This window comes from Pseudomonas sp. SWRI99 (assembly GCF_014270125.1).
GTDB lineage: Bacteria > Pseudomonadota > Gammaproteobacteria > Pseudomonadales > Pseudomonadaceae > Aquipseudomonas > Aquipseudomonas hamedanensis.
In genome coordinates this window covers 230,687-276,288 of the sequence record NZ_JABWQR010000004.1, presented here as the reverse complement: position 1 = coordinate 276,288, position 45,602 = coordinate 230,687, and the positions used below count along the sequence as shown (strand labels likewise).

Annotated in this window: 38 protein-coding genes and 2 riboswitches (1 of these 40 cut by a window edge); of the genes, 16 read left to right on the top strand and 22 right to left on the bottom strand. The window is 60.5% G+C overall.

The features are described 5' to 3' along the window. Positions 1-50: 50 nt before the first annotated feature. From cobM to HU743_RS05335, 10 genes are all read right to left on the bottom strand, one after another. Complete coding sequence (gene cobM / locus HU743_RS05380; RefSeq protein ID WP_186647410.1) at positions 51-797, bottom strand: precorrin-4 C(11)-methyltransferase; 747 nt, start codon at positions 795-797, stop codon at positions 51-53. A gap of 78 nt (positions 798-875) precedes the next feature. Beyond that, positions 876-1,289, bottom strand: a complete 414-nt coding sequence (locus HU743_RS05375) for a cobalamin biosynthesis protein (protein WP_186647409.1) — start codon at positions 1,287-1,289, stop codon at positions 876-878. Continuing rightward, complete coding sequence (locus HU743_RS05370) at positions 1,286-1,975, bottom strand: CbtA family protein (protein ID WP_186647431.1); 690 nt, start codon at positions 1,973-1,975, stop codon at positions 1,286-1,288. The genes HU743_RS05375 and HU743_RS05370 overlap by 4 nt, the downstream gene beginning before the upstream one ends. A gap of 11 nt (positions 1,976-1,986) precedes the next feature. After that, positions 1,987-2,184 (bottom strand): CbtB-domain containing protein, encoded by a 198-nt coding sequence (locus tag HU743_RS05365; RefSeq protein WP_186546432.1) that lies wholly within the window; start codon positions 2,182-2,184, stop codon positions 1,987-1,989. 121 nt (positions 2,185-2,305) lie between these two features. Continuing rightward, positions 2,306-2,527, bottom strand: a riboswitch (cobalamin riboswitch). 33 nt (positions 2,528-2,560) lie between these two features. Further along, on the bottom strand, positions 2,561-2,887 hold the full coding sequence (locus tag HU743_RS05360) for a hypothetical protein (RefSeq protein ID WP_186637632.1): 327 nt from the start codon (positions 2,885-2,887) through the stop codon (positions 2,561-2,563). Continuing rightward, positions 2,874-3,572, bottom strand: a complete 699-nt coding sequence (locus tag HU743_RS05355; RefSeq protein WP_186623244.1) for an AzlC family ABC transporter permease — start codon at positions 3,570-3,572, stop codon at positions 2,874-2,876. The genes HU743_RS05360 and HU743_RS05355 overlap by 14 nt, the downstream gene beginning before the upstream one ends. Continuing rightward, entirely contained in the window at positions 3,562-4,479 is a 918-nt protein-coding gene (locus tag HU743_RS05350; protein ID WP_186647407.1) for a sugar phosphate isomerase/epimerase family protein, read from the bottom strand. The genes HU743_RS05355 and HU743_RS05350 overlap by 11 nt, the downstream gene beginning before the upstream one ends. Beyond that, positions 4,476-6,896, bottom strand: a complete 2,421-nt coding sequence (locus tag HU743_RS05345) for an ATP-grasp domain-containing protein (RefSeq protein ID WP_186647405.1) — start codon at positions 6,894-6,896, stop codon at positions 4,476-4,478. Before HU743_RS05345 ends, HU743_RS05350 begins: the two co-directional genes overlap by 4 nt. Next, entirely contained in the window at positions 6,893-8,173 is a 1,281-nt protein-coding gene (locus tag HU743_RS05340; RefSeq protein WP_186647403.1) for a hypothetical protein, read from the bottom strand. Before HU743_RS05340 ends, HU743_RS05345 begins: the two co-directional genes overlap by 4 nt. Beyond that, a complete protein-coding gene (locus tag HU743_RS05335) occupies positions 8,173-8,925 on the bottom strand; it encodes a 2OG-Fe dioxygenase family protein (RefSeq protein WP_186647401.1) in 753 nt (250 codons plus the stop codon). Before HU743_RS05335 ends, HU743_RS05340 begins: the two co-directional genes overlap by 1 nt. A 346-nt stretch (positions 8,926-9,271) precedes the next feature. Further along, a riboswitch (cobalamin riboswitch) is annotated at positions 9,272-9,485 on the top strand. Between the two features lie 100 nt (positions 9,486-9,585). On the opposite strand from HU743_RS05335, the gene cobW reads away from it, so the two are divergent. From cobW to HU743_RS05310, 5 genes are all read left to right on the top strand, one after another. Beyond that, complete coding sequence (cobW, locus tag HU743_RS05330; RefSeq protein ID WP_238351690.1) at positions 9,586-10,656, top strand: cobalamin biosynthesis protein CobW; 1,071 nt, start codon at positions 9,586-9,588, stop codon at positions 10,654-10,656. A 3-nt stretch (positions 10,657-10,659) separates the two neighbouring features. After that, positions 10,660-14,508 carry a cobaltochelatase subunit CobN gene (gene cobN, locus HU743_RS05325; protein ID WP_186647397.1) on the top strand — a complete coding sequence of 1,283 codons (3,849 nt, stop codon included), beginning with the start codon at positions 10,660-10,662 and terminating at the stop codon, positions 14,506-14,508. Positions 14,509-14,648: 140 nt separating this feature from the next. Further along, positions 14,649-15,656 carry an ATP-binding protein gene (locus tag HU743_RS05320; RefSeq protein WP_186647395.1) on the top strand — a complete coding sequence of 336 codons (1,008 nt, stop codon included), beginning with the start codon at positions 14,649-14,651 and terminating at the stop codon, positions 15,654-15,656. 20 nt (positions 15,657-15,676) lie between these two features. Next, entirely contained in the window at positions 15,677-16,321 is a 645-nt protein-coding gene (locus tag HU743_RS05315) for a VWA domain-containing protein (RefSeq protein WP_186647393.1), read from the top strand. 335 nt (positions 16,322-16,656) lie between these two features. Continuing rightward, entirely contained in the window at positions 16,657-18,216 is a 1,560-nt protein-coding gene (locus tag HU743_RS05310) for a TerC family protein (protein ID WP_186647391.1), read from the top strand. Between the two features lie 299 nt (positions 18,217-18,515). Here the strand turns inward: HU743_RS05310 and HU743_RS05305 are convergent, their stop codons facing one another. From HU743_RS05305 to HU743_RS05295, 3 genes are all read right to left on the bottom strand, one after another. Beyond that, positions 18,516-19,589, bottom strand: a complete 1,074-nt coding sequence (locus tag HU743_RS05305; RefSeq protein WP_186647389.1) for a GGDEF domain-containing protein — start codon at positions 19,587-19,589, stop codon at positions 18,516-18,518. A 134-nt stretch (positions 19,590-19,723) separates the two neighbouring features. Continuing rightward, positions 19,724-20,155 carry a thioredoxin family protein gene (locus tag HU743_RS05300; RefSeq protein WP_186647387.1) on the bottom strand — a complete coding sequence of 144 codons (432 nt, stop codon included), beginning with the start codon at positions 20,153-20,155 and terminating at the stop codon, positions 19,724-19,726. An 89-nt stretch (positions 20,156-20,244) separates the two neighbouring features. After that, the gene (locus HU743_RS05295) at positions 20,245-20,649 is read right to left on the bottom strand and encodes a hypothetical protein (RefSeq protein ID WP_186647385.1); all 405 of its coding nucleotides are present in this window, start codon (positions 20,647-20,649) and stop codon (positions 20,245-20,247) included. A gap of 416 nt (positions 20,650-21,065) precedes the next feature. Here HU743_RS05295 and HU743_RS05290 point away from each other — a divergent pair, with 416 nt between their 5' ends. The 8 genes from HU743_RS05290 (at position 21,066) to HU743_RS05255 (ending at position 27,739) form a co-directional block, all read left to right on the top strand. Beyond that, positions 21,066-21,914: a transporter substrate-binding domain-containing protein gene (locus HU743_RS05290; RefSeq protein ID WP_186647383.1), complete on the top strand. Its 849-nt coding sequence runs from the start codon at positions 21,066-21,068 to the stop codon at positions 21,912-21,914. A 51-nt stretch (positions 21,915-21,965) separates the two neighbouring features. Further along, positions 21,966-22,628, top strand: a complete 663-nt coding sequence (locus HU743_RS05285; protein ID WP_186546417.1) for an amino acid ABC transporter permease — start codon at positions 21,966-21,968, stop codon at positions 22,626-22,628. A 9-nt stretch (positions 22,629-22,637) separates the two neighbouring features. Beyond that, entirely contained in the window at positions 22,638-23,300 is a 663-nt protein-coding gene (locus tag HU743_RS05280) for an amino acid ABC transporter permease (RefSeq protein ID WP_186546416.1), read from the top strand. Then, positions 23,297-24,088 carry an amino acid ABC transporter ATP-binding protein gene (locus HU743_RS05275; RefSeq protein ID WP_186647380.1) on the top strand — a complete coding sequence of 264 codons (792 nt, stop codon included), beginning with the start codon at positions 23,297-23,299 and terminating at the stop codon, positions 24,086-24,088. The genes HU743_RS05280 and HU743_RS05275 overlap by 4 nt, the downstream gene beginning before the upstream one ends. 31 nt (positions 24,089-24,119) lie before the next feature. Then, complete coding sequence (locus HU743_RS05270; RefSeq protein WP_186546414.1) at positions 24,120-24,509, top strand: RidA family protein; 390 nt, start codon at positions 24,120-24,122, stop codon at positions 24,507-24,509. Between the two features lie 144 nt (positions 24,510-24,653). Further along, positions 24,654-25,418, top strand: a complete 765-nt coding sequence (locus HU743_RS05265) for an IclR family transcriptional regulator (RefSeq protein ID WP_186546413.1) — start codon at positions 24,654-24,656, stop codon at positions 25,416-25,418. A 38-nt stretch (positions 25,419-25,456) separates the two neighbouring features. Further along, positions 25,457-26,671, top strand: a complete 1,215-nt coding sequence (locus HU743_RS05260) for an amino acid deaminase (RefSeq protein WP_186647379.1) — start codon at positions 25,457-25,459, stop codon at positions 26,669-26,671. Between the two features lie 135 nt (positions 26,672-26,806). Further along, a complete protein-coding gene (locus tag HU743_RS05255) occupies positions 26,807-27,739 on the top strand; it encodes a sugar kinase (protein ID WP_186647377.1) in 933 nt (310 codons plus the stop codon). Between the two features lie 70 nt (positions 27,740-27,809). On the opposite strand, the gene HU743_RS05250 is transcribed toward HU743_RS05255, so the two are convergent. Both HU743_RS05250 and HU743_RS05245 read right to left on the bottom strand, forming a co-directional pair. Next, positions 27,810-28,085, bottom strand: coding sequence for a peptidylprolyl isomerase (locus tag HU743_RS05250; protein WP_007912322.1), 276 nt, complete (start codon positions 28,083-28,085; stop codon positions 27,810-27,812). Positions 28,086-28,138: 53 nt separating this feature from the next. Next, positions 28,139-30,676 (bottom strand): PAS domain-containing sensor histidine kinase, encoded by a 2,538-nt coding sequence (locus HU743_RS05245; RefSeq protein ID WP_186647375.1) that lies wholly within the window; start codon positions 30,674-30,676, stop codon positions 28,139-28,141. A gap of 129 nt (positions 30,677-30,805) precedes the next feature. On the opposite strand from HU743_RS05245, the gene HU743_RS05240 reads away from it, so the two are divergent. The 3 genes from HU743_RS05240 to HU743_RS05230 all read left to right on the top strand — a co-directional run bounded on the left by HU743_RS05240 (position 30,806) and on the right by HU743_RS05230 (position 35,804). Continuing rightward, entirely contained in the window at positions 30,806-31,915 is a 1,110-nt protein-coding gene (locus HU743_RS05240) for a PilT/PilU family type 4a pilus ATPase (RefSeq protein ID WP_186647429.1), read from the top strand. A gap of 122 nt (positions 31,916-32,037) precedes the next feature. Next, positions 32,038-33,867 (top strand): hypothetical protein, encoded by a 1,830-nt coding sequence (locus tag HU743_RS05235; RefSeq protein ID WP_186647373.1) that lies wholly within the window; start codon positions 32,038-32,040, stop codon positions 33,865-33,867. Positions 33,868-34,001: 134 nt separating this feature from the next. Next, a complete protein-coding gene (locus HU743_RS05230; protein ID WP_186647371.1) occupies positions 34,002-35,804 on the top strand; it encodes a hypothetical protein in 1,803 nt (600 codons plus the stop codon). A 38-nt stretch (positions 35,805-35,842) separates the two neighbouring features. Here HU743_RS05230 and HU743_RS05225 read toward each other — a convergent pair whose 3' ends face one another. The 7 genes from HU743_RS05225 to HU743_RS05195 all read right to left on the bottom strand — a co-directional run. Further along, a complete protein-coding gene (locus HU743_RS05225) occupies positions 35,843-37,798 on the bottom strand; it encodes an acetoacetate--CoA ligase (RefSeq protein WP_186647369.1) in 1,956 nt (651 codons plus the stop codon). Between the two features lie 150 nt (positions 37,799-37,948). Continuing rightward, positions 37,949-38,722, bottom strand: coding sequence for a 3-hydroxybutyrate dehydrogenase (hbdH, locus tag HU743_RS05220; RefSeq protein ID WP_186546407.1), 774 nt, complete (start codon positions 38,720-38,722; stop codon positions 37,949-37,951). Positions 38,723-38,729: 7 nt separating this feature from the next. Beyond that, complete coding sequence (locus HU743_RS05215; protein WP_186623275.1) at positions 38,730-40,121, bottom strand: GntP family permease; 1,392 nt, start codon at positions 40,119-40,121, stop codon at positions 38,730-38,732. 286 nt (positions 40,122-40,407) lie between these two features. Then, positions 40,408-41,814, bottom strand: a complete 1,407-nt coding sequence (locus tag HU743_RS05210) for a sigma 54-interacting transcriptional regulator (protein ID WP_186647367.1) — start codon at positions 41,812-41,814, stop codon at positions 40,408-40,410. Positions 41,815-41,944: 130 nt separating this feature from the next. Further along, positions 41,945-43,519 carry an ABC transporter ATP-binding protein gene (locus HU743_RS05205; RefSeq protein ID WP_186647365.1) on the bottom strand — a complete coding sequence of 525 codons (1,575 nt, stop codon included), beginning with the start codon at positions 43,517-43,519 and terminating at the stop codon, positions 41,945-41,947. A gap of 9 nt (positions 43,520-43,528) precedes the next feature. After that, a complete protein-coding gene (locus HU743_RS05200; protein ID WP_186647363.1) occupies positions 43,529-44,551 on the bottom strand; it encodes an ABC transporter permease in 1,023 nt (340 codons plus the stop codon). After that, positions 44,551-45,602 carry the 3' portion of a microcin C ABC transporter permease YejB gene (locus HU743_RS05195; protein ID WP_186619076.1) on the bottom strand. Its footprint extends 16 nt past the window's final position, so the window shows 1,052 of its 1,068 coding nt (coding positions 17-1,068); its start codon lies off the right edge, out of view; its stop codon occupies positions 44,551-44,553. Before HU743_RS05195 ends, HU743_RS05200 begins: the two co-directional genes overlap by 1 nt.

Genomic DNA, 45,602 nt, shown 5'->3' with positions numbered 1-45,602 from the left:
CATTTGGAATGCGGTCAAATGTGGGAGCGAGCTTGCTCGCGAAGGGGCCCTCATGGGCGATAGAGGTGAGCATGCCCGGCGCGATACAGCGATGACTCGCTGAATACCTCACTGCCTAACACTCGCCCGACCAGAATCAGCGCCGTGCGTCGAAAATCCTTGGCCTCGACTTTCCCGGCGATATCCGCCAGCGTCCCCACCACCCAATCCTGATCCGGCCACGTCGCCCGGTGAATCACCGCAATCGGGCAGTCCGCGCCGTAATGCGGCAGCAGCTCGGCGAGGATTTTCTCCAGATGCTTGACCCCCAGATGAATCGCCATGGTCGCCCCATGCTGCGCGAGGCTGCCGAGTGCTTCGCCCGCCGGCATGGCGGTTTTGTCGGCATAACGCGTCAGAATCACGCTTTGCGAAACGTCCGGCAGCGTCAGTTCGGCACCGAGCAAGGCCGCACACGCAGCCGTGGCGGTGACACCAGGGATGATTTCAAAGGGAATACCAAGTTCGCGCAAGCAGCGAATCTGCTCACCGATCGCGCCATAGAGGCTCGGATCACCGGAGTGCACCCTTGCCACGTCCTGGCCTCGGTCATGGGCAGACTTGATCAGGTCGATGATTTGTTCCAGGTGCAGTTCAGCGCTGTTGACCACCGTTTCGGCGCGATGGCCTTCAAGCACCGCCGCCGGCACCAGCGAACCTGCATAAATGATCACCGGGCAGTCACGGATCAGCCGTTGGCCTTTGACGGTGATCAGTTCCGGGTCGCCGGGGCCGGCGCCGATGAAGTAAACGGTCATGGTGCAATCCTGTGAAAGCGCATTGATGAGCACGCAGATGAACAATGCTCATGATCGAAAGTGGAGATTATCGAGGTTTTAGGCAGCGCCGGCCAACGCCAGGGTGGCCTGAGCGTATTTTTGCCGGGCAATCAGCAGTTTCGCCGGGCCCTGAATCAGCCGTTCGGCAAGCGCCAGTGCGGCGCTTTCCGCGACCCCGTAACAGCCGGTTCGCTCGTAGGCAATCTGAGAGTGATGGCTGAGGCGCGGCTGGTAAGCGGCCAGTTCGGCACTGCTGAAATATTGCAGAGGCAGATCCAATTGCCTGGCGAGTTCCAGCAGGCCCGGTTCGTCGCGCTTCAAATCGATACTGGCCAGCGCCTTGACCGCTCGCAGTTCGATGCGATGCGCCTGTAATGCTTGATCAAGTAGCGCGCGCAGCGTGGTGGCCGTGCAGCCACGCTGGCAGCCCAGGCCGACCACCAGGGTTGGCGCCGTGCTGGCGTCATTCATGCCGGATTTTTGCGGCGGAACAACCAGGCGCTGATCAGGCCCAGGGCCAGCCAGAACGCGACGTTGGTCAACTGCGAGGCAATCTTGAACTGAGTTTCCAATGCTTGTGGGGCGAGCATCGAATGCACCTGCGGCTGCGGCGCGCCGATCACGTGGGGCACCAGCAGGATGGCGACACCGAAGATTTTCATCAGCCAGTTGTGGCTGAACGCAAGCAAGGCCAGGCCGACAGCGGTGGAGGCGGCCGTACCGATCCACCAGAGCTGCCGTGAAGCCAGGTCCGCCGCGGCAGTGCCCGGCAATTCCGGCGGCAGGCCCAGGGTCGGTGCCAGCACGAACGTCGCGTAACCGGCCAGGCCCCAGAGCAGGCCCTGCGAGGTTTCCGTCGGCGCACGCAGCGTGTACAGGCCGGCAAGCATCAGGGCGAAACCGATGGCGACGACCAGATTGCCGCCCGTGGTCGACACCACACGTTGCCAGCCGTTTTCCGGCTCCCAGGCTTCGCTGTCATGGCTATGAGCAGCAGCCCCGGCGGCGTGTTCGTGAGCTTCGGCCACCGGCTCGGCTTGCTCGTAGGTTTCCGCCTGCAAAATCAGCGGCGACACCCAGAAGCTTTGCAGCAGGGTGAGCAGCAGGGCGGCCAGCAGGCCGCTGAAGCCTGCGGTTTGGGCAATGCGCTTGATCATCTCGGCAGGTCTCAGTGGCACGGGAACGCGGCGCTGTGGCGGGTATCGTGGGCGGCGTTGTGCACCGCTTCGATGTGCGAGAACCCGGCGAAATAGACGAGGCCGGCGCCGAGGATCGACGCCAGCAGCGCGGCGATCAGGCGTTGCGACAGGGTGCTGGTGCTGGAGATGGTGTCTGTGGTGTTGCCGGTGCTGCTGATAATCGACATGGCGCTTCCCTCTGAAGTGTCAGCGGGTGAACAGAGCGCATGCAGACTCCCCGCGAGTCAGGCCCGCAGAGGTTCGAACAGCGCCCGCCCACCGCGGGTTTGTCTGGTGCAGTGACGCCGAGGCGCACTGTGTGTTGCGGGCCGGTCTCCGGGCTCACGAGGGGTTGGCATTGAAGCCGACCTGCAAGCATCACCTTCCCATGCCGGGGCACAGTGGATCTGACGCTTCGCTCGCTTACCGTTGCGGGGGCAGCACCGGACTGACATGGCTTGAGAGTAAAGCACATGATTCACCGGTTTCCCGTTTCACCCTGTGAAGGGCACCCGTAACAAGTTGTGTAGGAGAGCATGGGCGGGGATCGCCGTCAATCGACGACTAGCGCAGGGCGAGCAGCACGTACACCGCCAAAGCAATCAGAAACGCATAGTAAGACTTCAGTCGCGTCAGGCTCAGCAGCCAGGCCAGCGCCACCGGCACGATCCACGGCATGGCCGCCGCCTGTTGTGTCGCCAGCGGATACAGCGCCCCGGCCAGCAGGCTGACCAGCATCGCCACCGAGGTGTATTTGCCAAGCCGGTCGATGAAGGCACGGGCGCCGCCGGACAGCCGTTCGACATTGACCGCCAGCGGCAACAAGCGGCACACCGCCGACACCAGCGCGCAGATCGCAACGTACAGCCAGAAGGTACTAGGGTCGGTCATAGGCGTAACTCGTCAGGACCGTGACCGCCAGCACCAGCAGCAGGCTGATTTCGCCCAGCCAGAGCAAACTCGCGGCAGCGGCCAGGCCGGCAATCCATTGTCCATGGAAGCTGTGACGGTCGCGCGCCATTTTGCCCAGCGATGCGCTGAGAAAGATCGCAATCACTACGCTGGCGTGGTCCATCAAGGCGTCGTCGGCCAGGCGGGCGAAGCAGTAACCGACCACGGTGCCGAGCAGGGCGGCGGCGTACAACAACAAGCACACGGTGTTGGCGTACGGGCGGCTGATCGGCTGCTGTTCCTTGCGGATCGACATCAGCGTGAAGGCCGCGTTAGCCATCACCGCCAGCGCCGGGACGAATGTTTTGATCGGGCCGTCGAGGCTCGATTTCAGGCTCAGCGTGAACACCAGAAAACGCAGGTTGATGCTCAGTGCCGACACCAGCACGCCGAAAGCATTGAGCAGATGCGCCGGGGTTTCCAGCAGCGTCAGTTGCAACGGCGAGGCCATCACCGTGCCGCTGAACACCACCATGGCCGGCAAGTCCAGGCCATGGCGGCGCCCGAGCATGCCGATCAGGCTGAAGGTCAGCAGCAGCGAAAAGACGAACGGCAGCGCATCGCGAATACCGGTCGCAATCTCGTTGTGCGCCGCCGGTTTTGCCAGTGCGGACTCAGCCGGCATGGGTGCTGCGGCGCGCGTCGGTAAGCAGCTTCTCCACGCCGTTTTTATAGGCCAGGGCTTTTTCCAGGTAGTACTCGGTGGAAAAGCGCGGAATGAACTCTTCGACCACCGCCACCCCGCGATAGCCATTGACTGCAAAGCGATTGAGCACATCGCTCAGGCGCAGGTTGCCTTCGCCGATCGGCAGGTGCTGGTGGTGGGTGTCGTTGAGGTCGGCGATGTGCAAATGGCGGGTCACCGGCGCGAGAGCGGCGATGGCGGCGAACAGCTCGTCGCCATACGGCAGCAGTGAGCACAGGTGCGTCACATCGATGGTCACGAAGCAGCCGGTTTGCTGGTGGAAACGCAGGTGTTCCTCGACCGTGAAAACCGGGAATTTCGGCCGCTGACCGCCCATGTTTTCCAGGCACAGGGCGATGCCCGTCGTATTGCAACGTGCCTTGACTTGATTGATGGCGGCGATCAGGTTGTCGAGCAGTTCGCGGTTTTCCAGTTGATCCTTGTAGCCGGGGTGGAAGGTGACGCTGGTGGCGCCGGCCTGACGGGAAAAGTCCACGGCGGCGCTCAGGCAGTCCACGGCCTGCGCACGTTCGGCCAGATCCGCGGAACACAGGTTGTACTCGCGGCCCCACCAGCCGGCATGCACCGTCAGCGTGATGCCGTTCTGCTCGGTGAAGCTGCGGATCTGTCGGGCGAGGTTCGCACGTTGTTCGGTGCTGAGCGACCAGAACACCTTTTCGGCGTCTTCGCCGATTTCGAATTCCACGGCCTTGAAGTAGCGGGCCAGATCGGTGATCGAACCGAAAATGTCCGCCGGATTGTCGTAGACGTTGGTGGAAAAAGAGATCAGCGGGAAATCAGCGCTGATCGGCCCATCGATGCGGTACAGCGTCTCTTGTGTGGTCATTGCGCCTGTCCTTGCGTAGTGAAAGGTGGGTGGGAAATCGCGGCGTTGAACAGCACCGGGTCGTCCGCCTCGCGACAGGCCAGCAACACGTAGCCGTGACGGTCGGCGGAGCGGCGGATCGGGCGGCCGAACTTGTCGTGGTTGAGGCTCGCGCGCAGGGCGAAGGGTTGCTCCAGTAGACGTGCCTGTAGCGGTTGCGGGTCAGTGGCGGGGTCCGCTTCGATGTAGCGGATCGCCATTTTCACGTAGGGCTTTTCCGGCGCCGGCAGCGCGATGCCGGTCATGGCGGCGAGGGTGCTGGCGGCCAGGTGCACGCCGGTGGTTTTCCAGACCATTTCCCAGATCTGGTCGCCGCCGAAGCGGGTCTGGGTTTCGATGAACTGCAGGCGTGAACCGTCGAGCTTGACCTCGGTATGCGCCGGTCCCCAGCGATTGCCCATGCGTTCGAGCAGCCACAGCACGGCTTCTTCGATTTGTACACGCGTGGCGTTGTCGAGCCCGGCCGGAAAGTCATGCCCGGTTTCGACGTAACCCGGCGCGCCGCTGGTGTGCTTGCGCGTGATACCAAGGATTTGATGGCGGCCGTCCAGGCTCAGCGACTCGACGCTGTATTCATCGCCACCGGCGAACGCCTCGATCAGATTGTCGCCTTGAAGCTGTAGATGCTCGGCTTCCTCCGGTTGGTTGATGGCATAAACGCCCTGGCTGCCCGAGCCGTTGACGGGTTTGACGATGGCCGGACCATGACGCAGAACGAAGGCGCGAACCTCCTCGACACGGGTCACCGCTGCAGCCGGCAGCTCGTAGCGGCTGCCCTGAAGCAACTGGCGAAAGCGCAGCTTGTCGCGGCTGACTTCGACGCTGCGCAGGCTGTTGTGAGTGATGCCCAGCCGTTCGCCGAGCTGTGAGGCGGGCAACAGGCCCAGCTCCGAGAACGACACCACGGCAGCGAATGGCCGCTGCCGGTGCAAGCGCTCAAGCGTTTCGCTATAGGCCGAGAGGTCGGCGATATCTGGTGTCAGCACCAGCGTTGCATGCTCGCGCTGGTACTCAGAGACCTCGCCGGGTTGTTGAACGAGGGTAAAGCGCAGTTGCCGCGCAGTGTCCCAATCCAGCCCCGAATCGCGCCCGCCGATGAGCAAGACGTGCTTGCCGCTCGCCGCCGTCGAGGTTTCGCCGTAGACATCGAGGTCAGCGACGGCCAGCACGGATTCACGCAGGCTCGCGGTGTCGGGCTGCTTGAACTCGATGTACAGATAGTTCTGAAAACCGTGGCTGACCGGGCCAATGCTGTCGCCCGCATTGACGTAGGCGTACCAGCGCTGGAAGCCCGGCAGGCAGGTGATGCGCTCGGCGTTGTGCAGGCCGTCATAGAAGCGGTCTGCACGGGCGAAGGGGGTGGCGATGCCGAACGGTGCGGGCGTCTGGCGGGGCTGGGGCAGCGTTTGCGCGCTGAGTGCCCGGTGATAACAAACGTCCAGCGACAACCCCCACGCCTGGCGAATGACATGAATCCGGCTGCCGCCCGGGCGCGCGCCAACCTCCAGAACTCGCGGCCCGTTGGCGGTGAGAATGAATTCGACGTGGGCAAACGTACCCGCCAGTTCCAGCGCTTTCACCGCGTCATGGGCCAGGCGCTGGCAGCGCGCTTGCAACGCGGTATCGGCGGCCAGCGTCGACGGGGTGTAGCGGGCGAAGTGGTGAAAATCAGCGCGACCGATATCGACACCGGCGATCACGTCGACAATCGGAAAACTGTGGATCGTGCCGTCCGCCGCGATGGCGCAATCAATGGAATGGTTGGAGCCCTGAAGGTATTCCTCCAGCAGCAACTGATCGGTCTCACGCTGTTTGCCCGCCACGTAACGTTGCAGCGCGGGCCATTCATGGCGGGCGTAGTCGAGCAGTTCCTGTGGATTGTGGAGGCAGCGCACAAACAGGCTGCTGTAGAGGTTCGCCGGTTTCAGAATGAACGGGTAGGGCAGTTCCGTCGGGCGCGCGAGCAGCTCGTCGATGCGGACCTCGCGCGACAGCACGTGCAGATCGGGATTGCCCGACTGCTGGAAGCGTTGGCGTTGCAGCACCTTGTCCAAGGTGTTTTCCACGTTCCGATGCAAATGCGCCAGGGCCGGTAGCGCCGCGCACAGTCGGGCGGTGATGGCGACATAGCCTTCGCGAAAATTCAGCACGCTGGTGAACCGGTGCTCGTCGCGCAGGCGCTGCGTCAGGGCAATCAGTTCCGCGCTCAGCCCTTTGGAAAAATCGTACCGGGCCACGGGCGAAATCCGGCTCGCGTCGGCGATCTTGCTGGTCTTGCGGCTGTCGGCGATCAGCAGCGGTGTAATGCCTTCGGCGAGCAGGCCTTCGTATTCGCCGTCGCGGATGTTGCCGATAATCAGGCAGGCTGGCGCGCTCATTGGCAAGCCTCCTGGTCGAAGCTGTAGTGGATCCGGTTCAGGCGTTGACAGATGTGGTTCAGGCGGACGCGGTCCACGCCGTTCGCGCCACCGCTGAGGACGTTGCGGATGATGTGCGCCAAGGCATCCAGGTCCTCGCCGGTGATACCGAGTCGGGTAATTTCCTGCAGGCCGAAGCGCAGGCAGTCGCGGCCGTTGACCTGTTTGTTGTTGACCCGAATGCCCAGTTCGTTGAGCTGTTGCGCCGTTTGCCGGGCCTGTTCACCTTCGAGCAACAGCAGGTGCGTGTCGGTGGGGTGCAGCGTCCAGCCGGGAATGCCGACCAGCGCGTCGTGCAACTGGCGGGTGTTGGCGCACATGCGCTGGGCGTAGGCCTGGCCGTACTGCCGGGTTTCCACGAGGGTGACGAACAATTGCAACAGGCCGGGCAAGTTAGGCGAAGACACCAGCCCGCCGCTGAGGGTCTGCTCGATCCGCCGGGCGAGGTCGGCACGCCGCGACACGATCAGCGCCCGGTGCGGACCGGCGAGGGATTTGTGCGTGTTGCCCTGAAGAATGTCGGCCCCGTCGTCCAGCGGATTGGGGAAGGCCTGACCGGCGATCAGCCCCAGAGTGTGCGAGGCGTCATAGATAATCAGCGTGCGTTGCAGGCCGCAGCGATCGAGCAATGCGCGCAACGGCTGAAGGGCGATCGCCCGGGTGGTCAGGCCGTGGTCGAGCAGTACAGCCGCGGGGGGCGCCGCGAGGGTTTGAAGCTGTTGCTGGAAATCCTCGAGATCGATTTGCCCGCCAGCGGTCAGTCTGCAAAACACGCTGTGCCTGCCGATTTTTTGCACCAGTGGGCCAGTAGCAAAATGTCCGCCGCTGGCGGGTGCCAGCGACACAATGGCGTCGCCCGGTTCGCTCAGGGCGGCCAGCACGCTCAGTGTGCAGTGCACGCCGGACAACACGCGATACTCGACGAAAGGGGCGTTGAACATCGCCTGCACGGCCTGGGTCGCCAATGCCTTCAATGTTTCGACTTCGGGAAAGTGCTCGATCTGCATGCCGTTGAATTCAGCGGCATAGCGTTGGCCTTCGATGGCTTGAGCGTTGAACAAGTAACGCTCGTAATGCCGGTTCTGGCCGAGTGTGCGCGCAGTGTCGGACAAAATATTTTCATTGGCCGTCAGCGACAAGGTACAAGTTCGTCGCGCTCCGGCCTGTTGGAACTGTTCAATAATAAAATCATGTGCGCCGGGTGTGCCGACTGAAAGTGCATGGCTTGAATGATTCATTAATAGTCCGCCAGGTCGAAGTCGATAATCAACATGTCGCGGCTGCCGCGATCCGAATGCATGCCTGATGTTTGCAGCGGTGAAACTTCGTGCAGAAGTATTCGGTCATTCAAAACAACGGTTTCCATGTAGTCCGTCAAAGTTGCACTGAATACACAGTCGCCTTCTTCCGCAAATATCCGGCTTTCTCCCCCCGTGACTTGCTGGCGTTGGATCAGGTGTTGAAAGACAAAATCGTGCCCGTCGCGATGCCGGCCTTCGGGGGTGGCGTGGCCGGCATTGCGTTCATCGCAGAGGATGCGGAATTGATGGCAGGTCACCAGCCAGTCACGCGGGCCGACGGTCAACTCCATCAGTGCCAGGTCGGCGGCGAGCAAAGTTCGCAGGACCGCAGAGTCGATGAATCCCGCTTCGCTGCGCGTATAAGTGCGCTGTACCCCGCCCAGCAGCGGGTTGTGGGCCTGGGCCTGAAAAAAATGGCAGTCGGGCAGCGGCGTCCATTGGTGTGCCCGATGACGATATTCGAACTTGCAGATGCGCCGCTCGCGGACACCGTTTTGCGCGTGCAAATATCCGTCGCGAGGCAAACGCTCCCAAGTCGCATTGAATGCCCGGCAATCTCCGCGCCCCAGCCTCGCAACCTGCGCCGCCGGATACTGGTCACTGTGCACGTAGTGGTGATGACTCAGTCGTTCGGCAAGTTCCTTCAATACAGCATCGCCTGAATGCCGTAATGCATGGCCGGCACTCATGCTGTTGCTACACAAGTTTGAGGGGTCGGAATAAACAGAATGGAACACTGATAATAATCAGGCATGCAAGAATTCCTTTCTTGTGGGGGCGCAGTCCATGTGAGGCCCATGGTTCATATCCTGTATTAATTTATCAATTGTGTTTTTGTAAAGAAATGTAATTAAGGTGTTCAGACGCTCTATTTCAAGTGTGTCCGCCGAATTGCACTTAGTTGGTGGCCGATTGATATGTCAGAGATAACTTACAGATTTTGTGTTAGTTGAGATCTGTTCTCGATACATATATGAAAGATTAATGTCCATATAGCGATGATATTGCAAAGATTGACCCGCCTGCCGCGCATGCGTAGCCTTGCGCTTTCGAGGTTCTTCGGCGCGTGCCGAAGCTAAGAAGGGAACGCGGTCAAAGCCGCGGCTGCCCCCGCAACTGTGAACGGTGCTGTTCGCTGCCACGCCACTGCCGGCCCCTTGCAAGGAGCCAGCGGGAAGGCGCAGCGAATACCAGGCCCAAGGCCTGAACACCGTCAGCCAGGAGACCTGCCTCGTCACAGATTTCTGACTTTCAACCGGGCGGGGTGATCCGGTGGCGAATTCTCCAGGCGCGCGCGTGCGTTGCCGGTTCTCGTCCCGTATGCCCGCCGCTTGCCAAAGGGCATATCGATGAAAACACTGGCCAAACTCCCCGTCACCATCGTCACCGGCTTCCTCGGTTCGGGCAAAACCACCTTGCTCCGGCACATGCTCGACAACGCTCAGGGCCGTCGTATCGCGGTGATCGTCAATGAGTTCGGCGAGTTGGGCATCGACGGTGAAATCCTCAAGCAATGCACCATCGGCTGCACCGAAGAAGAGGCCAGCGGCCGCGTCTACGAACTGGCCAACGGCTGCTTGTGCTGCACCGTTCAGGAAGAATTCTTCCCGGTGATGCGTGAGCTGGTGGCGCGCCGTGGCGACCTCGATCACATCCTCATCGAAACGTCCGGCCTGGCCTTGCCAAAACCCTTGGTGCAAGCGTTCCAGTGGCCGGAAATCCGCAGTGCCTGCACCGTTGACGCGGTGATTACCGTGGTCGACAGCCCGGCCGTGGCCGCCGGCACCTTCGCCGCGTTCCCGGATCAGGTCGACGCCCAGCGCAAACTTGACCCGAACCTGGACCACGAATCGCCGCTGCACGAATTGTTCGCCGATCAACTGGCCAGCGCCGACCTCGTCATCCTCAACAAAGCCGACCAGACCAGCCCTGAAGACCTTGCGCGTGTACGCCTGGAAGTCGCCGAAGAACTGCCGCCTGCGGTAAAAATCGTCGAAGCGAGCAACGGACGCCTGCCACTGGACGTGCTGATCGGCCTCGGCGCCGGCTCCGAAGAACACATCGACAGCCGCCACAGCCATCACGATCACCACCACGACGGCGATGACGATCACGACGACCACGATCACGACGCCTTCGACTCGATCTCCATCGAACTGCCGCAAGCTGACGAAAGCTTGATGCTCGACGCGCTGACCCAATTGGTCGTGCAGCACGGCATCCTGCGCGTCAAGGGCTTTGCGGCGATCCCGAACAAACCGATGCGCCTGCTGATTCAAGGCGTCGGGACGCGTTTCGACAAGCACTTCGACCGCCAGTGGGGCGCCGGGGAAGCCCGGACCACGCGTCTGGTGTTGATCGGTCAGCAACTCGACGCCGTGCAACTCGAAGCGCAATTGCGCGCCGCACTCAGCGTTTAATCCATGCACCTGCTCAGGACCCAGCCCGGCGGTTTCGTTTCGGAAGACAACATCGCCGACCTTGGACAAACCCCCGCCGACCTGGTGATCCTGTGCAGCGGCGATTCGAGCCTGGCACTGCTCGCCGAAGCGGCCCGGCAACTGCCCGATGACTACCCGAGCCTGCGCCTGGCCAACCCGATGCAGGTGCAGAACCATGCGTCGGTCGACCTGTACGTCGACGAGGTGCTGCGCCACGCCAAGGTGATTGTGATTTCGCTACACGGCGGCATCGCCTATTGGCGCTATGGTGTCGAGCGTCTGGTTGAACTGTCCGAGCGCGGCGTGCAGGTGATTCTGGTGCCGGGCGACGACCGGCCCGACCCTGAGCTCAGCGACCTGAGTACCGTCGACGCAGTGGATCGTGATCGCCTCTGGCAGTTCTTGCGTCAGGGCGGCATGGGCAATGCGCTGGATTTCTTCCGTTGTCTGGCCAGCCGTTGGCTCGCCCGCGATTACCCTTGGGCCGAACCGCAAGCGTTGCCGCGCACGGCGATTTACCACCCCGACAAAACGTCCGCCGCGCTGAGCGACTGGCAAGCCGAATGGCTGCCTGAAAAACCGGTCGCGGCGGTGCTGTTCTACCGCTCGCACCTGCAGGCGGCCAACACCGCATTTATCGATGTTTTCTGCCAGCGCTTGCAGGCCGCCGGGCTCAATCCGCTGCCGATCGCCGTCGCCAGCCTGAAAGAGCCGGGCTGCCTGGCAGTGGTCGAAGACTGGCTGGACGACGTCGAGGCGCGGCTGATCCTCAACACCACCGGTTTCGCTCAGTCCAGCCCGGAGGCGCCGCACCTGCGGCCGTTTCGCCGCAACATCCCGGTGATTCAGGCAATCTGCGCGCAGGACAACGAGCCGGGCTGGCGCGACAGCGAGCAGGGCCTGGGGCCGCGCGATCTGGCCATGCACATTGCCTTGCCGGAACTGGACGGGCGCATCATCAGCCGGCCGATCAGTTTCAAGGACCTGGCCTGGCGCAGCGAGCGTAGCCAGTCGGATGTGGTCTGCTATCGCGCGCAGCCGGAGCGCATGGATTTTGTCGCCGAACTGGCGCGGCGCTGGATCGATCTGGCCCAAGTGCCGAACGGCGAAAAACGCGTCGCGCTGATTCTTGCCAACTACCCGACTCGCGACGGCCGCATCGGCAACGGCGTCGGCCTCGATACGCCGGCGGCGGCGCTGAATATCCTGCGTGCGTTGCGGGACGAGGGCTACCCGATCACCGCTGAATTGCCCGATAGCGGCACCGCGTTGATTCAGCAGTTGCTCGGTGGTGTCAGCAACGACCTCGACAGCCTCGACCTGCGTCCGTGCCAGCAAAGTCTGGCGATGGACGATTACCTGACGATGTTCAACGCACTGCCGCCGGCCAATCGCGCTGCGGTGGTCGAGCGCTGGGGCGCGCCGCAAGACGATCCGATGTGTCGTGACGGACGCATGATGATTGCCGGTTTGCGCTTGGGCCTGACCTTTGTCGGCATTCAACCGGCGCGCGGTTATCAGGTCGATCCGAGCGCCGTGTATCACGACCCGGATCTGGTGCCGCCCCATGGTTATCTGGCGTTCTATTTCTGGTTACGCAGCGCCTATGACGCGCACGCGCTGATCCATGTCGGCAAGCATGGCAACCTCGAATGGCTGCCGGGCAAAGGCGTTGGCCTCTCGGAACAGTGCTGGCCGGATGCGCTGCTCGGACCGTTGCCCAACATCTATCCGTTTATCGTCAATGACCCGGGCGAGGGCGCCCAGGCCAAGCGGCGTACGCAGGCGGTGATCATCGACCACCTGATGCCGCCGCTGACCCGCGCCGAGACCTATGGGCCATTGCGCAATCTGGAATTGCTCGCCGACGAATATTACGAAGCACAGTTGCTTGACCCGCGCCGCGCCCGTGAGCTGCAACGCGACATTCTGCAACTGGTGCGTGACACGCAAATCGACCGTGAGCTGCAACTGGATGCAGCACTGGACAGCGACGCTGACGCGGCGATCTGGTTGCCCCGTCTGGACACCTATTTGTGCGACTTGAAGGAATCGCAGATCCGCGATGGTCTGCACATTTTCGGCGAATCGCCGAGCGGACGGTTGCGCATCGACACCTTGCTCGCGCTGCTGCGCATACCACGTGGCGACGGCAAGGGCGCGCAGTCGAGTTTGTTGCGCGCGCTCGCCAAGGCTTTCGAGCTGGGCTTCGACCCGCTGGATTGCGGTTTGGCCGATCCGTGGACCGGCCCGCGCCCCATTGAGTTGCAAACCCTCAGCGATGAAGTCTGGCGTAGCGCCGGCGACACTCGCGAACGCCTTGAATTGTTCGGCACCCAGCTTATCGCACAGACACTGCACGACCCGTGTGGGAGCGGGCTTGCTCGCGAAAGCGGTGTATCAGTTGACTCAATATTGGCTGACACTCCGCTATCGCAAGCAGGCTCACTCCTACAGGGACCGGGTTGGGCTGAGGTTAATGCAATCCTCGACCACCTGCGTGACATCGTCGCCCCACGCCTGGACGCTTGCGGCCCCGCCGAAATGCGCGGTCTGCTCGACGCCCTGAGCGGTCGTTTCGTCCCGGCCGGCCCCAGTGGCGCCCCTAGTCGCGGTCGTCTCGACGTGCTGCCCACCGGGCGCAATTTTTATTCGGTCGACGTGCGCAACCTGCCGACCACCACCGCGTGGCGCATCGGTTTTCAGTCCGCCACGCTGATTCTTGAGCGGCACTTGCAGGACCACGGCGACCACTTGCGCCAGCTCGGGCTGTCAGTCTGGGGCACCGCCACCATGCGTACCGGCGGCGATGACATCGCCCAGGCCATGGCGTTGATGGGCGTGCGTCCGGTCTGGGCCACGGGCAGTCAGCGCGTGGATGATTTCGAGATTCTGCCGCTGAGCCTGCTCGATCGCCCACGGGTCGATGTCACGCTGCGCGTCTCCGGGTTTTTCCGCGATGCGTTTGCCAATTTGATCCGCCTGTTCGACGCCGCTGTGCAAGCGGTTGCCGCACTCGATGAGCCGGACGACTTGAACCCGCTGGCCGCCAGGGTGCGCGCTGAACGTGAAGCCTTATTGCAATCGGGCGTCGACGAGGACACCGCACGGCGCCAGGCCGGCTGGCGAATTTTCGGCGCCAAACCCGGTGCCTACGGCGCGGGCGTGCAGGGCGCCATCGACGGCCGTTTGTGGCAGACCCGCGAGGATCTCGCCGAGGTCTATCTGAACTGGGGCGCCTACGCCTACGGCGGTTCCGACGAAGGCACCGCCGCCCGCGAGCAGTTCAGCCAGCGCCTGAGCCAGGTACAAGCGGTGCTGCAAAATCAGGACAATCGCGAGCACGACTTGCTGGACTCCAACGACTATTACCAGTTTCAGGGCGGCATGCTCGCGGCGGTAGAAACCCTGCGCGGCGAGGCGGCGAGCAGTTATCACGGCGATCACAGTCAGCCGGATCTGCCAAAAATCCGCACTTTGAAGGAGGAGCTGAACCGGGTGATTCGCTCACGGGCGGCGAACCCGAAATGGATGGACGGGGTCAAGCGTCACGGCTATAAAGGCGCGTTCGAACTGGCCGCGACTGTCGACAACCTGTTTGCATTTGATGCGACCACGCAACTGATCGACGATCATCAGTACGCGCTGCTGGCGGATGCGTATTTGCTGGACCCGGCCACCCGGGATTTTGTTCGTGAACACAATCCGCATGCGCTGCGGGATATGACTGAGCGCATGCTCGAAGCGCAGCAACGCGGGATGTGGCAGGCGCCGGGGGCTTACAAAGAAGCGCTGGAAAACCTCCTGCTGGATATAGAAGAAGACACCTGACCCACTGCGATCCCCTGTAGGCCTTCGCCTGCTCGCGATAGCGTCACATCAGCTTACAACGAGTTAACTGACACACCGCCATCGCGAGCAGGCTCGCTCCTACAGTTGAGCAATTCACCGACCATGACCGAGTAATGACAATGACCGACACCCCGCATTTCCCGCTTTCCGCCGTGGTCGGTGCCGATGAGCTGAAACTCGCCCTGTGCCTGACCGCCATCGATCCAAAAATCGGCGGTGTGTTGATCGAGGGACCGCGCGGCATGGCCAAGTCGACGCTGGCCCGGGGCCTGGCCGATCTGCTGGCCAGTGGGCAGTTCGTCACCTTGCCGCTGGGCGCAACCGAAGAGCGCCTGGTCGGCACCCTCGACCTCGACGCCGCTTTGAGCGAGGGCCGAGCGCAGTTTTCCCCCGGCGTGCTGGCCAAGGCTGACGGCGGCGTGTTGTACGTTGATGAGGTCAACCTGCTGCCCGATCACTTGGTCGACCTGCTGCTCGACGTCGCCGCCAGCGGCACCAACCTGATCGAGCGTGACGGCATCTCCCATCGACATTCGGCGAAGTTCATGCTGATCGGCACGATGAACCCGGAAGAGGGCGAACTACGCCCACAACTGCTGGACCGTTTCGGCTTGAACGTTGCGCTCAGTGGCCACACGGCGCCCACCGAGCGCGGGCAGATCATCCGCCGCCGGCTGGATTTCGATCACGATCCGCAAGCGTTCTGCGCGCAGTGGGAAAGCCAGCAACAAGCCTTGCGCACGCGCTGCGAAACCGCCCGCAAGCGGTTGACAGACATACCTCTGGACGATGCGGCATTGGCGCTGATTACCGAGCGCTGTTTCGCCGCTGGCGTCGATGGCTTGCGCGCTGATCTGGTGTGGTTGCGCGCTGCTCGCGCGCACGCAGCATGGCGTGGGGCTGACGTCATAGGCGCGGACGATATCGACGCCGTCGCCGAGTTCGCCCTGCGCCATCGGCGTCGCGAGCAAGCGGCGTCGAGTCCTCAGCCACCGGCACCGTCACCGGCCGAAACGCCCGCCGCGCCGAGCGAAGGGCAGGGGCTATGGGGTGACATGCCGGCGCCCGCGCTGGCCACCGGAGCGCGCCGCGAAGTGCCGAGCTGGCCACCGGCAAAAAAGCCCTAGGCATTCGCCCCCGATCCGACGTGGGGGCGGATGCCAGACCCCGCGCCGGTCGGCTGAGCAACGGCCGCCAGGGTAAACGTCATGCTGCTGTGAGCGGCCGGGTCAACTGGCCGGGCACACTGCTCAACGGGCGACCGCAGACGCGCGACGATCTGCTGCTGCACATGCGGACCCGTTCGGCGCAGGAGCTGTGGCTGGTGATTGTCGACGCCTCGGCTTCGACTCGTCGCCATCAGGCCTTGAGCGACGCCAAAGGCTTGCTCGCGCAATTGTTCGACGATGCCTATCGGCAGCGGGCGCGGCTGGCCTTGTTGACCGCCAGTGGTGCGACACCGAAATGGCAAGTGCAAGGCCTGAAAGCCTCCAGTGGCTTGCGCGTCTGGCTCGACGGCCTGGGCGCCGGCGGCGGCACGCCGTTGCTCGCGGCGTTGGGGCAGGCGCAGCAATGGCTGGCGATGCGGCGCAAGCGCTGTCCCGCCGAACTGCAGCGCTGCCTGATCGTGACCGATGGTCGCTTGAAAGCGCTGTCGGGATTGCCTGTACTGGCGTGCCCGGGATTGCTGATCGATATCGAGCGTGGGCCGATTCGCCTGGGCCGGGCGCAGGATCTGGCGACCGCGCTGCAAGCGCAATATCAGCATATCGATGAGCTGGATTTACGCTGATTACCCGCGCCGCTTAAACCCTGTGGGAGTGAGCCTGCTCACTGAAAATTCTCGACCTCAACTGCTTATACAGATTTTGAAATGATTTGCCGCTGGGGAAAGTGTGCCTTGAGCTTGTACGCTCCAAGGCCATTTTTCATTCAGGATTTGCATGAACACCCTCTCGGAGCCTCCCAGTCAGCACTCTCCAGCGCGCCTTCGCGCGGTCTTGATCCATTCGCAGCATCCGGTTTTCCGACTCCCGACTATGGTTGATAACGCGGCTCTTGAGCCTTCGCGTTGCGCTTTGCCGTGTCTGGCATTCTGAATTCACTGAAGAGAGATCGAGACGTTTTATGGAATGGTTAGCGGATCCCACGGCCTGGCTGGGCTTGTTGACTCTGATCGTGCTGGAACTGGTGCTGGGTATCGACAACCTGGTGTTCATCGCGATTCTGGCAGACAAACTGCCGCCGCATCAGCGTGACCGTGCGCGCATCATCGGTCTGTCACTGGCGCTGATCATGCGCCTGGGCCTGCTGGCGAGCATTTCCTGGCTGGTCACGCTCACGCAGCCGTTGTTCGAGGTGTTCGACAAGAGCTTCTCCGGCCGCGACCTGATCATGCTGTTCGGTGGTGTGTTTCTGTTGTTCAAGGCCACCATGGAATTGCACGAACGCCTTGAAGGTCATGTCGGCGAGCGTTCGAGCAACACCGCTTATGCGTTGTTCTGGCCGATCGTGGCGCAGATCGTCGTGCTCGACGCCGTGTTTTCCCTCGACGCGGTCATCACCGCGGTGGGCATGGTCGACGAGCTGGCGGTGATGATGATCGCGGTCATCGTCTCCATTGGCCTGATGATCGTTGCCAGCAAGCCGCTGACCCGTTTCGTCAATGCGCATCCGACGGTGATCATGCTGTGCCTGGGCTTTCTGATGATGATCGGTTTTGCCCTGACGGCCGAAGGCCTGGGCTTCCACATCCCGAAAGGCTATCTGTATGCCGCCATCGGTTTTTCGATTCTGATCGAAGTGTTCAACCAGATCGCCCGGGCGCGGCGCAAGCGTTCGATGCAGGGCATGCGTCCGCTGCGTGAGCGCACCGCCCACGCGGTGATGCGCTTGCTCGGTGGCCGCAAGCTGGCGGTGGAGGAGGTCGGCGAGGAAATCTCCGACCTGCTCGACAACGGTGAGGCGCCGGTGGCCGAGCTGTTCGACCGCCGCGAACGGGTGATGATCAGCGGCGTGTTGCAACTGGCCGAACGGCCGATTCGCAACCTGATGACCGTGCGCGCCGACGTCGATGCGATTGATCTGGCTGCTGATGCCGAGGCGATTCGCACGAAACTGATGCATTCGTCCTACTCGCGGCTGCCGTTATTTCGTGACGGCGCCGTGGACGAGCCGTTGGGTTTTGTGCACAAGAAGGAACTGCTCAAGGAATACCTGGCCGGTAACGAGCCGAGCCTTGAGCACTTGGCGCGCAAGACCATCAACCTGCTCGACAGCTACTCGATTCTCAATGCTCTGGAGCAGATGCGCGCGGCCTCGACCCACATTGCTTTTGTGGTCAACGAGTTCGGTGATTTTGTCGGCGTGCTGACCATGACCGATATCCTCGAATCGATTGCCGGCGAATTACCCGATGCCAGCGAAATCGAAGGTCCGGACGTGGTCGAAGAGCGCGGCGGGTTCCTCGTCAGCGGCGCGCTGCCCTTGGCCCGCGTGCGCCAACGCACCGGCTTCGGCGCCGAGCCGACCGAGGACTATCAAACCATGGCCGGGTTGGTGATGAGTCTGCTGGATCGTTTGCCGATGACCGGCGACGTACTCGAGTACGAAGGCTGGCAACTGACCGTCAAAGCGGTTGAAGAACGGCGGGTGACGCGAGTATTGCTGGAGCGTGACGCTGCTTGAGGACTGGGTGGATTTGTCCATGACCCGGCGAATCGCGAGCAGGCTCGCTCCCACAATGGCTTTTGTGGGTTGCCTTGAGTCCCGCGAACGCCCCAGGCCCTGTGGGAGTGAGCTTGCTCACGAAGGCGGCGGGTCAGGTAATTCATTTGTAGCTGACTGACCGCTTTCGCGAGCAGGCTCACTCCTACATGGGTCTTGTGGGTTGCCTTGAGTCCCGCGGACACCTCAGGCCCTGTGGGAGTGAGCTTGCTCACGAAGGCGTCAGGTCAGGCGGTGAATTTGTTTGAACGCTGCGTTTGCTACTGGAAGGTGAACCGATCCTTCCCCGTATGCTTTGACTCATACAGCGCTGCATCCGCCTTGACCAGGGCCTGATTCAACGAATCACCATCGTTCACCCGGGCAATGCCGATGCTGATCGTGACGGGATGTCGGGTGGGCTGTTCGCGCACCAGTCGGCACAGTTCGGTGGCAAGCCTTTCCACATCCTCGCGCCGTACGCCGGCCAGATAAATCGCAAACTCTTCGCCGCCCAGGCGCGCATAGTCGAACGCCACCATCACAGCCTTGATATCGGCAGCGACACGCATGAGTACCTCGTCACCGATGTCATGCCCGTAGGTGTCGTTCACTTTCTTGAAATTGTCGATGTCGATCATCATCAGGTAGTGGTCGTGCTCACGCGGACTCGCTTGCAAACGCTGTTGCGCATGGGTCATGAACGAGCGGCGGTTGGGAATCTGTGTCAGCGGGTCGTTGTAGGCCTGATCGAGCAGCAGCCTTGACATGAGGTAGTTGTTGAGCTTGGCCTCGCGAAATTTCACAAACGTATACACCGTCAGCGCACAGAGAAACACGCTGTAGCAGGCGGTCAGAACGCCGCGCAGTTCGGTGATTTGAGTCGTGGTGTCGAGGAACGGGTTAAGGATCACCCAGATGACAACTTGCACCGCAAAGAACGCCCAGCGCCTGAGCGGCAGTACCGACACGCTGTACAGCATGCTGGCCGCCGCAAGCACCAGCCATAAACTGTGCGATGCAGGCGCAAGACCGTCGACGACCATTCGCACGCCAACTGTCAGACCAAGGACCAGCAGCAGGGTCAGCACATCGAAATGGCTGACCTTGCGCGTAAACGCGAGAATCACCGTCAGCAGCGCAAAACCGGCGAGAAACACCACCGAGCGCCATGTGAAGCCCTGGCCGCCAAGAAAGCTCACGATCAGATCAAACAGCAGCCACATGAAAATGCTGACCGCGTAAATCAACAGGCTGAACGGTTTGAGTCGCTCAAACTCACGTTGAAGAAATTCCGCTCTCAACTCGGTCGAGGCGGTTTGCTTCAACGCTTGCGCTTCAATGGTCTCGAACATGCTCTTCCTGCTGTCTGCGCCAATCCTGGCAACCGCCCGAACGTGAGGGCGGGAGCACAACGTATTCGCTCAACAGCAAAGCAGTCAGATAACGGGTTGTCCAATCCCGCTCCGGTGGAGTTGCGGCGTGGAGGTCAGCGCAAAACCCGGTGGCGCGAGCGCGGGACGGTGCGCAAGGCACGAAGCGTCTGACGCAACCAAACCAGGTCATGCCTGCGTTTGCGTGGCGCCGCCGGGGCCTTGGTCTTGCCGACGTGCCAGGCGAAATCCCTGGCGAGGGTTTCCTCGGTGCCGATGCCTTTGAGCTTTTTGACCAACCTGCCGTCCTTGTAGAGCAGCACCGTAGGTGTGCCTGTCACGCTCGGGTGTCTGGGCGATTGGCTGGTGTTGAGCATGTAGACATTGGCGCGCAGTCGGTAAGGCTCGGCAATCTGCCGAAATATCGGCCCCGCCCATTCGCAGGCGGGGCAGTGTTCGTTGGCGAAATACAGGATGACCGGGCGCCAGGTTTTCAGGGCTTTGCGGTAAGTTTCTGGCATGGCAGCGACAGGTGCTCTGGAACTCATCGGATAATCCTTTCTTCGAAGCAAAACGGTAACGCGGTTGCGGAAAAACGAGTTACCACCTATTGGCAACTCGCTTTGGCACCCATGCTTCAGAGCAGCTTCGACAGAGTCACGTCGCCGAAGTAAGAGCCAAACTCATCGAAAGTGCCGTCGTTGGATTCCAAAGTGACCATGAATTTCAACGTCGAAATCTGAGCAATAAACTTCTCGGAACTGACGACCCAGTCCTGACCACCTGCGACATTCAGGTAAACCGGTTTGCCAGTCGGAAGTGGTTGCACGGTAATGCGGCCCGCAAAACCGCCCAGCGTTTTCATTCTTGCCGACAACATAAATGTCCCGCCTCCACCCTCTCCAGTGAGAACCTCCTGACTAATGGAATGCGGAGTCGCAACGATGCAGTGACCGGTCACAAACTTTACGTAAGCTGGATCGGGCACAGTCCAATGTGCGCCTTGCTCAGAAAAGTCACCGTTCTTGATTAGATTTGCCATTTCAAAAGTCCTTATCGAGAAAGTTGCAAGTGAGGTCGACCGCGCCCGCAAGGGCAGAGCTAGTTGGCCAGCGGAACTCGCCGCTCACAACTGTCAACTCTGACAGGTAGAGATACGAATCCGATAAACGGTCATCCGTGCAAATCGATTCATCATCTGTAAGCGCTCGCCTCAAAAGGACTCACGGCGTGCTCTCGAATGTGACGTTACTTCCCAAAGATCAGTAAGCGGTAGCGAAGATCTTTCTCGACCCAAGTTGTGATCGGATGCGATCCGTCAGCTAACGCATTGAAAAAATTACCTTTCAGACCACTTCGCCTTTTGCGCTGATGCTATGGCACACTTTCTGCTGTCTATTCCGTAGTAACAAACCGTGTTCCGGTATAGCGGAATAAACACCACCTGGAGTGCTCGCCATGCATCACCGTCCTTCGTTGTTCAAAGCGTGTGTTTTCGTACTTGCCGCTGCTTCCTCGGTCACAGGCCTGGCCCAGGCCGCTGACAGCAAGCTCGACAGTGTCCTGGCCCGTGGCAAATTGATCGTCGGCACTGGCAGCACCAATGCGCCGTGGCACTTTCAGGGCACGGACGGCAAGTTGCAGGGTTTTGATATCGACATCGCCAGGATGGTGGCAAAAGGGTTGTTCAACGACCCGAGCAAAGTCGAGTTCGTGGTGCAGTCGTCCGATGCGCGCATTCCCAATTTGCTGACCGACAAGGTCGACATGAGTTGCCAGTTCATCACCGTCACTGCCAGCCGCGCACAGCAAGTCGCCTTCACGCTGCCGTACTACCGCGAAGGTGTTGGTCTGTTGTTGCCGAACAACAGCAAGTACAAGGAAATCGAAGACCTGCAAGCGGGAGGTGATGACGTTACCGTTGCGGTGCTGCAGAACGTATACGCCGAAGAACTGGTGCACCAGGCACTGCCCAAAGCCAAGGTCGATCAGTACGACAGCGTCGATCTGATGTACCAGGCAGTGAACTCTGGCCGCGCCGATGCCGCCGCCACCGATCAGTCGTCGGTCAAATACCTGATGGTGCAGAACCCTGGCCGCTACCGTAGCCCGACTTACGCGTGGAGTCCGCAGACCTACGCCTGCGCCGTCAAACGAGGCGATCAGGATTGGCTGAACTTCGTCAACACCGCGCTGCATGAGGCCATGACTGGCGTTGAGTTCCCGGCTTACGCGGCGTCCTTCAAGCAATGGTTTGGCGTCGATCTGCCGTCGCCTGCCATCGGTTTCCCTGTCGAATTCAAATGATCCCGTGAGAGTGGGGCGAGTCACATCGCCCCGCTCAAGGTACTGCTGACCATGAATTATCAGTTGAACTTTGCCGCCGTGTGGCGCGATTTCGACACCTTGCTGGCGGGGCTCGGTCTGGGCCTGCAACTGGCACTGTTGTCGATCGCCATCGGCTGCGTGATCGGCCTGCTGATGGCGTTTGCCTTGCTGTCGAAGCATCGCGCCTTGCGGGTGCTGGCCTCGGTGTACGTCACGGTGATTCGTAACACGCCGATTCTGGTGTTGATTCTGTTGATCTACTTCGCCTTGCCAGGTCTGGGCATCCGGCTGGACAAGATTCCTTCGTTCATTATCACGCTGTCGTTATACGCCGGGGCGTACCTGACCGAAGTGTTCCGTGGCGGCTTGCTGAGCATTCCCAAGGGACAGCGCGAAGCAGGGCTGGCCATCGGACTCGGTGAATGGCAGGTCAAGGCCTACATCACCGTGCCGGTGATGTTGCGCAATGTTCTGCCGGCGCTGTCGAACAACTTCATCTCGCTGTTCAAGGACACCTCGCTGGCCGCCGCGATTGCGGTGCCGGAGCTGACCTATTACGCGCGCAAGATCAACGTCGAGAGCTACCGGGTGATCGAAACCTGGCTGGTTACCACGGCGTTGTATGTCGCGGCCTGTTACCTCATTGCCATGGCGCTGCGTTTTCTCGAGCAGCGTCTGGCGATCCGCCGATAGGAGGCTGCGATGTACGAATCTCCCAGTTGGTTGCATGAATTATGGGTGGCGCGCGAGCCGCTGTGGCAGGGCTTTTTGACCAGCGTGCAGGTTTCGGCGCTGGCCATTGTGCTTGGCACGATGCTCGGTGTGGTCGCCGGCCTGGTGCTGACTTACGGTAAGTTCTGGATGCGCGCGCCGTTTCGCGTTTACGTTGATCTGATTCGCGGCACACCGGTGTTTGTGCTGGTGCTGGCTTGCTTCTATATGGCCCCGGCGCTGGGCTGGCAGATCGGTGCATTTCAGGCTGGTGCGTTGGGCCTGACGCTGTTCTGTGGCTCGCACGTTGCGGAAATTGTTCGTGGTGCGTTGCAAGCCTTGCCGCGCGGGCAGATGGAAGCGAGCCAAGCCATCGGTCTGACCTTCTACCAGTCCCTCGGCTACGTCCTGTTGCCTCAGGCATTGCGGCAAATCCTGCCGACCTGGGTCAACTCATCCACCGAAATCGTCAAGGCCTCGACCTTGCTCTCGGTGATCGGTGTCGCTGAGTTGTTGCTCAGCAGCCAACAGGTCATCGCGCGGAACTTCATGACCCTGGAGTTCTACCTGTTCGCCGGTTTTCTGTTCTTCGTCATCAACTACGGCATCGAATTACTCGGCCGGCACATTGAAAAGCGGGTGGCCCTGCCATGACTCAAGCTCAAGTTTCCCCAAAGCATCAGGCGTTGCTGGATATCCGCGGCCTGCACAAACAGTACGGCGCGGTGGAAGTGCTCAAGGGCGTCGACCTGAGCATGCAGCGCGGTAACGTCGTCACGCTGATTGGCTCCAGCGGTTCGGGCAAGACCACGCTGCTGCGCTGCGTGAACATGCTCGAAGAATTCCAGGGCGGGCAGATCCTGCTCGACGGCGAGTCCATCGGCTATGACGAGATCAACGGCAAACGCGTGCGCCATGGCGAAAAAGTCATCGCTCGCCATCGTGCGATGACCGGCATGGCGTTCCAGCAATTCAACCTGTTTCCGCACCTGACCGCGTTGCAGAACGTCACCCTGGGCTTGCTCAAGGTGAAGAAAATGCACAAGGACGAAGCTGTTGTGCTCGCGGAAAAATGGCTGGAACGGGTGGGCCTGCTGGAACGGCGCAATCACTTTCCCGGTCAGTTGTCCGGCGGTCAGCAACAGCGCGTGGCAATTGCCCGGGCGATCGCGATGAACCCGAGTCTGATGCTGTTCGACGAAGTCACCTCAGCCCTCGACCCGGAACTGGTCGGCGAAGTACTCAACGTCATCAAGGGTCTTGCCGAAGACGGCATGACCATGTTGCTGGTCACCCACGAGATGCGTTTTGCGTTCGAGGTCTCGGACAAGATCGTTTTCATGAATCAGGGGCGGATCGAAGAGCAGGGGCCTCCCAAGGAACTGTTCGAACGCCCGCAATCGCCGCGTCTGGCTGAGTTTCTCAAAAGCACGCGGTTTTGAATCTGCACTTTTGCAATCAGGAGAAATACCCATGAGCATTACGCGTTACGGCACCGGCAGCACTGCCGCCGGTGGCCAGCCTCGCCCATTCGCCCGCGCTGTTGAAGCGGATGGCTGGCTGCACGTGTCCGGTCAGGTGCCCGCCGTGGATGGCGAGATCATCGTTGGCGGTATCGTCGAGCAGACCCACCAGACCATGAAGAACCTGATCGCGATTCTCGAAGAGGCCGGTTATGGCCTGGAAGACGTCGTGCGTGCCGGAGTTTGGCTGGACGATCCGCGGGATTTTTCCAGCTTCAACAAGGTGTTCGCCGAGTATTTCAAACCCGAACACGCCCCGGCGCGGGCCTGTGTGCAGGCGAGCATGATGGTCGATTGCAAGGTTGAAATCGACTGCATTGCCTACAAAAAGAAGATGTGAACGGAGGTGACGCTATCGCGAGCAGGCTCACTCCTACAGGAGAACGCATTTCAACTGTAGGAGTGAGCCTGCTCGCGATGGCGGTCTAACTGTCGACACGGGACTCTCGGTAAACTCCCGGCACTTTTATTGGGAACTGAAGAAATGACCGAAGACACCATCAAGCGCCGGGCACGCGGTCTGGACCGGGCGTTCGATATCCTCGATTTTCTCAAGGAGATCGGCCAGCCCTTGCGCCCCAACGACATCGCCAACGGCATCGGCAGCCCGAAATCCACGGTCTACGAACTGGTCGCCTCGTTGCTGGAGCGGCGGATTCTCGAGCCGGTGGGCAAGGACGGCCATGTCTATCTGGGCCGGCAGTTGTACTTCCTGGGGCAGGCGCATCTGCGTCATTTCGACCTCAGCCGTGAGGCCGATCATGCCTTGCAGGAGATCGTCAGCCAGACCCGTGAAACCGCGCAGATGTGCCTGCTCAACGGTCGTAAATACACGGTGGCGTTGATGAAGGAGGGCGAGCGGCATTTTCGCATCTCTTCCGACATTGGCGAAAACGCGCCGATTCCGTGGACGGCGTCGGGCCGTTTGCTGCTGGCGCATTTGAGCGATCAGCAGATCATCGACCTGATCGATGAGGACGATTACATCCTGCCCGACGGCGAGCGCTTGCCACTGGAACGTTTTCTGGCGGAGATCCGTCAGGCCGGCAGCGACGGCTTTTTCTCCTTCGACAGTGTTGCCGACACCTTCACCCATTGCTTCGCCGCGCCCGTCAAAGATGCGCAGGGCGTGGCCATCTGCACCCTGTGCATCGTCGCCCCGCGCGCCGATGCGAAGAACAATTACAACGACTATCGCCGGGTGCTGATCGACAGCGCCAATAGCCTCGCCCGGCGTATCAACGAATAACCGCGGCTGCCTGCGGCCGCGACTGTGAGGATTCGACCATGACCACTGCCATCAACTCTGCAGTAGAAAAAGGTGACGCCGCCATCGGCGCGCAGTTGACGCGTGACGTCAGCCTGCCCGCGCTGGTGCTGCACCGCGATGCGCTGGAGCACAATATTCGCTGGATGCAGACGTTTGTCAGTGGCAGCGGCGCGCAACTGGCGCCCCACGGCAAAACCAGCATGACGCCGGCGCTGTTCAAGCGTCAACTCGACGCCGGCGCGTGGGGCATTACCCTCGCCAGCGCCACCCAGACCCGCGCCGCTTACGCCCATGGCGTGCGCCGCGTGCTGATGGCCAATCAGCTGGTCGGTACACCAAACATGGCGCTGATTGCCGACCTGCTGGCCGATGCGGACTTCGATTTCTATTGCATGGTCGATCACCCGGACAACGTCGCCGACCTTGGCGCTTATTTCGCTTCGCGTGGGGTCAGGCTCAACGTGATGATCGAGTACGGCGTGGTCGGCGGGCGTTGCGGTTGCCGCAGCGAGCAGGAAGTCATTGAGCTGGCAAAAGCCATCGACGCACAACCGGCGCTGGCCCTGACCGGCATTGAGGGTTACGAAGGGGTGATCCATGGCGATCAGGCGGTCAGCGGGATCCGAGCGTTTGCCGCCTCGCTGGTGCGTCTTGCCGTGCAGTTGCAGGACAGCGGCGCTTTCGCCATCGCCAAGCCGATCATCACCGCGTCGGGCTCGGCGTGGTACGACTTGATCGCTGAATCCTTCGAAGAGCAGAACGCCAGCGGACGCTTCCTCAGCGTGTTGCGTCCGGGCAGTTACGTGGCGCACGACCACGGCATCTACAAAGAAGCGCAGTGCTGCGTGCTGGATCGGCGTAGCGATCTGCACGAGGGTTTGCGCCCGGCGCTGGAGGTCTGGGCTCACGTGCAATCGTTGCCGGAGCCGGGCTTTGCGGTGATTGCCCTGGGCAAGCGTGACGTGGCATTCGATGCCGGTTTGCCGGTGCCGTTGCTGCGCTACAAGGCGGGTGTCGTACCTGCAATGGGCGATGACGTCGGTGCGTGCAAGGTCACGGCAGTGATGGACCAGCACGCGTTCATGACGATCGCGCCGGGGGTGGAATTGCGCGTGGGTGACATCATCTCCTTCGGGACGTCCCATCCGTGCCTGACCTTCGACAAATGGCGGGTGGGGTTGTTGGTGGATGAGCAGTTGTCGGTGGTCGAGCGCATGGAGACTTGTTTCTAAAGCCTGAGATTGCGTCGCGGCGGCTATTCGCGAGCGGGCTCGCTCCCACAGAAAACGCATTTCAAATGTAGGAGCGAGCCTGCTCGCGAAGGCGTCCGCCCTGACACCATTGAATCAACAGAGACACCACCAAGAATGAACACCTTAAGCCCCCTGGGCCCGAACACCCCACGCATCGCCCTGATCGGTGAATGCATGATCGAGTTGCAGCAGCGCGCCGACGGCAGCCTGCAGCAAAGCTTCGGTGGCGACACCTTGAACACGGCGGTCTACCTGTCCCGCGCCATGGGCGACAAGGCGCAGGTCGACTACGTGACTGCGCTGGGCGACGACAGCTTCAGCGACGCCATGTGCCGGCAGTGGGTCGAGGAAGGCATCGGCCTCCAACAAGTGCAGCGCCTGCCGGGTCGTTTGCCCGGCCTGTACTGCATCCAGACTGACGCCAGCGGCGAGCGCCGCTTCCTCTATTGGCGCAATGAAGCGGCGGTACGCGATTGCTTCACCACGCCTGCCGCCGAACCGATTCTGGCCGCGTTGCCGGATTACGACGTGCTGTATTTCAGCGGCATCACCTTGGCCGTGCTTGGCGCCCAAGGCCGGGAGCGGCTGATCCAGGTGCTGATCGACGCCCGGCAGCGCGATGCGCGGATCGTCTTCGACAACAACTATCGGCCACGTTTGTGGGCCTCGCCTGAAGAGGCGCGCGCGGCCTATCGCAGCGTCTTGCCTCATATCGATCTTGCGTTATTGACCGTGGACGACGAGCAGGCGCTGTTCGGGTTCAGCGATTGCGCGGCGCTGTTCGAGGCTTACGCGCAGATCGGCACACCGGAGGTGGTCCTCAAGCGTGGCGCCGAGGCGTGTTTGATTCGATGTGAGGGCGAAGCGTTTGAAGTGCCGGCGCAGAAAGTTGCCAAAGTCGTCGACACCACGGCAGCGGGGGATTCGTTCAGTGCGGCGTATCTGGCCAGTCGTTTGCTCGGCGGCAGCCCGGCGGAGGCGGCGCAAGCAGGACATGAACTGGCCAGTCGGGTGATTCAAGTACCTGGCGCGCTGATTCCCCAGTAAACAGTGCATGGCCGCTTGCTGCGCAATCGGTTCGCGGGCTTGCTCGCGAAGAGGCCCGAAAGCCAACCAGTCAATCCCGGTAAAACACCTGCACCAGGTGATAGCCAAACTTGCTCTTGATCGGTCCATGCACCGTGCGCAGCGGTTTTTTGAAAATCACCGCGTCGATCGCGCCCACCATCTGTCCCGGGCGTACCTCGCCAAGATCGCCGCCGCGTTTGCCGGACGGGCAAGTGGAAAATTTCTTCGCCAGCACGTCGAACGCTTCGCCCTTGGCAATGCGCTGTTTGAGTTGTTCAGCCTCTTCGGCGGTTTTCACCAGAATGTGGCGGGCTTGAGCTTTCATCGTGGCAGTACCTGATAACGGGGTGACGGCGGGGCGCGGGATTATGCCTCAAGTCACACCGTCTGGTTGATCATCGTGCGGATCTTGCTCGCCAGGCGTTCCAGCGCAAAGGGTTTGGCGACCATGTCCATGCCCTCTTCGAGAAAGCCCTGGCGTTCCGCGGCGATCTGCGCATAACCGGTCATGAACAATACTTTCAGACCAGGGCGCTGCTGCCGCGCGATTTCCGCCAGCTGTCGACCGTTCATGCCCGGCAAACCTACATCGGTGACCAGCAGGTCCACTTGGGCAACGGTGTCCAGCAGCGCCAGCGCAGCGGTGGCGTCGACCGCTTCGTACGCCCGGTAACCCAGTTGCTTGAGCAAATCCAGCACCAACATGCGCACGGCCGGATCGTCTTCGACCACCACGACGGTTTCCCCGGACGTCGCCGTGCAAGGCGCAGTGATCGTCTCGACAGGTGCCTGCTCCGGCATTTGCAGGTACAGGCGCGGCAAGTACAGGCGCACGCAGGTGCCTTGGTCGGGCAAGCTGTCGAGGCTGACATGGCCGCCCGATTGCTGGGCAAAACCGTAAATCATCGACAGCCCGAGCCCGGTGCCCTGGCCGATGGGCTTGGTGGTGAAGAACGGGTCGAAGGCCTTGGCGCGCACGGAGGGGGTCATCCCGGTGCCGTTGTCGCTGACCGCCAGCATCAGATAGTCCCCGGCCTTGACCGGCTCAAGCGTGGTGATGTCGTTGCCGTCGAGGTAGACGTTGGCGGTCTCGATCAGCAACTCGCCCCCGTGGGGCATCGCATCCCGCGCGTTGATCACAAGATTCAGCAAGGCGTTTTCCAGTTGACTGACGTCGGTGCTGACCGGCCATACACTGTGGGCCAGGCGCAATTTAAGCTCGATCGGATCGCCCTTGGTCCGGCGGATCAGATCTTCCAGGGAGTGAATCAGTTCGTTGACGTCCAGGGTCTTGCGATCCAGCGACTGGCGACGCGAGAAGGCCAGCAGGCGATGGGTCAGGGCGGCGGCACGGTTGGCGGAGGACACCGCCGCCTCGGTGAACCGTCCGATCTCATCGGCGCGACCGTCGGCAATGTATCGCTGCATCAGGTCGAGGCTGCCGATGATCCCCGTGAGCATGTTGTTGAAGTCATGGGCGATGCCGCCGGTGAGCTGGCCGACCGCTTCCATTTTTTGCGCGTGGCGCAAGGCGTCCTCGGCGCGCTCACGCTCGAACATCTCGTTCTGCAGGCGCTGGTTGGCCTGGGCCAATTGTTCGGTGCGGGCGCTGACGCGCTCTTCCAGGGTTTCGTTGAGATTGCGCAGGGCTTCTTCGGTTTTTTTACGCTCGGTTTCGTCGATCACAAAAATATAGAAACCGTTGACCGCGCCATCGGCACCGTGGCGTGGCAGGTAATTCATCAGGGCGTGGCGGTTGCTGCCGTCACGGTGCGTTGTGTAGAGGCTGAATGAACAGGACCGGCCGGCGAGCGCCTCGGCGATGTACGGCGCGCGCAGAAAGTAGGCCTCTTCGCCGATCACCTCGCGGATCGTGCGGCCATAGAGTTCTTGCGGTGTCAGACCATACCAGTCCAGGTAAGCGGCGTTGTTGAGGCGAAAACGTTCTTCGCGGTCGACGTAACTGATCAGGATCGGCATGGCGTTGATGATCAGTTGCAGCTCGGTCTGGCTCTGGCGCAAGGCCTGTTCGGTGTGTTTGCGCTCGGTCAGGTCCAGCGCCGCGCCGAGAAAACGGGTCGGCCGGCCATGGTGATCCTTGTAGCAGCGGCCGCGGGCAAACGCCCAGCGCAACTCGCCATCGGGTTGCAGCAGGCGATACTCCTCGGCGTATTCGGTGCCGTGGGTGATGCAGTGCTTGATGCCGCGCGCGACCATCGCCCGGTCTTCCGGATGGACGCCTTGCAGGTAATCGCTGATCGGCAACTGGCTGGCCATGGCCGGATCGACACCGTGCAACTGGGCGAAATGCGCGTCGGCGATAAACCGGTCTTCAGCAATGTTCCAGTCCCACGTGCCGACTGCGTCGGTGGCGGCCAGCGCCAGTTGCAGGCGCTCTTCGGACTCGTGCTGAGCCTTGAGGCTTTCTTCGGAGCGCTGCTGCAACTCCAGGGCAATTCGTCGGCGTTCATTGGTTTCAATGGCGGTGACGAGGATGCCCGCCACTTGCGCGGTTTCATCCCGGATCGGGCTGTAGGTCAGATCCAGCCAGACGTCGGATTCTTGGCCATCGCGCAGCAGGGTGAAGCGGCGCTCGCTGTAGGTACGCACCTGGCCTTGCAGGACGGCGCTGTAGATCGGGTCGGTAAAGGCTCTGAGTTCCGGCCACATCTGGTGTGCCGGTTGCCCGAAAGCGTGCGGGTGCTTGCTGCCGGCCAGCATGGCGAAGCCGTCGTTGTAGATCTGCGTGAGTTGCGGTCCCCACAACAACAGCATCGGCATTGGCGAGTGAATCACGATGTCCACCGCGGTGCGCAGGCTTTGCGGCCACTGACTGGCGGCACCCAGCGGGGTGTTGCTCCAGTCGGTGCGGGCGATCAGTGCCTGGGCGTCGTCGTTGCTGGGTACAGCGTTCATTGCGTCGATCCTGAGCGTCGTTCGGTGAGGCGGCGTCTACTATTCTTCGAGAGGGTAGACGCTCAATGTACCGCTGCGCCACAGCAGCGGGCCATGTCTGAATATTCAAGCCGGTGGGTGAATTTGACCATGGAAATCGATGTGCTGTTAACACGGCTGGCCAACCAGCATGGCTCGGACCTGTTCCTGTCCACGGGAGCGCCACCCAGTGCGCGGTTTCAAGGCGTATTGATAGCGTTGAGCGAGCAGCCGTTCAAACCCGGTGAAGTGGCAGCCATTGCCAACGCCCTGATGGATGCCGAGCAGCGCCAGGTGTTCGACCGTGAGCTGGAAATGAACCTGGCCATTTCGCTGGCCGGTATTGGCCGCTTTCGAGTCAACGTGTTCAAGCAACGCAACGACGTATCCATTGTGATTCGCAACGTGAAGCTTGATATTCCACGCTTCGAAGACCTCAAGTTGCCCCCGGTACTGCGTGATACCGTCATGCTCAAGCAGGGCCTGATCCTGTTCGTCGGCGCCACCGATTCGGGAAAATCGACCTCGCTGGCGGCATTGATCGATCACCGTAACCGTCACAGCGCCGGGCACATTGTGACGATTGAAGATCCGATCGAGTACATCCATCGGCATCAACTCTCGATCGTCAATCAGCGTGAGGTCGGCGTCGATACTCGCAGTTTTCACGCCGCGTTGAAAAACACCCTGCGCCAAGCGCCGGATGTAGTCCTGATCGGCGAGATCCGTGACCGCGAAACCATGGAACATGCCTTGGCCTTCGCGGAAACCGGCCACCTGGTGTTATCGACGCTGCACGCCAACAACGCCAATCAGGCGCTGGACCGGATCATCAATCTGTTCCCTGAAGAACGTCGTCCGCAGCTGTTGCACGCCTTGGGTAATAACTTGAAAGCCTTTATCTCGCAGCGACTGGTGCGCACCCTCGACGGTCAGAGAAGGGCGGCTGTCGAGGTGCTGCTGGGCACGCCGACCATCGCCGATCTGGTTCGACGAGGTGAGTTCGGAGAGCTCAAATCGATGATGGAAAAGTCCGCGGAGCTTGGTATGCAAACCTTTGATGGAGCCTTGTTTAACTTGGTCTCAGAGGGTGCCGTCAGCGAAGAAGAGGCGCTAAAGCATGCCGACTCAGTGAATAATCTAAAGTTGCGCATGAAGTTTGCCTTGGAGACTAAAAACACCAGTGAGCCCAACTCAGGTGAGTGGGGGTTGATCGACTGAAGTTTATTGAAGATGCTCTGTTGAAACACTGTTTAATGGTTTAAGAGTGGTAGATAGAAATCTGGGCAAGTACAACGTCATCGAGCTGAATCACCAGCTTATTAACTTGATGAGGTTGTTTTATGAGTGTCGTAGAGAAGAATAAGTCGGTCTGGTCGACAGAGGCCTTGATTGTCGAATCGCAACTAAGAAGTGACGCCGATGCCGCCGAGCGTCGCTTGATGATTGCGCAGCTGGAGGAGGCATTGAATACCTATTCCGATGATCAGACGATCAAGTGGTATGCCCATGAACTGGAGTTGCAGGAAGGTTCTTCGCTGTACGAAATATACAATCCCGGCACGCGTCTGCTTAATCAATTACTTGAAACCGTTCCGGTAAACAGCGCGCTGTCACAAGAGCGGGCGAGCGACCATGACGGTCTCGTGCGTGTGACAGCCGACGGTAAAATGGAGGTGCGTGCCCCTGCCGGCTGGGTGGATCTGATCGCCGCCGGCCATTTTGAATCCAGTCGATCGACGCTTGCGACTTTGAAGTTGATCACTGATATGGCCGAGGCAGCCGGTGGGTATATATGGCCTGATCTTTTTATCACGATGGACCAGTGGTTCAAGTTTCATGAGATTGATATCCCGGAGAGCAATGCGAAAGTCAGAAATCTGCTCGCCTTGCTCAACTTCGATCCTCAGGTTCAGGAACCAGCCAATTACTGGGAACATTTTGAAACCGACCATCGCGGATTAGCCACGTTGCCCGAGCAAGAGTTTCCGGAAATTCGTAAGGCGACCAACAAACTTCTTCCTGGGAAAAAGCTTCTTTCCGCACTGTACAACGTGACGGGTAACGCTGCGGTTTCCCACGACAATGCGGCTCAACGTATTGTCGAGTATGTCAATTACCCGGTTGCCCGAGCGCTCGCGCAAAAGTATCTGAAAGAACTGGGGTGGTTTGGTGCAAATGAAGGAGAAGAGATCTCTGAACAGGTTCTGCCGCAGTTGCTGCTGACAGCCCTGTTGCTGGATCTGGATCCCTCCATCGAAAGCTTTTGTCAGCGCCGCAAAATCGCCGGATTCCAACTGTATGCGCCCACTTACGTTGATCGCCATCCTTCGGCCGTCCTCGATGACCTGACGGCATTTCTGCGCGCCAGGATATCCGTGGATCCACGTCTGGCGCCGTTGGCAGCGCATCTGTTGCTGGCCCGCACCGCTCCGGAACTTGTAGTCAGGGAAATTCCCCAGACCGTCGTCATGGGGTCGATTGCATGGGTCAGTTTCAGCCGCGGCGTCGCGCTGGTCGAGGCGGTTAAAACCGGCGCATCGCGCGCGCTGACCTACGCCCAGATCATGGCTTATGCCGAGCTGAAACCAATAAGTGACGCACAGAGGCAGCTGCGCGATCTGGCCATGATTGATCCAATCGTCGATTGGGCGCTGCTCAATGAAGTGGTGACGAGCACTGAGATTGAACGGGCAGAAGAAGCGAGTACTGAACGCGCGATTGAAGCCTTCGAACTACACACGCAAGCTTTCGACCATATCGCCCAGGCTTTCACCAAGCCGTTGCCCAACCGAGTCAAGATTTCTCGGGATGCATTGAAGGCCGCCGTGCCGGATTGCGATTTCATCGACGAAGAAGTGCTATGCGAGCATAACGGTAAGTTTATGGCTTCCATGGTCGAATTGCATCAATCGGGTGACTTGGTCACCGGCGAATGGGACAGGCGCGTCGTGAGTTTTAGCGGTTTCGTCGGCGGCTTGCCGGTCACGCGCCACGAACCGGTAAGCACCAGCCTGCTCCAGCAATATCCAGCCTTGCTAAAACTTATACCCTGCGACGTGCAACTGGATCGGCAGTTGGCGGTGTATCGCCAGGATCTCGACAGGGCCATGTTATCGACAGTGAAACTCGCGCTGGCGCAATCCCCCAGGCGGACCTGCACATCTTCCTGAATGCACCCATACACTTCTTCACGGTGCGCGAATCGGCGATTTACAGAAATACTCGTCGTATTGGAGGTCCAATAAGTTTTGATGTCGACCGGGAAACGCAACAATCCAGAGACGCAGCAACCGGGCGTTTCGGTGTGGTGATGTTCGCCTCTCACAACGACTCTTTCATTTGCTACGAACTGTTCACCTCCCGCGCCGAAATGCGCAAGAACGATGCGCTGGGCGAATTGATCATTAGAGAGAAGAAAATCGAACAACAGCGTTCGAGAATGAGCTGGCCGGCGGATCTGACCTTCCAGTTGACACTGACCTATCCGACAGCCATGCCGCTCAATGTGAAATGTCATACCCATGGTGTCGCGCCAGATCCTTCGGTCACCAGTAGCATGGCAGTGATAGATTACTTTGGCGTGCTGGAGGAGCCAGCAGCATCGGCGATTCCCGCCCAGGGTTTTTATCAACGGTTCAATGATCCGAGTGTCGCCCGTATTGCCGAATTCCTCGTCAAACATCGACCGTTCTTCAATGCTCGAGACCTCAGAGAGCTGGCTCGCACGCCGACGGCCCTTGAACTGAGCCGGGATCGAACCGAACGACTGGTCGACTATTTCATCAACCTGGTGGTGCCGTTCAAGCAATGCATCGAAAACATTGCCTCGGGTGAACAGGACAGGGTGACCGATGGGATTTATGGCTGTTTGATCGATGGCATCAGTCTGGTGGGAACCGTAGCGGGGTTTCACGCGAAGGCGATCAGCATCTCTGCCAAAGCCATGTCGACGATGGCAAAAGCTGCGCGCTTCACAAAACTGGTGTTTTCTACAGCATTCTCTCTGTTCAACCCGCTCGACGGTGTGCCCTCGGGTCTGATGGCCGGTGGCAAACTGGTGCGCAAGGGGCTGCTGTCGTTCAGTACAAGTGCCAGCGAGGTGTTGGTCAAGGCGAACAAGCAGCTGCACAAGCTCAGTGGCGGGCGCAAAACCCTCGACTTGTTCGATAGCGCTGGTCACGCGCAAGCGGGTTTGGGCAACTGGCGGCCGCGTGGCTCGGTGGCCGATGTCGCTGTGTTGGCTGGTCGCCGTGGCAACAAATGGTATGCCCTGAATCGCCGCGGTAACGTCTGGGGCAAGCCATTGGATGGCTTTTCCTACAAAGCGCCGTTGAATTTGCCGCAACCAGCGAAAACGCTGCCGCAGAGCTATACGCGACAGTTCATCGAGCAAAGCCTGCCTCATGCGCAAGGGAAGGTCGATAACGCCATTAATGCCCTTAAAACCGCAGACATTAACCGCGACTGCAGTGCAGTGATGAAGTCATTTTTCGGCGACGCCTCTGCACTGACTTCCAATCAACTGTTGGATTGCCTGGCCGTGGTCAACTTCGAGTTTCCAGACTTTTCCCTGAACAACATCCTTCTCGATTCATTCAAGGAAACCAGTACAATCGCCGAGCTGGACGTGAACAACTACGCACGCTGGAAAGCGGCGCGCGCCAGCGACGGAAAAGATATAGCGTTTATTGAGTTCCATACTAAAAACCTCAACAAGCATTTCGTCAGTCTGGGCTTTAACCATGACGTAGTAGCCGATGACCTGCTGCACGAATTCTTCCGCGCCAGTGCGCAAACCGATGACGTCAGCTTCGCTACCGAGGCGGCGAGCGGTAGCGAAAACGCGCAGCGACTCGATGTCGCTCCGTTGCTCAATATTGCCGCAGGGTGCATGCCGGTGTCGGAGGAAAGTACGGTCTGTCATGCACCGTCCAGAGCCTTTGCCAATGCCGACTCCCTGGCGGTGGCGACGTCTTTGCTGAGTCAGCTTCGCACTGACAAAGCCACCTATGATCGTAACATCACGATCATCGTCGCTGCGCTCAAGGCCAGCGGTGGCGAGCCCATTGTCGAACCTGTACTGATCACGCTGAACAAACAGGCGTGATCGTTTAAGAGTGTGATTGGCGCTCTGTCAATGCCTGATCAAATCGCCAGTTCCGGCCGATCCCGAAAGTGTTCCAGCGCTTCGGGATTGGCCAGTGCATCGGTATTTTTTACCGGCTCACCGTGCACCACATTTCTGACGGCCAGTTCCACCACTTTGCCGCTGAGGGTGCGCGGTATATCAGCCACCTTCACAATTTTCGCCGGCACATGCCGCGCGGTGGTGTTGGCGCGGATGACCTGACGAATGCGCTGTTGCAGCGCTTCATCCAGGAGCACGCCGTCCTTGAGGCGCACAAACAACACCACCCGAACGTCATCCTGCCATTGCTGACCGATAGCGACGCAGTCCAGCACCTCGCTGATCTTTTCCACCTGTCGGTAGATCTCCGCTGTGCCAATGCGCACGCCACCGGGATTGAGTACCGCGTCGGAGCGGCCGTGAATCATCATCGCGCCGTCGGACAATTGCTCGGCGTAATCGCCTTGCGCCCAGACGCCGGGAAACAGACTGAAATAGGATTTGCGCAGTTTTTCTCCATCAGCATCATTCCACAGGCCGATCGGGATCGCCGGGAAATGCCGGGTACACACCAGCTCGCCTTTTTCGCCGATCACCGGCTGACCGGCGTCGTTCCATACTTCAACCGCCATTCCCAGGCTTTTGCCCATGATCGCGCCGCGCCTTACCGGCGACAGCGGGTTGCCATTGACGAAGCAGGAAACAATGTCGGTACCGCCGGACATCGAGGCCAGGCAGACGTCGGCCTTGACGTCGCGATAGACGAAGTCATAGCTCTGTGGCGACAACGCCGAGCCGGTGCAGAGCAGGGTTTTCAGGCTGCTCAGGTCATGGCTTTGTCGCGGTTTGACGCCGCTGCTTTCCAGCGTCGCGAGGTATTTCGGACTGGTGCCGAATACGCTGATGCGCTCATCTTCGAGCAGTTCAAGCAAACGTTCCGGCCCTGGGTGAAACGGCGAACCGTCATACAGCACCACGGCGCTGTCGACCGCGAGGGCCGAGACCAGCCAGTTCCACATCATCCAGCCGCAGGTGGTGTAGTAGAACAAGCGGTCACCGGCACTGAGGTCGACGTGCAAACCGTGTTCCTTGACGTGCTGCAACAACACGCCGCCGGTACTGTGGACGATGCATTTGGGCACGCCCGTGGTGCCGCTGGAGTACAGCACGTAAAGCGGATGCGCGAACGGCACCGGGACGAAGTGGGGGATTGCGCCGGGCTGATAAAAATCGTCCCACAACGTGACGTTGGCCGACGTGCGATAGTCGTCGCTGCGGGCCTGCGGCCGCGCATAAGGCACGACGATCAATTGTTGCAGCGACGGCAGTCGCGCGAGGATTTCATTGAGCTTGCTCGTCTGGTCGATGTCCTTGCCGGCATAGCGAACCCCTGCGCAGGTGATCAGCACCTTGGGCTCGATCTGGCCGAAGCGATCAATCACCCCTTGGGTGCCGAAGTCCGGCGACGAGCACGACCAGATCGCGCCGAGGCTGGTGGTTGCAAGCATTGCCACCAGCGTCTGCCAAGTGTTGGGCATGCACGCCGCCACCCGGTCGCCGAGACCGACGCCGGCCGCTTGCAGACTGGCCTGGAACCCGCCGACCTGGCGGGCCAGTTCATCCCAGGTCAACTGTTCGCGTTGACCGTTTTCCGCAACCGCGACCACAGCGACGGCATCGTCGCGACGACGCAGCAAATGCTCGGCAAAATTCAGTGTTGCGCCGGGAAACCATTCGGCGCTGGGCATGTGGGCGCCTTCGCGCAGCACGGCGTCGGGTTGCGAATGAAAGTGAATAGCAAAGAAATCGACGATCGCCTGCCAGAACGCTTCGCGCTGATCGATGCTCCATTGATGCAGGGCAGGGTAGTCGGCAAGGTGCAACGAATGACGCTGATTGATAAAGCGCCGGAACGCGTCCATGCGCGAACGGGCGATACGGTTGGCATCGGGTTGCCAGAGGATGTCGGACATGGTTTGCCTCTTTTTATCAGATTACGCATTGCTCTTTGTGGAAGTGAGCCTGTTCCGGGCGGCGTTCCGCCGATAGCGCACTGACCGTCACTGATGCGTTGACTGGCAAACCGCTTTCGCGAGCAGGCTCACTCCTACAGGGGAGCGCGGTTACTGCGCGAGCCACCCACCGTCAATATTCCACGCCGCCCCGCGCACCTGGCTGCCAGCCTCGCTGCACAGGAACAACACCAGCTCGCCCAGATGATCAGGCGTGACGAACTCCAGCGACGGCTGCTTCTCGGCCAGCAGATCATGCTGCGCCTGTTGCGGATCGACACCTTTGGCCGCGCGATCATCGATCTGTTTTTGCACCAGCGGCGTCAGCACCCAGCCCGGGCAAATGGCATTGCAGGTGACATTGCTGGTCGCCGTTTCCAGGCCAACCACTTTGGTCAGGCCGATTACTCCGTGTTTGGCGGCCACGTAGGCAGCTTTGCCGGTCGAACCGACCTGACCGTGCACGGACGCGATGTTGATGACCCGGCCCCAGCCTTTCGCACGCATCCCCGGCAGGCTCAGCCGGGTGCTGTGAAACACCGAAGACAGGTTGATCGCGATAATCGAATCCCAGCGCTCGACCGGGAACTCTTCCACCGGCGCGACATGTTGAATGCCAGCGTTGTTGACCAGAATATCGACGCCGCCAAATTCGCGTTCAGCGTAAGCAACCATGTCGGCGATTTGTGCCGGATCACTCACATCCGCCGGATGATGACCGACCTTGCCGCCGTACTGGCCGACCTCGGCGATCACCTTCGACGCATCGCCAAAACCATTGAGGATCAGGTTGGCGCCGGCCTTGGCCAGGCTCAGGGCGATGCCCAGGCCGATGCCGCTGGTGGAGCCGGTAACCAATGCGGTCTTGCCCGAAAGAAGGGTCATGAATACCTCACACAATGCCAGTGGCGTAGAAGGTGCCGATCACAACGAAAACCGCGAGGGTCTTGATCAGCGTAATACAGAAAATGTCTTTATAGGCTTCGCGGTGTGTCAGGCCGGTCACCGCCAGCAGGGTAATCACCGCGCCGTTGTGCGGCAGGGTGTCCATGCCGCCACTGGCCATCGCGGCCACGCGGTGCAGCACTTCCAGCGGAATATTGGCTGCGTGAGCCGCGCTGATGAACTGCTCGGACATCGCTGCCAGCGCAATGCTCATGCCGCCCGACGCCGAGCCGGTGATGCCGGCCAGCAGCGTGACAGTAATCGCCTCGTTGACCAGCGGATCGGGAATTTGCTTGAGCCAGTCGGCCAACACCAGAAAGCCTGGCAGCGAGGCGATCACCGCGCCGAAACCGTATTCGGACGCGGTGTTCATCGCCGCCAGCAATGCGCCGCTGACCGCACTTTTGCTGCCCTCGGCGAGTTTGGCGCGAATCGCCTTGAAGCCGAACGCAAGCACCATGAGGATGCCGACCAGCAATGCGGCCTGCACGGCCCAGATGGCGGTGAGCTTGGCGATTTCCGTGGTCACCGGTGCGCTCATGCCCGGCAGCGCGAGGCTGTGGGTCTTGCCGTACCACTGCGGAATCCACTGGGTGAACAGCAGATTCATGATGCCCACCGCCAGCAACGGCGAGAGGGCGATCCACGGATTTGGCAGTTGCAGGTCTTCAGCGGTTTCCGGTTCGTTGCGCAGCTCGGTGCCGTAACCTTCGCCCGCACGTTGTGCCTTGTTGCGCTGACGTTGCAGAAACAGCATGCCGGCGCAGAACACGAAAATCGTGCCGATCACGCCCAGCCACGGTGCCGCCCAGGCGGTAGTGTTGAAGAACGTGCTGGGGATGATGTTCTGGATCTGCGGCGTACCGGGCAGGGCGTCCATGGTGAAGGAAAATGCGCCGAGGGCGATGGTCGCCGGGATCAGGCGCTTGGGAATATTACTCTGGCGAAACATCTCGGCGGCAAACGGGTACACCGCAAACACCACCACAAACAGCGAGACGCCACCGTAGGTGAGCACGGCGCAGACCAGCACAATCACCAGCATCGCTTGCCGGGTGCCGAGCACGCGAATGGCGGCGGCGACGATCGAGCGCGAGAAGCCAGACAGTTCGATCAGCTTGCCGAATACCGCACCGAGCAGGAACACCGGAAAGTACAGCTTGATGAAGCCGACCATTTTTTCCATGAACACCCCGGTGAAGGCGGGCGCCACGGCGGACGGGTCGGTGAGCAGGACCGCGCCGAGGGCGGCGATCGGGGCGAAGAGGATAACGCTGTAGCCACGGTAGGCGGCCAGCATCAGCAGCGCCAGGGCTGCCAAGGCAATGATCACACTCATGGTGTGTCTCTCCAGAATTGTTATTTTTGTGGGTGGAACGGGTGTGGAGAGGCTTTAGCGAGAACTGTGCCATATCGCTAAGCTATTGAATATAAAGGTGTTTGTTGTTTTTCGAAGCTGGATTTTTGCTTTTTGTCTCTTCCTTGAGACTTGTGCTGTCTGGAACGGCGCCTTCGCGAGCAAGCCCGCTCCCACATTTGGAGCCCGGTTTTCCTGTGGGAGCGGGCTTGCTCGCGAAGCTTTTGCTCTTGTCTTTAAAGTGAGATGCAATATCTCGATATGGAGACTAAGCCAGCCCCAGCGCCACCATTTTTTTGTACAGCGTCGAGCGTCCAAGTCCCAGCCGAACCGCAGCCTCCGGGACTTTCCCCGCGCATTGCGCCACGGTCGACTCAATCAATTGCCGCTCGAATCGTGCTCGCGCCTGAGCGAATGTTTCCCCGGTCAGCGTTGGCACCGGCGGCGCAGCGCTGCGCTCGACCGGCGTTAAAGTGCCAATGGCCGCGCGTAGATCACTTTCCGTCAGGATCAGGTCGTCGCTGAGCAGTGCCGCCCGTTCCAGCACATTGCGCAATTCGCGGATGTTCCCCGGCCAGGCATGCTCCCCGAGCAACGCCAGCGCGTCACGGTGCAATTCATGCTGGCTGCGCAGTTCTTCAAGGATCGCTTCGCTGAGCGCCGGCAAATCATCCAGGCGCTCGCGCAGCGGTGGTACGTGAATCGGCAGGACATTAAGGCGATAGTACAAATCGGCGCGAAATTCGCCGCGCTTGATCGCCGCCTGCAGGTCCGTCGAAGTAGCCGCGATCACCCGAACGTCGCTCTGGATCACCTCATTGGAACCGACCGGTTCGAACTCTTTCTCCTGCAATACGCGTAGCAATTTGCTTTGCAGCGGCAGCGGCATGTCGCCGATCTCGTCGAGAAACAACGTCCCGCCCTGAGCGATCTGCAGTTTGCCGGTGCGGCCCTTGCGGTCGGCGCCAGTGAAAGCACCGGGTGCCGTGCCGAAAAATTCGGCTTCCAGCAACGCCTCGGGAATGGCCGCACTGTTGATGCTGACGAAGGCTTTGTGGGCGCGGGGCGAAGCGCTGTGGATCGCCTGCGCGAGCAGTTCCTTGCCGGTTCCGGTTTCCCCCAGCAACAGCACCGGCGAGTCGGCACTGGCACTGCGCCGCGCCCGGCGTTTGACTTCGAGGCTGGCCGCGCTGGTGCCGATGAAATGGGCGAAGTTGTATTTGGTCTGGCGGGCACGCAGCAGGGAGCGGGTCGAGGCGAGTTCTTCCTGCATGCTCAGGTAGCGCTTGAGCATTGGCGACAGCGTGCGCAGCTCGTCGAACAGCGCGAAACCGATCGCGCCGATCACCGTGCCGGCGTCGTCGTGAATCGGCAGGCGCATCACTACCAACGGTTCCTTCGGCGTGTCCTGCATGTCCAGCAAAATCGGGCGCCCGGTGCGCACCACTTCACGCAACAGACTGCCAGGGATCACGCTTTCACAGGCTTTGCCGATCGCGCCTGCCGCCGACTCGAGGCCGAACCGCCGGGCGTAGCGCTCGTTCATCCAGACGATATTGGCGTCGCGGTCGACAATCACCGTGCCTTCGCTCGACTGCTCGATGATTTCGAACAGTGAGCGGATCGCCAGGGTGCGCACCCGTTGATAGTCCTTGAGGCTTTCGGTGGTGTTCATGAAGGCTGATCCTGATTGTGTGTTGCCAGTGCCGGCCTTTCGTGAGCAGGCTCGCTGCCCCAATTACCCTGTGGGAGCGAGCCTGCTCGCGAAGGCCGCGACGCGGTTTCAAGCCGAGCGCCAATTATGCCTACCCCGGATGCGCCGCCGCCAACAGCTCTTTGGTATACGGGTGCTGCGGGTTGTCGAACACGTCATGACTGGCACCGCGCTCGACCACCTGGCCGTCCTTGATCACAATCATGTCGTGCGCCAGCGCGCGCACCACTGCCAGATCATGACTGATGAACAAATAGGTCAGGCCATGTTTTTCCTGAAGCTGGCGGAGCAGGGCGACCACTTGCTTCTGCACGGTGCGATCGAGCGCCGAGGTAGGTTCGTCGAGCAGGATCAGCGCCGGTTTCAGCACCAGTGCCCGTGCAATGGCGATACGCTGACGTTGCCCACCCGAGAACTCATGGGGGTAGCGATGGCGACTTTGTGGATCGAGTCCGACCTCCTCGAGCACGCGGATCACTTGCGCGTCGCATTCATCGGCGCTCGATGCGCAGTGCACTTCCAGGCCTTCGCTGATGATTTGCGCCACCGACATGCGCGGGCTGAGGCTGCCGAACGGATCCTGAAACACCACTTGCATCTGCCGACGCCACGGGCGCAGTTGTTTCTGATTGAGACCGTCGAGCGCTTCACCCTGAAAGCGAATGCTGCCCTCGGAGTCGAGCAGGCGCAGGATCGCCTGACCCAGCGTGGACTTGCCAGAGCCGGACTCGCCGACGATGCCCAGCGTCTTGCCGCGCTGGATGCTCAGGCTGATGCCGTCCACGGCGCGCAGGTATTGCTTGCGTTGGAACAGCCCGCCGCCGACGACAAACTCGACCTTGAGGTCGTCGACTTCCAGCACGTTTTCGCGTTCGTCCCGAGGCAATGCCTCGCCCTCGGGTTCGGCGTTGAGCAGCACGCAGCTGTAAGGGTGTTTTGGTTCAGTGAACAGGATTTCGCACGGCGCCTGCTCGACAATCTCGCCGGCTTTCATCACGCAGACCCGCTGGGCAATGCTGCGCACCAGATTAAGGTCGTGACTGATCAACAGCAGCGACATGCCCAGCCGTTTCTGTAGCGATTTGAGCAGCAGCAGGATTTTGCGCTGCACGGTGACATCCAGTGCCGTGGTCGGTTCGTCGGCAATCAGCAGCTCCGGTTCGCAAGCCAGGGCCATCGCGATCATCACCCGTTGGCGTTGGCCGCCGGACAGTTGATGCGGGTAAGCCTTGAGCCGCTCGGCAGGTTTCTGAATGCCGACCAGCCCGAGCAGTTCCAGGATGCGTTGCTGCGCTTGCTTGCCACCGAGGCCACGATGCAGCAGCAGGGTTTCGCCGATCTGCTTTTCAATGGTGTGCAGTGGATTGAGCGAGGTCATCGGCTCCTGAAAAATCATCGCGATGCGATTGCCGCGCAGTTCCCGCAACACTTTGGGGTCGGCCCCAAGCAGCTCCTGATCGCGATAGCGAATGCTGCCAGTGGTGTGCGCCTCGGCTTCGGGAAGCAATTGCAGGATCGAATGCGCGGTTACCGATTTGCCCGAGCCCGACTCGCCAACCAGGGCCAGGCATTCGCCGGGACGAATGTCCAGACACAGGTCACGCACCACTGGCTGGCCATGGAAGGCGACGGTGAGATGACGAATTTCAATCAGGTTATCGGTCATGGCCACGCTTCAGGATCGAGGGTCGAAGGCGTCACGTAACGCTTCGCCGATGAAAACCAACAGGGAAAGAATCAGCGCCAGAGTGAAAAACGCGGTCAGCCCGAGCCATGGCGCTTGCAGATTCTGTTTGCCTTGGGCAATGAGTTCACCCAGCGAGGCGCTGCCGGCAGGCATGCCGAAGCCGAGGAAGTCCAGTGCAGTCAGGGTCGAGATCGCCCCGGTCAGAATGAACGGCAGATAGCTCAGCGTCGCGTTCATGGCATTGGGCAGGATGTGCCGAAAAATGACCTTGCGGTCCGTCAGGCCTAATGCGCGCGCCGCTTTGACATATTCCAGGTTGCGCCCGCGCAGGAATTCGGCGCGCACCACATCCACCAGGGCCAACCATGAAAACAGCGCCATGATCCCGAGCAGCCACCAGAAATTGGGTTCGACAAAACCCGAGAGGATGATCAGCAGATACAGCACCGGCAGTCCCGACCAGACCTCAAGTACACGCTGGCCGAGCAGGTCGACCCAACCGCCGTAATAGCCTTGCAGCGCCCCGGCGGCGATGCCGATCAGCGCACTGACCAACGTCAGCAGCAAGGCAAACAGGATCGAAACCCGTGCGCCGAAGATCACCCGTGCCAACACGTCGCGCGCCTGGTCATCGGTCCCCAGCCAGTTGACCGTTGTCGGAGGACTCGGCGCCGGTTTGTTCAAGTCGTAATTGGGGGTGTCGTCACTGAACGGAATCGGCGGAAACAGCAGCCAGCCACCGTCCTTGCGGATCAGGTTCTGCACGTAGTCGCTGCGGTAATCGGCCTGGAACGGCAGTTGCCCGCCGAATGCCTGCTCGGTGTGGCGTTTGAACACCGGGAAATACCACTGGCCCTGATAACTGACCATCAGCGGTTTGTCGTTGGCGATCAACTCACCGCCCAGCGTCATGACAAACAGTCCGATAAACAGCCACAGCGACCACCATCCGCGGCGGTTTTTCTTGAAACGCTCAAAGCGTCGACGGCCCAGCGGGGAAAGCTTGAACATCAGGCGTTCCTCGCAGCGAAGTCGATACGCGGGTCCACCAGTGTGTAGCAGAGGTCACCGATCAGTTTTATCAAAAGGCCGAACAAGGTGAAGATGAACAGTGAGCCGAACACCACGGGATAATCGCGCGACACCGCCGCTTCGTAGCTCATGCGTCCGAGACCGTCGAGGGAGAAAATCACTTCGATCAGCAATGAGCCGGCAAAGAACACGCTGATAAAAGCCTGGGGCAGGCCTGATATCACCAGCAGCATTGCATTGCGAAACACATGCCCGTACAGAACGCGGCGCTCGCTCAGGCCTTTGGCTCTTGCGGTCACCACATACTGGCGAGTGATTTCATTCAGAAACGAGTTCTTCGTCAGGATCGTCAGCGTGGCAAATCCGCCGATCACCAACGCCGTCACTGGCAACACCAGATGCCAGAAGTAGTCGGCGATCTTGCCCAGCGTCGACAGCGACTCGAAGTTGTCCGAGACCAGGCCGCGCACCGGAAACCAGTTCAGCGAGGTGCCACCGGCGAACACCACGATCAGGAACATCGCAAACAGGAAAGCCGGCATCGCATAACCGATGATGATCGCCGTGCTGCTCCAGATATCGAAATGACTGCCATGGTGCACGGCCTTGCGGATGCCCAGCGGAATCGACACCAGATAGGTGATCAAGGTCGCCCAAAGGCCGAGGGAAATCGTCACCGGCATCTTTTCCAGGATCAGATCGGTCACCGTGGCGCCACGAAAGAAGCTTTTGCCGAAGTCCAGTTGCGCATAGTTTTTCAGCATCAGCCACAGGCGTTCGTGGGCCGGTTTATCGAAGCCGTACTGTTTTTCAATGTCCTTGATCAGTTGCGGGTCCAGGCCTCGACTGGCGCGGGACGTGCCGCTGAGGGTTTCGCTCGCGCCACCGCCGACACTGGCCCCGGCCCCGCCGATGCCTTGCAGGTGGGCGATGGCCTGCTCGACCGGGCCGCCGGGCGCGGCTTGAATAATCACAAAATTGACCAGCAGGATGATCACCAGTGTCGGGATGATCAGCAGAAGACGCCGCA

Coding starts and splice junctions, on each gene's coding strand:
- HU743_RS05210 (WP_186647367.1), bottom strand. CDS start 41,814: ATGAACACCACCGAAAGCCTCAAGGACTATCAACGGGTGCGCACCCTG.
- HU743_RS05310 (WP_186647391.1), top strand. CDS start 16,657: ATGGAATGGTTAGCGGATCCCACGGCCTGGCTGGGCTTGTTGACTCTG.
- HU743_RS05290 (WP_186647383.1), top strand. CDS start 21,066: ATGCATCACCGTCCTTCGTTGTTCAAAGCGTGTGTTTTCGTACTTGCC.
- cobN (WP_186647397.1), top strand. CDS start 10,660: ATGCACCTGCTCAGGACCCAGCCCGGCGGTTTCGTTTCGGAAGACAAC.
- HU743_RS05235 (WP_186647373.1), top strand. CDS start 32,038: ATGAGTGTCGTAGAGAAGAATAAGTCGGTCTGGTCGACAGAGGCCTTG.
- HU743_RS05200 (WP_186647363.1), bottom strand. CDS start 44,551: ATGTTCAAGCTTTCCCCGCTGGGCCGTCGACGCTTTGAGCGTTTCAAG.
- HU743_RS05225 (WP_186647369.1), bottom strand. CDS start 37,798: ATGTCCGACATCCTCTGGCAACCCGATGCCAACCGTATCGCCCGTTCG.
- HU743_RS05370 (WP_186647431.1), bottom strand. CDS start 1,975: ATGATCAAGCGCATTGCCCAAACCGCAGGCTTCAGCGGCCTGCTGGCC.
- HU743_RS05240 (WP_186647429.1), top strand. CDS start 30,806: ATGGAAATCGATGTGCTGTTAACACGGCTGGCCAACCAGCATGGCTCG.
- HU743_RS05375 (WP_186647409.1), bottom strand. CDS start 1,289: ATGAATGACGCCAGCACGGCGCCAACCCTGGTGGTCGGCCTGGGCTGC.
- HU743_RS05365 (WP_186546432.1), bottom strand. CDS start 2,184: ATGTCGATTATCAGCAGCACCGGCAACACCACAGACACCATCTCCAGC.
- HU743_RS05305 (WP_186647389.1), bottom strand. CDS start 19,589: ATGTTCGAGACCATTGAAGCGCAAGCGTTGAAGCAAACCGCCTCGACC.
- HU743_RS05260 (WP_186647379.1), top strand. CDS start 25,457: ATGACCACTGCCATCAACTCTGCAGTAGAAAAAGGTGACGCCGCCATC.
- HU743_RS05350 (WP_186647407.1), bottom strand. CDS start 4,479: ATGACCACACAAGAGACGCTGTACCGCATCGATGGGCCGATCAGCGCT.
- HU743_RS05355 (WP_186623244.1), bottom strand. CDS start 3,572: ATGCCGGCTGAGTCCGCACTGGCAAAACCGGCGGCGCACAACGAGATT.
- HU743_RS05320 (WP_186647395.1), top strand. CDS start 14,649: ATGACCGACACCCCGCATTTCCCGCTTTCCGCCGTGGTCGGTGCCGAT.
- HU743_RS05245 (WP_186647375.1), bottom strand. CDS start 30,676: ATGAACGCTGTACCCAGCAACGACGACGCCCAGGCACTGATCGCCCGC.
- HU743_RS05215 (WP_186623275.1), bottom strand. CDS start 40,121: ATGAGTGTGATCATTGCCTTGGCAGCCCTGGCGCTGCTGATGCTGGCC.
- HU743_RS05265 (WP_186546413.1), top strand. CDS start 24,654: ATGACCGAAGACACCATCAAGCGCCGGGCACGCGGTCTGGACCGGGCG.
- HU743_RS05205 (WP_186647365.1), bottom strand. CDS start 43,519: ATGACCGATAACCTGATTGAAATTCGTCATCTCACCGTCGCCTTCCAT.
- HU743_RS05280 (WP_186546416.1), top strand. CDS start 22,638: ATGTACGAATCTCCCAGTTGGTTGCATGAATTATGGGTGGCGCGCGAG.
- HU743_RS05360 (WP_186637632.1), bottom strand. CDS start 2,887: ATGACCGACCCTAGTACCTTCTGGCTGTACGTTGCGATCTGCGCGCTG.
- HU743_RS05340 (WP_186647403.1), bottom strand. CDS start 8,173: ATGAATCATTCAAGCCATGCACTTTCAGTCGGCACACCCGGCGCACAT.
- HU743_RS05345 (WP_186647405.1), bottom strand. CDS start 6,896: ATGAGCGCGCCAGCCTGCCTGATTATCGGCAACATCCGCGACGGCGAA.
- HU743_RS05270 (WP_186546414.1), top strand. CDS start 24,120: ATGAGCATTACGCGTTACGGCACCGGCAGCACTGCCGCCGGTGGCCAG.
- HU743_RS05300 (WP_186647387.1), bottom strand. CDS start 20,155: ATGAGTTCCAGAGCACCTGTCGCTGCCATGCCAGAAACTTACCGCAAA.
- HU743_RS05250 (WP_007912322.1), bottom strand. CDS start 28,085: ATGAAAGCTCAAGCCCGCCACATTCTGGTGAAAACCGCCGAAGAGGCT.
- HU743_RS05255 (WP_186647377.1), top strand. CDS start 26,807: ATGAACACCTTAAGCCCCCTGGGCCCGAACACCCCACGCATCGCCCTG.
- hbdH (WP_186546407.1), bottom strand. CDS start 38,722: ATGACCCTTCTTTCGGGCAAGACCGCATTGGTTACCGGCTCCACCAGC.
- HU743_RS05275 (WP_186647380.1), top strand. CDS start 23,297: ATGACTCAAGCTCAAGTTTCCCCAAAGCATCAGGCGTTGCTGGATATC.
- cobW (WP_238351690.1), top strand. CDS start 9,586: ATGAAAACACTGGCCAAACTCCCCGTCACCATCGTCACCGGCTTCCTC.
- HU743_RS05335 (WP_186647401.1), bottom strand. CDS start 8,925: ATGAGTGCCGGCCATGCATTACGGCATTCAGGCGATGCTGTATTGAAG.
- HU743_RS05295 (WP_186647385.1), bottom strand. CDS start 20,649: ATGGCAAATCTAATCAAGAACGGTGACTTTTCTGAGCAAGGCGCACAT.
- cobM (WP_186647410.1), bottom strand. CDS start 797: ATGACCGTTTACTTCATCGGCGCCGGCCCCGGCGACCCGGAACTGATC.
- HU743_RS05285 (WP_186546417.1), top strand. CDS start 21,966: ATGAATTATCAGTTGAACTTTGCCGCCGTGTGGCGCGATTTCGACACC.